Origin of the sequence: Paenarthrobacter sp. TAF1 (assembly GCF_052113825.1) — a bacterium.
GTDB classification, from domain to species: Bacteria; Actinomycetota; Actinomycetes; order Actinomycetales; family Micrococcaceae; genus Arthrobacter; species Arthrobacter nicotinovorans.
Genome location: NZ_JBFRDO010000016.1, coordinates 1 through 57671 on the forward strand (window position 1 = coordinate 1; position 57671 = coordinate 57671).

General features: G+C 62.9%; 53 protein-coding genes (1 of these 53 running past the window's edge). 16 read left to right on the plus strand and 37 right to left on the minus strand.

Translation table 11 applies throughout. The features are described 5' to 3' along the window. Window positions 1–267 precede the first annotated feature (267 nt). Window positions 268–1029 carry a DUF4191 domain-containing protein gene (locus AB4Y81_RS17195; protein ID WP_018779321.1) on the plus strand — a complete coding sequence of 254 codons (762 nt, stop codon included), beginning with the start codon at window positions 268–270 and terminating at the stop codon, window positions 1027–1029. A 115-nt stretch (window positions 1030–1144) separates the two neighbouring features. Here AB4Y81_RS17195 and AB4Y81_RS17200 read toward each other — a convergent pair whose 3' ends face one another. Continuing rightward, window positions 1145–1582, minus strand: a complete 438-nt coding sequence (locus tag AB4Y81_RS17200; RefSeq protein ID WP_441996336.1) for an RDD family protein — start codon at window positions 1580–1582, stop codon at window positions 1145–1147. A 313-nt stretch (window positions 1583–1895) separates the two neighbouring features. On the opposite strand from AB4Y81_RS17200, the gene glnA (AB4Y81_RS17205) reads away from it, so the two are divergent. After that, a complete protein-coding gene (glnA, locus tag AB4Y81_RS17205) occupies window positions 1896–3320 on the plus strand; it encodes a type I glutamate--ammonia ligase (RefSeq protein ID WP_018779319.1) in 1425 nt (474 codons plus the stop codon). A gap of 72 nt (window positions 3321–3392) precedes the next feature. On the opposite strand, the gene AB4Y81_RS17210 is transcribed toward glnA (AB4Y81_RS17205), so the two are convergent. Together AB4Y81_RS17210 and AB4Y81_RS17215 are read right to left on the minus strand one after the other, a co-directional pair. Beyond that, on the minus strand, window positions 3393–3746 hold the full coding sequence (locus tag AB4Y81_RS17210) for a hypothetical protein (protein ID WP_064723205.1): 354 nt from the start codon (window positions 3744–3746) through the stop codon (window positions 3393–3395). A 105-nt stretch (window positions 3747–3851) separates the two neighbouring features. Further along, window positions 3852–4421, minus strand: coding sequence for a GNAT family N-acetyltransferase (locus AB4Y81_RS17215; RefSeq protein WP_441996337.1), 570 nt, complete (start codon window positions 4419–4421; stop codon window positions 3852–3854). Between the two features lie 60 nt (window positions 4422–4481). On the opposite strand from AB4Y81_RS17215, the gene AB4Y81_RS17220 reads away from it, so the two are divergent. Further along, on the plus strand, window positions 4482–5969 hold the full coding sequence (locus AB4Y81_RS17220; RefSeq protein WP_441996338.1) for an arylsulfatase: 1488 nt from the start codon (window positions 4482–4484) through the stop codon (window positions 5967–5969). Window positions 5970–5987: 18 nt separating this feature from the next. On the opposite strand, the gene AB4Y81_RS17225 is transcribed toward AB4Y81_RS17220, so the two are convergent. Both AB4Y81_RS17225 and glnA (AB4Y81_RS17230) read right to left on the minus strand, forming a co-directional pair. Then, window positions 5988–8999, minus strand: a complete 3012-nt coding sequence (locus AB4Y81_RS17225; RefSeq protein WP_441996339.1) for a bifunctional [glutamine synthetase] adenylyltransferase/[glutamine synthetase]-adenylyl-L-tyrosine phosphorylase — start codon at window positions 8997–8999, stop codon at window positions 5988–5990. A gap of 9 nt (window positions 9000–9008) precedes the next feature. After that, entirely contained in the window at window positions 9009–10349 is a 1341-nt protein-coding gene (gene glnA / locus AB4Y81_RS17230; protein WP_018779314.1) for a type I glutamate--ammonia ligase, read from the minus strand. A gap of 190 nt (window positions 10350–10539) precedes the next feature. On the opposite strand from glnA (AB4Y81_RS17230), the gene panB reads away from it, so the two are divergent. Continuing rightward, entirely contained in the window at window positions 10540–11445 is a 906-nt protein-coding gene (panB, locus tag AB4Y81_RS17235) for a 3-methyl-2-oxobutanoate hydroxymethyltransferase (protein WP_441996340.1), read from the plus strand. Window positions 11446–11456: 11 nt separating this feature from the next. Here panB and AB4Y81_RS17240 read toward each other — a convergent pair whose 3' ends face one another. Further along, window positions 11457–11621: an SPOR domain-containing protein gene (locus AB4Y81_RS17240; RefSeq protein WP_011774435.1), complete on the minus strand. Its 165-nt coding sequence runs from the start codon at window positions 11619–11621 to the stop codon at window positions 11457–11459. A gap of 108 nt (window positions 11622–11729) precedes the next feature. Between AB4Y81_RS17240 and map the strand changes: the two genes are divergently transcribed. From map to AB4Y81_RS17255, 3 genes are all read left to right on the plus strand, one after another. Continuing rightward, window positions 11730–12608: a type I methionyl aminopeptidase gene (map, locus tag AB4Y81_RS17245; RefSeq protein WP_064723210.1), complete on the plus strand. Its 879-nt coding sequence runs from the start codon at window positions 11730–11732 to the stop codon at window positions 12606–12608. A gap of 72 nt (window positions 12609–12680) precedes the next feature. Continuing rightward, window positions 12681–13484, plus strand: coding sequence for a polyphosphate--glucose phosphotransferase (gene ppgK, locus AB4Y81_RS17250; protein WP_441996357.1), 804 nt, complete (start codon window positions 12681–12683; stop codon window positions 13482–13484). 7 nt (window positions 13485–13491) lie between these two features. Next, window positions 13492–14259 (plus strand): SDR family oxidoreductase, encoded by a 768-nt coding sequence (locus tag AB4Y81_RS17255; RefSeq protein WP_064723211.1) that lies wholly within the window; start codon window positions 13492–13494, stop codon window positions 14257–14259. Window positions 14260–14319: 60 nt separating this feature from the next. On the opposite strand, the gene nrdR is transcribed toward AB4Y81_RS17255, so the two are convergent. The 3 genes from nrdR to AB4Y81_RS17270 form a co-directional block, all read right to left on the minus strand. Beyond that, window positions 14320–14823, minus strand: coding sequence for a transcriptional regulator NrdR (nrdR, locus tag AB4Y81_RS17260; protein WP_026267383.1), 504 nt, complete (start codon window positions 14821–14823; stop codon window positions 14320–14322). 173 nt (window positions 14824–14996) lie between these two features. Further along, complete coding sequence (hisD, locus tag AB4Y81_RS17265; RefSeq protein ID WP_055977771.1) at window positions 14997–16355, minus strand: histidinol dehydrogenase; 1359 nt, start codon at window positions 16353–16355, stop codon at window positions 14997–14999. A gap of 4 nt (window positions 16356–16359) precedes the next feature. Next, complete coding sequence (locus AB4Y81_RS17270) at window positions 16360–16893, minus strand: hypothetical protein (protein WP_018779307.1); 534 nt, start codon at window positions 16891–16893, stop codon at window positions 16360–16362. A 108-nt stretch (window positions 16894–17001) separates the two neighbouring features. Here AB4Y81_RS17270 and AB4Y81_RS17275 point away from each other — a divergent pair, with 108 nt between their 5' ends. Next, window positions 17002–17502 (plus strand): flavin reductase family protein, encoded by a 501-nt coding sequence (locus AB4Y81_RS17275; protein WP_018779306.1) that lies wholly within the window; start codon window positions 17002–17004, stop codon window positions 17500–17502. Between the two features lie 18 nt (window positions 17503–17520). Here the strand turns inward: AB4Y81_RS17275 and dnaE are convergent, their stop codons facing one another. The 24 genes from dnaE to AB4Y81_RS17395 form a co-directional block, all read right to left on the minus strand. Beyond that, window positions 17521–21078, minus strand: coding sequence for a DNA polymerase III subunit alpha (dnaE, locus tag AB4Y81_RS17280; RefSeq protein ID WP_026267382.1), 3558 nt, complete (start codon window positions 21076–21078; stop codon window positions 17521–17523). Window positions 21079–21148: 70 nt separating this feature from the next. Then, window positions 21149–22075, minus strand: a complete 927-nt coding sequence (locus AB4Y81_RS17285; RefSeq protein WP_441996341.1) for an RluA family pseudouridine synthase — start codon at window positions 22073–22075, stop codon at window positions 21149–21151. Then, a complete protein-coding gene (lspA, locus tag AB4Y81_RS17290) occupies window positions 22068–22667 on the minus strand; it encodes a signal peptidase II (RefSeq protein ID WP_055977774.1) in 600 nt (199 codons plus the stop codon). The genes AB4Y81_RS17285 and lspA overlap by 8 nt, the downstream gene beginning before the upstream one ends. Window positions 22668–22765: 98 nt before the next feature. After that, a complete protein-coding gene (locus tag AB4Y81_RS17295; RefSeq protein ID WP_363931300.1) occupies window positions 22766–23455 on the minus strand; it encodes a DivIVA domain-containing protein in 690 nt (229 codons plus the stop codon). A 155-nt stretch (window positions 23456–23610) separates the two neighbouring features. After that, entirely contained in the window at window positions 23611–23898 is a 288-nt protein-coding gene (locus AB4Y81_RS17300; RefSeq protein WP_018779301.1) for a YggT family protein, read from the minus strand. A gap of 107 nt (window positions 23899–24005) precedes the next feature. Then, window positions 24006–24542, minus strand: a complete 537-nt coding sequence (locus tag AB4Y81_RS17305) for a cell division protein SepF (RefSeq protein WP_441996342.1) — start codon at window positions 24540–24542, stop codon at window positions 24006–24008. Between the two features lie 85 nt (window positions 24543–24627). Further along, on the minus strand, window positions 24628–25377 hold the full coding sequence (locus tag AB4Y81_RS17310; RefSeq protein ID WP_422758427.1) for a YggS family pyridoxal phosphate-dependent enzyme: 750 nt from the start codon (window positions 25375–25377) through the stop codon (window positions 24628–24630). Further along, entirely contained in the window at window positions 25370–26083 is a 714-nt protein-coding gene (locus AB4Y81_RS17315) for a polyphenol oxidase family protein (protein WP_441996343.1), read from the minus strand. The genes AB4Y81_RS17310 and AB4Y81_RS17315 overlap by 8 nt, the downstream gene beginning before the upstream one ends. A 25-nt stretch (window positions 26084–26108) precedes the next feature. After that, window positions 26109–27329 carry a cell division protein FtsZ gene (gene ftsZ / locus AB4Y81_RS17320; protein WP_018779297.1) on the minus strand — a complete coding sequence of 407 codons (1221 nt, stop codon included), beginning with the start codon at window positions 27327–27329 and terminating at the stop codon, window positions 26109–26111. Window positions 27330–27547: 218 nt separating this feature from the next. After that, window positions 27548–28531 (minus strand): FtsQ-type POTRA domain-containing protein, encoded by a 984-nt coding sequence (locus AB4Y81_RS17325; RefSeq protein WP_441996344.1) that lies wholly within the window; start codon window positions 28529–28531, stop codon window positions 27548–27550. Then, entirely contained in the window at window positions 28524–29894 is a 1371-nt protein-coding gene (gene murC / locus AB4Y81_RS17330; protein WP_441996345.1) for a UDP-N-acetylmuramate--L-alanine ligase, read from the minus strand. The genes AB4Y81_RS17325 and murC overlap by 8 nt, the downstream gene beginning before the upstream one ends. Then, the gene (gene murG, locus AB4Y81_RS17335; RefSeq protein WP_441996346.1) at window positions 29891–31006 is read right to left on the minus strand and encodes an undecaprenyldiphospho-muramoylpentapeptide beta-N-acetylglucosaminyltransferase; all 1116 of its coding nucleotides are present in this window, start codon (window positions 31004–31006) and stop codon (window positions 29891–29893) included. The genes murC and murG overlap by 4 nt, the downstream gene beginning before the upstream one ends. A gap of 6 nt (window positions 31007–31012) precedes the next feature. Further along, complete coding sequence (gene ftsW, locus AB4Y81_RS17340) at window positions 31013–32314, minus strand: putative lipid II flippase FtsW (protein ID WP_441996347.1); 1302 nt, start codon at window positions 32312–32314, stop codon at window positions 31013–31015. Between the two features lie 2 nt (window positions 32315–32316). Then, on the minus strand, window positions 32317–33906 hold the full coding sequence (gene murD / locus AB4Y81_RS17345) for a UDP-N-acetylmuramoyl-L-alanine--D-glutamate ligase (RefSeq protein ID WP_441996348.1): 1590 nt from the start codon (window positions 33904–33906) through the stop codon (window positions 32317–32319). After that, window positions 33888–34997, minus strand: coding sequence for a phospho-N-acetylmuramoyl-pentapeptide-transferase (gene mraY / locus AB4Y81_RS17350; RefSeq protein WP_018779291.1), 1110 nt, complete (start codon window positions 34995–34997; stop codon window positions 33888–33890). The genes murD and mraY overlap by 19 nt, the downstream gene beginning before the upstream one ends. Further along, on the minus strand, window positions 34994–36484 hold the full coding sequence (locus AB4Y81_RS17355) for a UDP-N-acetylmuramoyl-tripeptide--D-alanyl-D-alanine ligase (RefSeq protein WP_416430039.1): 1491 nt from the start codon (window positions 36482–36484) through the stop codon (window positions 34994–34996). Before AB4Y81_RS17355 ends, mraY begins: the two co-directional genes overlap by 4 nt. 6 nt (window positions 36485–36490) lie before the next feature. Then, the gene (locus tag AB4Y81_RS17360) at window positions 36491–38134 is read right to left on the minus strand and encodes a UDP-N-acetylmuramoyl-L-alanyl-D-glutamate--2,6-diaminopimelate ligase (RefSeq protein ID WP_441996349.1); all 1644 of its coding nucleotides are present in this window, start codon (window positions 38132–38134) and stop codon (window positions 36491–36493) included. A 102-nt stretch (window positions 38135–38236) separates the two neighbouring features. Beyond that, window positions 38237–40033, minus strand: a complete 1797-nt coding sequence (locus tag AB4Y81_RS17365) for a peptidoglycan D,D-transpeptidase FtsI family protein (protein ID WP_018779288.1) — start codon at window positions 40031–40033, stop codon at window positions 38237–38239. A gap of 42 nt (window positions 40034–40075) precedes the next feature. Next, window positions 40076–40747, minus strand: coding sequence for a hypothetical protein (locus AB4Y81_RS17370; RefSeq protein WP_189075743.1), 672 nt, complete (start codon window positions 40745–40747; stop codon window positions 40076–40078). Further along, the gene (gene rsmH / locus AB4Y81_RS17375; protein WP_018779286.1) at window positions 40744–41742 is read right to left on the minus strand and encodes a 16S rRNA (cytosine(1402)-N(4))-methyltransferase RsmH; all 999 of its coding nucleotides are present in this window, start codon (window positions 41740–41742) and stop codon (window positions 40744–40746) included. Before rsmH ends, AB4Y81_RS17370 begins: the two co-directional genes overlap by 4 nt. Before the next feature lie 163 nt (window positions 41743–41905). After that, a complete protein-coding gene (mraZ, locus tag AB4Y81_RS17380; protein WP_018779285.1) occupies window positions 41906–42337 on the minus strand; it encodes a division/cell wall cluster transcriptional repressor MraZ in 432 nt (143 codons plus the stop codon). Window positions 42338–42786: 449 nt separating this feature from the next. Continuing rightward, the gene (locus AB4Y81_RS17385) at window positions 42787–43155 is read right to left on the minus strand and encodes a DUF3040 domain-containing protein (RefSeq protein ID WP_039240730.1); all 369 of its coding nucleotides are present in this window, start codon (window positions 43153–43155) and stop codon (window positions 42787–42789) included. A 239-nt stretch (window positions 43156–43394) separates the two neighbouring features. Then, complete coding sequence (gene dinB, locus AB4Y81_RS17390; RefSeq protein ID WP_189075744.1) at window positions 43395–44657, minus strand: DNA polymerase IV; 1263 nt, start codon at window positions 44655–44657, stop codon at window positions 43395–43397. 92 nt (window positions 44658–44749) lie between these two features. Continuing rightward, window positions 44750–45028, minus strand: coding sequence for a hypothetical protein (locus AB4Y81_RS17395; RefSeq protein WP_306765510.1), 279 nt, complete (start codon window positions 45026–45028; stop codon window positions 44750–44752). Between AB4Y81_RS17395 and AB4Y81_RS17400 the strand changes: the two genes are divergently transcribed. Next, window positions 45027–45317 (plus strand): hypothetical protein, encoded by a 291-nt coding sequence (locus AB4Y81_RS17400; protein WP_307730322.1) that lies wholly within the window; start codon window positions 45027–45029, stop codon window positions 45315–45317. The genes AB4Y81_RS17395 and AB4Y81_RS17400 overlap by 2 nt on opposite strands. Then, entirely contained in the window at window positions 45314–46408 is a 1095-nt protein-coding gene (locus tag AB4Y81_RS17405; protein WP_055977799.1) for a polyprenyl synthetase family protein, read from the plus strand. The genes AB4Y81_RS17400 and AB4Y81_RS17405 overlap by 4 nt, the downstream gene beginning before the upstream one ends. Before the next feature lie 122 nt (window positions 46409–46530). Here AB4Y81_RS17405 and AB4Y81_RS17410 read toward each other — a convergent pair whose 3' ends face one another. Then, a complete protein-coding gene (locus AB4Y81_RS17410) occupies window positions 46531–46884 on the minus strand; it encodes an Rv2175c family DNA-binding protein (RefSeq protein ID WP_018779279.1) in 354 nt (117 codons plus the stop codon). A 258-nt stretch (window positions 46885–47142) separates the two neighbouring features. On the opposite strand from AB4Y81_RS17410, the gene AB4Y81_RS17415 reads away from it, so the two are divergent. Further along, window positions 47143–48486, plus strand: coding sequence for a LysM peptidoglycan-binding domain-containing protein (locus AB4Y81_RS17415; protein WP_026267378.1), 1344 nt, complete (start codon window positions 47143–47145; stop codon window positions 48484–48486). A 77-nt stretch (window positions 48487–48563) separates the two neighbouring features. Continuing rightward, on the plus strand, window positions 48564–50618 hold the full coding sequence (gene pknB / locus AB4Y81_RS17420) for a Stk1 family PASTA domain-containing Ser/Thr kinase (RefSeq protein ID WP_189075746.1): 2055 nt from the start codon (window positions 48564–48566) through the stop codon (window positions 50616–50618). Between the two features lie 91 nt (window positions 50619–50709). Here the strand turns inward: pknB and AB4Y81_RS17425 are convergent, their stop codons facing one another. Then, on the minus strand, window positions 50710–52113 hold the full coding sequence (locus tag AB4Y81_RS17425; RefSeq protein WP_039240719.1) for a class II 3-deoxy-7-phosphoheptulonate synthase: 1404 nt from the start codon (window positions 52111–52113) through the stop codon (window positions 50710–50712). 66 nt (window positions 52114–52179) lie between these two features. Next, on the minus strand, window positions 52180–52971 hold the full coding sequence (locus tag AB4Y81_RS17430) for a lysophospholipid acyltransferase family protein (RefSeq protein ID WP_026267377.1): 792 nt from the start codon (window positions 52969–52971) through the stop codon (window positions 52180–52182). A gap of 109 nt (window positions 52972–53080) precedes the next feature. On the opposite strand from AB4Y81_RS17430, the gene AB4Y81_RS17435 reads away from it, so the two are divergent. From AB4Y81_RS17435 to AB4Y81_RS17445, 3 genes are read left to right on the plus strand one after another with little or no spacing between them, the layout of a single operon-like run. After that, window positions 53081–53866 (plus strand): alpha/beta hydrolase, encoded by a 786-nt coding sequence (locus AB4Y81_RS17435; RefSeq protein WP_189075771.1) that lies wholly within the window; start codon window positions 53081–53083, stop codon window positions 53864–53866. After that, a complete protein-coding gene (locus AB4Y81_RS17440) occupies window positions 53863–54666 on the plus strand; it encodes an alpha/beta hydrolase (RefSeq protein WP_064723224.1) in 804 nt (267 codons plus the stop codon). Before AB4Y81_RS17435 ends, AB4Y81_RS17440 begins: the two co-directional genes overlap by 4 nt. Beyond that, complete coding sequence (locus tag AB4Y81_RS17445; RefSeq protein WP_079582337.1) at window positions 54653–55180, plus strand: hypothetical protein; 528 nt, start codon at window positions 54653–54655, stop codon at window positions 55178–55180. The genes AB4Y81_RS17440 and AB4Y81_RS17445 overlap by 14 nt, the downstream gene beginning before the upstream one ends. Before the next feature lie 28 nt (window positions 55181–55208). Here AB4Y81_RS17445 and AB4Y81_RS17450 read toward each other — a convergent pair whose 3' ends face one another. Continuing rightward, entirely contained in the window at window positions 55209–56267 is a 1059-nt protein-coding gene (locus AB4Y81_RS17450; protein ID WP_018779271.1) for an ROK family protein, read from the minus strand. Window positions 56268–56453: 186 nt separating this feature from the next. Between AB4Y81_RS17450 and AB4Y81_RS17455 the strand changes: the two genes are divergently transcribed. After that, window positions 56454–57671: the 5' portion of an AMP-dependent synthetase/ligase gene (locus tag AB4Y81_RS17455; protein WP_018779270.1), read on the plus strand. Its footprint extends 597 nt past the window's final position; 1218 of the gene's 1815 nt are visible here — the first part of the coding sequence; its start codon is at window positions 56454–56456; its stop codon lies beyond the right edge, outside the window.

The window sequence follows — 57671 nt, forward strand, 5'->3', positions numbered from 1 at the left end:
GGTCCTCGTACCGGGCCGGCCGCTTGTGGGCCACCGCGATGCGGAACTTGTGGGCCACCGCGATGCGGAAGAAGGGCTGGGAAATCCCCGAAGCCCTGGCACACATCGAGTCCTCCGGCACCACCCGCCAGGAAGCCTCCACCATCCTCGCCGCCCACGGCTAGCCCCAAAACGGCACAGAAGTAACAGCAAGCAGTTCTGAAGGACCGGATGCCCCACGTAACGGCGTCCGGTCCTTCGACGTACATCACGTAGAATTAAGGCACTATGGCGAACTCCTCTGATTCCAGCAATTCGACCCCCTCGGCCGACGCACCCAAGCGTGGGCTGTTCCAGCGCAAGCCCAAGGAAGCCAAGGCCAAGAAGCCGAGCCAGCTGAAGCAGATCGCTGAAGTCTTCAAGATGACCCGGCGAAATGATCCCCAGGTTGTCTGGATCATGCTGCTGGCATTCCTCGCTGTGGTTGCCGTTGCCTTCCTTATCGGCTTCCTGTTGGAGAACTGGGTCACCGGCCTGATCATCGGTATTCCTTTGGGCCTTCTCGCAGCCGTCTTTATCCTTTCCCGCCGCGCGGAGAAAGCCGCCTTCGCGCAAATCGAGAACCAGCCCGGCGCCTCCGGTGCTGCATTGGGCACGCTTCGGCGCGGGTGGGTCACCCAGGATCAGCCGGTTGCTGTCAACCCCCGCACCCAGGATGCCGTCTTCATGGCGATCGGACGTCCCGGCGTCGTTCTCGTCAGCGAAGGACCCAGCCACCGCGTAAAGACGCTGGTGGATGCGGAGCGCAAGCGCCTTACGCGCATCCTCCCCAACGTCACCATCCACGTCCTGGAGTCAGGCCGCGGCGAGGGCCAGGTCCCCCTCAACAAACTTGCTAAGACCATGGGCAAGATGAAGAACGAACTGACCAAGGTTGAGGTCAACGCAGTTTCCAAGCGCATCAACTCCCTTGGCAACCGTCTCCCGATCCCCAAGGGCATCGACCCCTACAAAGCTCGTCCCGACCGCAAAGCCGCACGCGGCCGCTGATATTCCTGAACCAGGCACAAAACCGCCCCCGCCTCTGGGTAACAGAGGCGGGGGCGGTTTGTTTTTGTCGTTGGTCCGGGGACAACCGCGGTCTTCACCGCCCGGCCCCGCGGAATCACATGCGGATAAGGATGGTGTTCATGGCTTTGTCGTGAAGACCGCGTTGGTCGGGATCGAAAACAACGGCCGGTATGACCAGGCACAGCAGGAGGGTTCGCACTACGGCGGCCAGCGGGCCTGCAGGACCGCCGCCCAAGCGGACCACATGAATACCGGCAATCCTGTGTCCCACGCTGTATCCCAACGTGCCGATCAGCAGGATCTGTTCCACGGCAAAAATGGCCAGCGTTGCCCACTGATTTCCGCCGAAGGCAAAGTTGCTGATGACCAAGGCGATGGTCCAGTCGATCACGATGCCGAGGATCCGGCGCCCGGCACGCGCCATGGAGCCAGGACCGGACTCGGGCAGGYCGAGCCTTTCACCAGGATATTTGGAGATGCCGGAAGTGTCCGGACCGCTCAACCAGGAGCCAATGTCTTTTCGATCTACCACCCTCCAAGCCTACCGCTGGAGGATGGTTGGGCATGCCGGGCGGAGGCCCCGGGACAGAGTCCGAACCGGCCGGGTGTTCGACCAGCGGACCCACGTGGACCTGGCACCGGAAAGCAGACTACCGTTTACACAACAGATGATTCTGTAACCTGCCGGAAACAATACTGACACCCCCGGGAAATCCCACCTCCCTATGGTGGTATGAGTTGCCAGCCACCATGGCAAGGGGACCTTTTTGTGTTTCCTGCGTCCTGGTCTGGGCTGCACCACGCGGCCTTCCGGGCCTGTTACTTGATATGCATAAGGAGCATAGATGTTCAAGACTGCGGACGAAGTCCTCAAGTTCATCAAAGACGAAGACGTCAAATTCGTCGATATCCGCTTCACCGACCTTCCTGGTGTCCAGCAGCACTTCAATGTGCCTGCCAAGAGCGTTGACCTGGACTTCTTCGTCCACGGCCAGCTCTTCGACGGATCCTCCATCCGCGGCTTCCAGGGCATTGCCGAGTCGGACATGCAGCTCATCCCGGATGTGACCTCGGCCTTCATCGACACCTTCCGCATCGAGAAGACCCTTGCCCTGAACTTCTCCATCGTGAACCCCCGCACGGGCGACCCTTACCACCGCGACCCCCGTGGCGTGGCCGAGAAGGCAGAGGCCTACCTGGCTTCCACCGGCATCGCCGACACCGCATTCTTCGCGCCGGAAGCCGAGTTCTTCGTCTTCGACAACATCCAGTACGAGTCTTCCCCGCAGGGCAGCTTCTACAAGATCGACTCTGAAGAAGCACACTGGAACACGGGCCGCAAGGAAGAAGGCGGCAACCTCGGTTACAAGACCCCCGTCAAGGGCGGTTACTTCCCGGTGTCCCCCACCGACAAGCAGGCTGACCTCCGCGACGCCATGTGCGTTGAGCTGGACAAGGCCGGCCTCGAGGTCGAGCGTTCCCACCACGAAGTTGGTTCTGCCGGCCAGGCGGAGATCAACTACAAGTTCACCACCCTGACCGCAGCTGCTGATGACCTGCAGAAGTTCAAGTACGTCATCAAGAACACCGCTGACGCTTGGGGCAAGTCCGTGACGTTCATGCCGAAGCCCGTCTTCGGCGACAACGGCTCCGGCATGCACTGCCACCAGTCGCTGTGGAGCAACGGCGATCCCCTGTTTTACGACGAGAAGGGCTACGCCGGACTCTCCGACACCGCCCGCTGGTACATCGGCGGCCTGCTCAAGCACTCCTCGGCAGTTCTGGCGTTCACCAACCCGACCGTCAACTCCTACCGCCGCCTGGTCAAGGGCTTCGAGGCTCCCGTGAACATGGTTTACTCGCAGGGCAACCGCTCTGCCGGTATCCGCATCCCGATCACGGGCACCAACCCGAAGGCCAAGCGCATCGAGTTCCGCGCTCCGGACCCCTCGTCCAACCCGTACCTGGCGTTCGCCGCACAGCTGATGGCCGGAATCGACGGCATCCGCAACCGCATCGAACCCCCGGCTCCCATCGACAAGGACCTCTACGAGCTCCCGGCCGAAGAAGCCAAGGACATCCCCAAGGCTCCGGGTTCCCTGGAAGAAGCCCTGGAGGCCCTGCGCGAGGACAACGAGTTCCTGCAGGCCGGCGGCGTCTTCACCCAGGACCTCATCGATACTTGGATTGACTACAAGTACGAAAACGAGATCCGCCCGCTGTCGCTCCGCCCGAACCCCTACGAGTTCGAGCTCTACTACGGCGTCTAAGCCCCTGGGCACATACTGAGAAGGCCAGCCCCATCCGCGAGGATGGGGCTGGCCTTTTTCAATGCGCAGGGATTACTGCCCAGGCTTCCCCTGTTCACGGTCCCTGATGTTCCGGGTGATCTCATCCAGCTTCTCTTTCACGAAGCTTGCTGCCTCGGAAAGACCCTTTTCTGCGCTTCCCAAGGGGTCGAGCTGAAGATAGACCTTGTGGTCGATCGACAGGTCGTATTCATCCTTCAGATGCGTTCCGCCGCCGACTCCGTCGAGAGACAGATAGACGAGGGCCTCAGTCCGGGCGATGCCTGCGATGGTGCCGAAGACAACCGTGAAGTCATTTGGTTGAAAGCTAACCGATTGACCCACGTGGCGCCGGTCGAGTTCTCCGGCAGGAATTGCCCTTTCAGTGGGGCTTCCGTTGTATTCCATGGACGTTCCCTCCGATTCGAGATCAGTGACACGCCAAGTCTATAAGGTTGCTTAGTTTTGTGTGCAACGCGTGACTCCGGCCAGCCAACGGCGATGAATACCGCGTCACAGGAAGGACTTGAACATCGTCCTCTGCGGTCCGGAATTGCCGCCCGAATACCGCCCGGCGTCCACAAAGCCGGCCTTCTTGTAGGCGGCCAACCCTGCAGGGTTGCGCTCATTGACAGAAAGCACGACGCCGGACTGGCCGCCTCCCAGCCTCGCTGTTAGTTTGCGGGCTTCGGCCACGGCAGCGCGGGCAGCCCGGGTACCCAGACCACGCCCCTGGCTCCCGGCGTCGATAAGGAAACCCCTGAGCAGCCATGCCGAATCGTCATCTCCCCAGCCCGCCAGCGACGCCGCACCGGTCTGCAGCGTCAGCACCCCTACACCCACACCACCCGACTCAATGACAAAGGGCAGCCTGGACTCTTCCTCCAGAGCTATCAACATCATGCGCAACGGATCCCCCACAAACTCCCGCTGCCCGCCCCCAACGGACAGTTCAGCCACGGCGCCAAGCTGGATGGCACGGGCGTCGGCGTCAAGCATCTTCAGCGGAATCAACCACACATCGCCAACAGGATCTTGATCGCTTACGATTGAAAAGGCTTTTTCTGAGTCATATTCACGCATTAAGTGCTTTCCTCCCCTTAGGGTTGTCTCAACAGTTTCCTACGGCAAAGGAACCCTTCAATGAGCCAGCCCAACGTCATCCTGATCTGCGTTGACGAATGGAGGGGCGACTGCCTGTCCTCGGACGGTCACCCTTATGTGGAGACACCCCACCTCGACGAACTCGCCAGGAACGGCGTCCGATTCTCCAAAGGCTATTCTGCTACGCCGTCGTGTGTGCCGGCCCGCGCAGCACTGTTCACCGGACAGTCCCAGGAGAAGCACGGCCGGGTTGGCTACAACGATGGCGTTCCTTTCCATGCTGTCCACCCGGTGACGGTACAGGAGGAGTTCAGAAAGGGCGGGTACCACACGCAGGCCATAGGAAAGATGCACGTGTGGCCCGAACGCTCCAGGCTCGGTTTCGACGACGTCATCCTCCACGATGGCTACCTCCACCACGCCCGCCGGGAGCACCAACAGCATTTCGCGATGTTTGATGACTACGTGCCATGGCTCCGCAGGCAACCCGGCATGGGCCCCGACGCCGAGTACTTCGACCACGGCGTCAACTGCAATTCCATCGTCGCCCGCCCGTGGGACAAGGCTGAAAGCCTGCACCCGTCACACTGGATCGGCACGCAAGCCATTGAATGGATGCACCGCCGCGACCCCGTGAAGCCCTTTTTCCTGTATCTGTCCTTCCACCGCCCCCATCCGCCGTACGATCCGCCGTCGTGGGCTTTCGAACAGTACCTCGGCATTCCCGCCTACGAAGCCGTGGAGGGCAACTGGGAACACCACTGGGACGCCCACCGGCAGGACAGCGACTACCAAGCCAGCTACGGCACCATTCCCGACCACGTTGTACATAGAGCCAGAGCGGGGTACTACGGCCTGATGGCCCAGATTGATCTGCAGATCAACCGGATCAAAGAGTCGCTGGCGGACTTCGGTCTCGACCGGAATACCGTGATCGCTTTTACCAGTGACCACGGGGAGATGATGGGCGATCACCATATGTTCCGCAAGGCCGTGCCCTATGAGGGGTCGGCCCGGGTGCCGTTCATCATCGCCAATGCACCCACCGCGGAGCATGCCGTCCGCGGAGCCGTAGTGGACCACGTAGTGGAACTCAGGGACATCATGCCCACTCTGCTGGAACTCGCCGGACTCCCGATCCCCGATTCCGTGGACGGCAAGTCCCTGGCATCAATCATTCGTGGTGAAAACACTGATGCCGTTCGGGAGGTACTGCACGGCGAACACGTGTATTGGGGGCAAAACCTGCACTGGCTGACGGACGGCCGTTACAAGTACATATGGGGCTCGGGCGAAGGCACTGAGGAACTGTTCGACCTCGACGCCGATCCGCAGGAACGCAACAACCTCGCCGACGACGCAACCCATCAGGCGGAATTGACGATGTGGCGCCAACGCATGGTGGAGGCACTGACAGACCGCGAAGAAGGGTACGTCGTCGACGGCGAGCTGGTCACCGGAGTGCCGGTGGTGACGATGCTGGGGCATGCCCGGGAGCTGGCCGCCTCGGCCGCTGTCACGAGGTAACCCGTAATCCCTTTGGCCTTAGGTGGCGTAGAACATCTTCTCGAAAACCGCCCTGGCCCGACGACTCAGCCGGAGGTAGTCCTCCTCAAAATGCCCGGCGTTCCCGGGCGGGTAGCCGCACCAACGCGCAACAGCTTCAAGGTCCTTGCGCGAGGAAGGCAGGACATCTGAGGCACGCCCGGTCACGATCACATTGGCCGACCGGATGCGGCTGGCCAGACGCCAAGCATCCCGCAGCAGTGCCGCGTCGTCCCTGCCGATGAACCCCAACTCCTCAGCGGCAGCCAGGGCCTCAAGGGTGGAGCTGGTCCGCAAAGCGGGATGCTTCCCGGCATGCTGCAACTGAAGCAGCTGCACCAGCCACTCGACGTCGCTCAGACCACCACGGCCAAGCTTGACGTGCCTGGCGGGATCCGCGCCCCGGGGCAGCCGTTCAGACTCTACCCGCGCCTTGATCCGCCGGATCTCCCGAACATCCTGCTCCTGCAGTTCCTGCGGATACCGGATGGGATCGATCAGCTTAACGAAGTCTGCCGCCAACTCATCCGAACCAGCCATGGGACGGGCACGCAGCAGCGCCTGGGCTTCCCAGATCAAAGACCACCGGCGGTAATACTCCGCGTAGGAGTCCAAGGACCGCACCATCGCACCGTTCTTGCCTTCCGGCCGGAGGTCGGCGTCCACCATCAGCACCCGCTCGGCCATGATTGCCGGCTTGAGCGGCTGGGTGAGGAAGCCGGAGACCTTGGCGACGATCGCCGTCGCCTGTTCCTGCGCCTCGGCATCGCTGAAGCCAGGGCGGGCACGGTGCACATACATAACGTCCGCGTCCGAGCCGTAGCCGATCTCGCGGCCGCCCTGCCTACCCATGGCAACCACCAGTACATCGGTTTTCAAGGGGCCTGAGCCAGCCACTACGGCCTCGGCCACATGCAGGGCTCCCAGTACGGCAGCGCGGTCAGTCTCGGCCAAAGCCAAACCGACGGCGTCCTGGTCAAGGAGTCCGGCGCTGTCCGCAATGGCCGTCCTGAGGATCTCGCGTCGCCGGATCAACCGGATAAGCCTCATGGCACTCTCAGGGTCAGGATGCCGGGACAGCTTGGATTGGATTTCCTGCCATTGGGCTTCGAAACGAACGGGGGCCAATTCCTTGTCGCTGCCAAGCCACGCCACGGACTCCGGTGATACTTCCAGGAGGTCCGAAATCAAACGGGAATTGGCCAGGACCTGGCATAGGCGTTCGGCGGCAGCCTGCGAATCACGGAGCAGGCCCAGGTACCAGTGCGTGGTGCCAAGGGCTTCGCTGACCCGGCGGAACGCAAGCAGGCCGGCATCGGGGTCGACGCCCTCAGCAAGCCAACCCAGAAGGATCGGCAGCAGCTGCCGTTGCAAAGCAGCACGGCGGCTGACGCCCGCCGTCAAAGCTTCAATGTGCCGCAGAGCTCCCTGGGGATCCAGGTAGCCGAGAGCCGCCAGCCGGCCCTGGGCTGCCTCAGGACTGAGCTTTGCGTCTTCGCTGCTCAACTTCGCAGCAGTGTTGAGCAGCGGACGGTAGAAGATCCGTTCATGGAGTTCCCGCACGGACTTCTTGGTCTTTTGCCATGCAGCCATGAGCTGGTCCGGATGGGGGCGCTCAAGGGAAAACGGACCCAGGACAGCTTTGGCCAGGAACCGCTGGGCATCCTCAGCCACTGGCATCAGGTGGGTGCGCCGCAGCTGGAACAGCTGGATCCGATGCTCCAGCAAGCGGAGGTACCGGTAAGCGCTGTCGAAGGCAGCGGCATCGGCACGCCCGATGTAGCCACCCGCCGAAAGTGCGGCGATGGCCGATGTCGTGTCTTTGCAGCGGAGGGATTCATCGGACTTGCCGTGTACCAACTGCAGCAACTGGACGGTGAACTCGACATCCCGCAGTCCGCCACGTCCCAGCTTGATCTGCCGCTGCTCCTCGGATGCGGGGATGTAGTCGGTCACCCTGCGGCGCATCGCCTGCACGGACTCCACAAAGCCCTCACGGCCGGCAGAAGACCAGACCAACGGCTCCACGGCCTTTTCATAGCGCTGGCCAAGTTCCCGGTCGCCGGCGATGGTCCGCGCCTTGAGCAGCGCCTGGAACTCCCAGCTTTCGGCCCACCGTGCGTAGTAGCTCAGGTGGGAAGGAAGGGTGCGTACAAGAGGGCCCGATTTTCCTTCCGGGCGGAGATTCGCATCCACTTCCCAGAGGCCCGGTTCGGGAGCAAAGGAGGAAATTGCCCGGGAAATACCTGAGGCCAGGGCGGTCCCGATGGTGGACGCCCGGGCATCCTCCAGCTCTTCGGACTCGATGACATAGATGACATCAACGTCCGAAATGTAGTTCAGCTCGCGGGCTCCGCATTTGCCCATGCCGATGACGGCCAGTCCGACGTCGGCGATGTCGTCAGCGTCGTAATGGCCTGCCGCTTCAGCCCGGGATACGGCAAGGGCGGCTTCGATCGCGGCACCGGCGAGGTCGGCCAGTTCAGCTCCGGCTGCAGGCATGAAGTCCTGGGGCGAAGCTGCGCACAGGTCTTTGATGGCGAGCTCAGTCAGGCCGCGGCGGTACGCCGTCCGCAAGGCTGCATAGGCGGGCTGCCCGGTGATGCCTGCCACGGGCCTGTGGGCGCCGGGCTCAGCCTTGACGGAACGAAGCAGTGTGGCGCGGAGCTCGTCGCTGGAAGCCTGCAGTGGCTCCGGACTAACAGGAGCATCAAAGACGTCCAGGTGCTCAGGCCGGCGCATCAGGAACTCCCCCAGCGCCTCCGAGGCCCCCAGCAAACGGTACAGGGGCTCGCAGGTGTCCGGATCCGCCGCGGCCAGCTTCTTCAGGCCAGGATTCTTCTCAATGAGCCGAACCAGTGACTGCAGGGCTGTATCGGGACTGGCAGCCATGGAAAGGCCGGCAAACAGTGCGTCCTCGTCAATACCCTCAAGCTCGGGGGCAGCAAGGAAGCGCTCCCCCTTCTCAAGGTCGCTGAATCCGGCTGAGATGAGCCGTCGTGCAAGGCTCACTGGCCCTGCCTAAAGAATGCCGAGGTTGCGCTGCAGCTCATAGGGGGTGACCTGGAGCCTGTAATCCTGCCACTCTGCCCGCTTGTTGCGGAGAAAGTGCTCAAAAACCTGCTCGCCAAGGATTTCGGCCACCAGTTCGGATTCCTCCATGGCCCGGATGGCGTCGTGGAGGCTGGCCGGAAGAGGCGCGTGCCCCATCGCCTTGCGCTCCGCGGTGGTCAGTGACCATACGTCGTCCTCAGCGGCAGCGGGAAGCTCATAGCCCTCCTCGATGCCCTTCAGGCCCGCCCCGAGCAACACGGCGTAGGCCAGGTACGGGTTGGTGGCGGAGTCGATGCCACGGTATTCGATCCGCGCAGACTGTCCCTTGCCGGGCTTGTAGAGCGGAACGCGCACCAGCGCAGACCGGTTGTTGTGTCCCCAGCTCAGGTAGCTAGGTGCCTCGCCGCCGCCCCAAAGCCGCTTGTAGGAGTTCACGAACTGGTTGGTGACAGCCGTGAATTCCGGAGCGTGTTTGAGGATGCCGGCAATGAACTGGCGTGCGGTCTTGGAGAGCTGGAACTCCGCACCGGCTTCGAAGAAAGCGTTGGTGTCGCCCTCGAACAGCGAAAAGTGCGTGTGCATGCCGGAACCGGGGTGATCGGTGAACGGCTTGGGCATGAACGTGGCGTAGGTACCCTGCTGGAGCGCAACTTCCTTGATGACGGTACGGAACGTCATGATGTTGTCCGCGGTCTGAAGCGCATCGGCGTAGCGAAGGTCGATCTCGTTCTGCCCCGGGCCGCCCTCGTGGTGGCTGAACTCCACGGAGATGCCCACGGATTCGAGCATGGTGACCGCAGTACGGCGGAAGTCCTGTGCCACACCACCGGGAACGTGGTCGAAGTAGCCGCCCTCGTCCACAGGTACCGGCGAGCCATCCGGGCCCAAGTCCTTGGACTTGAGCAGGTAGAACTCGATCTCAGGGTGGGTGTAGCAGGTGAAGCCCATGTCCGCGGCCTTTGCCAAGGTCCGCTTGAGGACGTTGCGGGGGTCCGCGGCCGACGGTTCGCCGTCCGGAGTCAGGATGTCGCAGAACATCCTTGAGGTTTGTTCGGTCTCACCACGCCAGGGCAGGATCTGGAAGGTGGAGGGATCCGGCTGCGCGAGCATGTCGGATTCGAACACACGCGCCAGGCCTTCGATCGCTGAGCCATCAAAGCCAAGGCCTTCTTCAAAGGCACCCTCGACTTCGGCGGGCGCAAGCGCCACCGATTTAAGGGAACCCACGACGTCGGTGAACCACAAGCGTACGAAGCGCACGTCACGCTCTTCGATTGTCCGCAGAACGAACTCTTGCTGGCGGTCCATAGGGCCTCTTTTCCGATTCGTTGTCCATGCCGCTGGTTTCAAGGGACAGAAGCCACGGCAGCTCAGCCTTCACTCTACTAAGAGTTCCCCCCTAAAGCCGCAGCAGTAGCTGCGTGTAACACACCGTTTACAAAAGGTGACGCTGGGCACACTGCTGGCAGCCGCCGTCGGCACCGCTTAGGCTCTATCCATGGCCCCGAGCAACCTTCCTGAGTCCACCACGCCCGCCGAAGTTTCCGCCCCTTACGGAAGCGGTCCCGGAACCGGTGCGCAGGCGCCATCAGCGACCGGCAGGAAGCCGGCCGGCCGGATACGGATCCACCACCTCCAGCAGGCCAAGGACAACGGCGAACACTTCGCCATGCTGACCGCGTATGAGCAGTACGCGGCGGAGATCTTCGACCAAGCGGGAATCGAAGTGCTGCTTGTCGGCGATTCGGCTTCCAACAACGTCTTCGGCAACGAAACCAGCCTTCCCGTCACCGTGGATGAGCTTCTTCCCCTGACCCGGGCAGTGAGCCGCGCAGCCAAGCGGGCATTGGTCATTGCCGACCTGCCTTTCGGCAGTTATGAGGTCTCTCCCGGCCAGGCCGTGGCTACCGGCGTGCGCTTCCTGAAGGAAGGCCTTGCACACGCGGTCAAGATCGAGGGAACCGCGTACTACGCGGACACTGTCAAAGCGATGGTCCAGGCAGGCATCCCCGTCATGGCGCATATCGGCTTCACACCGCAAAGCGAACACTCCCTCGGCGGTTACCGCGTCCAGGGGCGTGGGGATGACGCGCAGCGGCTCGTGGACGACGCTGTGGCCCTCCAGGATGCCGGAGCGTTCAGCGTCCTGATGGAAATGGTCCCCGCGGAAACGGCCGCCATTGTGGACGCTGCGTTGCGCGTACCAACGGTGGGCATCGGAGCAGGCAAGAGCACCACGGGCCAGGTCCTCGTCTGGCAGGACATGGCGGGACTCCGGGGCGGCAGGATGGCCAAGTTCGTCAAGCAGTACGCAGACCTGCGCACAACCCTGACCGACGCAGCTGCCGCATTCGGCGAGGACGTCCGGTCCGGGCAGTTCCCCGGACCGGAACACTCCTTCTAGGCAGGCCTTGGCTAATCGTCGTCCTGGGCATCCCAGGCGTCATTGCGGGCTTTGACCTTCTCCAATGCGTGCTCGGCTTCTTCCCTGGTTTTGTAGGGGCCAATCAGCTGGGTCCAATCGGACATGGCGTCCTCTTCGATCTCGTGCGTCTTGACGTTGTACCAGTACTCCGTCACGTCTCCTCCTCATCGCCGGGGCCGTTGAACGCGTAACGTTGGCGCGGCCACAGGAGCCTTGCCGTCCATTGTTACTTACGTCTCTTGCGTGCCTTATATGATCAATCTATGCCTTCTCTTGCTTCGACTGCACCCATTGGCGCCCTCACCCCGGGAACCATCAGCCCTGAACGCCCCGTCCCCGCATCGATTCCCCGGCCGGAGTACGTCGGCAAGAAGGCGCCTGCGAAGTTCACGGGCTCCGAAGTGAAGTCGCCGGAGACGGTTGAGAAGATCCGCGTAGCAGGCAGGATTGCCGCCCAGGCGATAGTAGAAGTAGGAAAGCACATCCAGCCGGGTGTCACTACCGACCAGCTGGACAAGATCGGCCATGAGTTCCTCCTGGATCACAACGCCTACCCGTCCACCCTGGGCTACCGGGGCTTCCCCAAGTCCCTCTGCTCCTCCCTCAACGAGGTGATTTGCCACGGCATCCCGGATTCCACCGTGGTCCAGGACGGCGACATTCTTAACATCGACATCACCGCCTTTATTGACGGTGTGCATGGGGATACCAACTACACTTTCCTGGTTGGCGACGTGGATGAAGAGTCCCGTCTGCTGGTTGAGCGTACGCAGGAGTCGCTCAACCGGGCCATCAAGGCCGTGGCCCCCGGCCGCGAAATCAACGTAATCGGCCGTGCCATCCAGTCCTACGCCAAGCGCTTCGGTTATGGTGTGGTCCGGGACTTCACAGGCCACGGCGTGGGTGAGGCCTTCCACACGGGCCTCATCATTCCGCATTACGACGCAGCCCCGGCATACAACACCGTGATCGAGGCGGGCATGGTGTTCACCATCGAGCCCATGCTTACCCTCGGCACCATCGAATGGGATATGTGGGCAGATGACTGGACAGTCGTCACCCGCGACCACAAACGAACGGCCCAGTTCGAACACACGCTGCTGGTCACTGAGACCGGCGCGGAAATCCTTACCCTTCCCTGAGCTCACCGGAAGGTCCAAGCAGCCCGGCCGGCTGTGCCTTGCCCATCCCCTCCTGCCATGATCGGAAATGCATTGTCCAAGAAGGATGAGAAAACCCACAAGAACGCGCCGCTGATCGGTATCGACATCGGCGGTACCGGCATCAAAGGCGGCATCGTCGACCTCAAGAAGGGGAAGCTGATCGGCGACCGCTTCCGGGTCCCCACACCGCAGCCTGCTACTCCGGAAGCGGTGGCCGATGTCGTAGCCGAGATTGTCGCGGAGCTGTCCAAGCGTCCCGAGGCCCCGGCAGCGGACTCCCCGGTGGGCGTCACTTTTCCCGGCATCATCCAGCACGGCGTCGTCCACTCCGCAGCAAATGTGGACAAGTCCTGGCTCGAAACCGACATAGACAAGAATTTCACCGAGCGCCTCGGCCGTCCGGTTGAGGTCATCAACGACGCCGACGCAGCGGGCCTCGCGGAAGCACGCTACGGAGCCGGTGAAGGTGTCGATGGTACCGTCCTGGTGATCACCCTGGGAACGGGCATCGGGTCAGCATTCATCTTCAACGGCCAGCTGGTCCCCAACGCCGAGCTCGGCCACCTTGAGGTGGACGGACATGACGCCGAAACCAAAGCCTCCGCCGTGGCCCGCGAACGGGATGGCCTCAGCTGGGACGAGTACGGCGTGTTGCTCAACCGCTACCTCCAGCACGTGGAATTCCTGTTCTCCCCTGAGCTCTTCATCGTGGGCGGTGGCATCTCCAAGCGCTCGGACGAGTACTTCCCGCACCTGGACCTCCGTACCAGGATCGTGACTGCAAAGTTGAAGAACGACGCCGGCATCGTGGGCGCAGCCCTCGAAGTTGCCCTGCACCACAAACTCGCCAAGTAACCCTGACATGGCCGAGGCTACAGAAAGCCGCTCAGGCATCGCGATCGTCACCGGCGCAAGCCGCGGGATTGGTGCTGCCGTCGCCCAAGCAGCGGCCGTGGCGGGATACGGTGTCGTCGTCAATTACTCGTCTGACGCCGCGGGCGCGGATGCCGTGGTTAACAGCATCCGCGCCCGCGGCGGCGAGGCACACGCCGTCCGGGCAGACGTCAGCCAACCCGCCGACGTCGAGCGTTTGTTTGACGAAGCTGCGCGCCGCGGACCCGTGACTGCCGTTATCAACAACGCAGCCATCACGGGCGATCTGATCGGGCCGCTGGTGGACGTACCTGCCGGGACCGTGCAGCGGGTATGCGACGTTAACATCGCCGGCCTGATCTATATGTGCCAGGAAGCTGTCCGGAGGCTCTCGTTGGATTCCGGCGGACCCGGCGGTTCCATCATCAATATTTCGTCGACGGCCACCAAAGCCGGTTCTCCCGGAACCTGGGTCCACTACGCCGCAACCAAAGGCGCAGTGGACGTTCTGACCGTGGGCCTGGCTGCCGAGGTCGCCAAACAGGGAATCCGGGTTAACGCCGTAGCGCCCGGAAGCACGAACACCGGGTTGCATGCCGCAGCCGGAATGCCGGATCGTGTGGAGAGGCTCAATCCCACCATTCCCATGGGCCGCGGAGCCGAACCCGAGGAAATCGCGGCAGCGGTGACGTGGCTGATGTCCGATGACGCCGGGTACATCACGGGTGCAGTGCTGCCGGTCTCCGGCGGCCGCTGATACGGCCATGCCTTGGTGCCGGTGGCGGCTGCGGCTTCCCCTCCGCTGCCGCCACCGGAGCTAGAGTTGGCTCGCCTCGGAGCCCTTGGGTTGCTTGCTGCCCGCTTTTGCGTGAGCTTCATGCTCGTGTCGGAGCAGCGAAATAGCGGATTCGAAGTCTTCCAATGATTCGAAGGCCTGGTACACACTGGCGAAGCGGAGGTAGGCAACCTCGTCCAATTTGCGGAGCGGTCCAAGGATGGCGAGCCCGACCTCGTGGGCATCAATCTCCGCCGCGCCGGATGAGCGGATGTTTTCTTCAACTTCCTGGGCAAGCATGGCGAGGTCGTCCTCGGTCACCGGCCGCCCCTGGCAGGCCTTGCGGACGCCGCTGATGACCTTGATGCGGCTGAATGGCTCACCCACGCCGGAGCGTTTGATGACGGAGAGGCTGGTTGTCTCCACCGTGGTAAAGCGGCGGCCGCATTCCGGGCATTGCCGACGGCGGCGAATGGAAGAGCCGTCGTCCGCCATGCGGCTGTCGACAACACGGGAATCGGGATTCCGGCAGAACGGACAATACACGCTGGGCCTCCCCTGACAACTCCGGCACGGGCACCACCCGGCAAGCCGCCGGATGCGCAAAAGGTGCCGGAAGATTCACTTCCGGCACCAGTTTACGTAGGTACACACCGTAATGACAAGCTTGTAATTACTACATGTAGTGGTGGTGACCCTTATATGTAGTGGTTGACCTGCTATTCGAAGCGGATCCGCACCGCATCTCCGTGACCCGGCAGGTCCTCGGCACCGGACAGGCTCACGATGTGGCTGCTTACCTCCTCCAGGGCACCGCGGTCATAGTTGATGACCTGGACGGCCCGCAGGAAGGTGGTCACGTTCAGTCCGGAGGAGAACGCCGCCGTGCCGCTGGTGGGCAGGACGTGGTTGGATCCGGCGCAGTAGTCGCCGAGGCTGACAGGGCTGTAATCCCCCACGAAGATGGCCCCGGCGTTGTGGATGCGTCCGGCTACCGCTGCGGCATCCGCCGTCATGATTTCCAGGTGCTCCGCAGCGTAGGCGTTGCAGACTGCAATCCCCTGCTCAAGGTCATCCACGAGGACCACGCCGGACTGCGGGCCGGAGAGGGCCTCAAGAACACGGGCGCTGTGCTTGGTTGCCGCCGCCTGACGCGCCAGCTCACGCACGACGGCGTCAGCGAGTTCGGTCGAATCCGTCACCAGGACTGAGGCTGCTTTGGGATCGTGCTCTGCCTGGCTGATGAGGTCGGCCGCCACAAGCGGGGCTTGGGCAGTGGAGTCGGCGAGGATGGCGATCTCCGTAGTGCCGGCCTCCGAGTCAATACCCACCACGCCCTTGACCAGCCGCTTGGCCGTGGCCACGAAGATGTTGCCCGGGCCTGTCACGACGTCCACAGGTTCGATGGGCAGCTCGTCCCCCGACCCCGGAATCCCGTAGGCGAAGGACACAATGGCCTGCGCACCGCCGATGGCGTAGACCTCATCAATGCCCAAAAGCTTGGCGGCCGCGAGAATAGTGGGGTGCGGAAGTCCGCCAAAATCCTTCTGCGGCGGTGAGGCCAGGGCGATGGATTCGACGCCGGCGGCCACCGCAGGAACGACGTTCATGATGACGGAGGACGCCAACGGAGCGAGTCCCCCGGGAACGTACAGCCCCACCCGGCCCACCGGAATCCAGTTCTGGCTGACGACTGCACCGTCCCCCAGCGAAACGTCCACGTTGCGGGGTCGCTGCCTGTCGGCAAACTGCCGAGCCCTGCTGATTGACTCTTCAAGGGCGGCCCGGACGTTGGGATCAAGCCCGGCGAGAGCCTGGGTCAGGGCCTCCGCGGAAACCCTTGGATGCGACTGCTCAACGCCGTCGAACGTGCGTGCCAGCTCGGCCAAGGCACTGAACCCGCGGCTGCGAACGGCGGCAATGATGTCCTGGACCTTCTGTTCCGCATCCGCCATGGTCTGATGGCGCGCCCTGGGAACAGCTCCGCGGAGTTCCGCCAGGGAGAGGCGACGACCCCGGAAGTCAATGCTCCGGAAGTTAAGGGCGGCTGGGGCGGAAGTATCGGAGGAAGTGGTCACCCCGCTATTTTACGGGCTTCTTGGAGAGAACCCCGAATAAAGACAGGACGAAGGTGACAAACGCCGTCGCACCGGTCCACAGCAGGAGGACAGCATAGGACCGGAGCGTGAACCCATAACCAGGGCCGAGGGCCGGGTTGGCTGGAGGACCCCATAGCTGGGCGGCCAGCAAGCCGGTCAGCCATGCGAGGAGTGCACCCGCCGCACCCCCGAGTAGCGCCAACACCAAACGCCGGGAGGCGCTGGCACCCTCGAGCTTGCCATCGAGCATGAGCCCGGCAGCGCATCCCGATACCAGCATCAAGGCCGCCAGGATCAGGTCACGCGGGAGCCACGACTCAGGGTTGTCAGGATTCGACAGCTCGGGATTGCCGGAGACGAGGTTGAGGCCGCCCGGAGCCAGCAACCACCAGAGCAGCCCCACAACGATTCCGGAAGCGGCCGGGACAACCAGCCAAAGGAAGTCCCGCGCCGGGCGGGAAGCGGTGGCCGGAGCCGGTTCGGAAGCAGCTTGGAGGTTCACACTGGGCTCGGTCATGCACTCACATTAACAAAGGTTCACGCTGGCTCCGCAAAATAGGGGAACCGCTGCGTGGGAGGAATACTCTGGGAGGAGAGCATAGGCCCACCCCAGGAGAACACCACCGTGGCAAGCGAACCATCCGGCTTCGAACAGACTTTCAGGGAGATGTTCCGCAGGCACGCCGCCGGAGTCGCCATCATTACGGCCAACCTCAACGGCAAACCCTTTGGTTTCACCGCAACATCCGTGGCATCGCTGTCCGCCGAGCCGCCCCGTTTCACCTTCAACATGGCCAGGAGCTCCAGTTCCTGGCCCGCTGTCGCGAACGCGGAATATATCGGTGTCCATATGCTGGGGCTGGAGAACCAGGCGTTGGCCGACAGGTTCGCACGGACCCGCGACAGGTTCGACGGCGACCACTGGGAACCCGGCCCCCACGACGTTCCCATCCTCAAGGACGTCAGCGGCTGGCTGGTCGGCAAGATCCAGATGCGCTTGTCTTTTGAGAACAACGCAGTGGTTGTGGTCGAGGTCGTCGACGGCCAAGTGGGCGGGGAAGGGACCCCGCTGCTGTACCACGGCGGCGCTTACAGCAAGCCTGCGCCGCTCGACTACGAGATCTGACTACCGCGGGCCCAGCTGTCAGTTGTCCAGACAGGCCGGACCGAGCAGGACCTTGAGGTCTCCAAAGAGCGACGGACTGGGATTCACCCGAAGATGCACTGGCAATCCCATGACCTCCACCTTGGTATCACCCATCAGCTTCAACCGGACCTCCGAGTTCCCGCGGTGGGTGCGAAGGACGTCCCGCAGATCCGTTACCACTGCCTCCGTGGCCTTGAACGTGGGAATGGTGATCACGACGGGACCGTTGACGCTTTCGCTCAGGTCCGGCACCGATAGTTCCATGCAGTTCAATGTCACAGCGCCGTCATCCCGGCGCTGCAGGCGCCCCTTGACCACAACGATCAGGTCTTCGGCCAGCACAGAAGCAATGGGGCCGTAGACCTGGCCGAAGAACATGACCTCCATTGATGCACCGAGGTCCTCGATCTCCGCCCTGGCATAGGCATTGCCGCTGGCCTTGGCGATCCTGCGGCTCAGGGAGGTGATCATGCCTGCAATGGTGACAATGGCGCCGTCGTGTGGTCCGTCCTCGGCGATGATCGACGCAATGGTCTGCTCGGCGTGCTGGCTCAGGACACCCTCCAGCCCCTGCAGGGGGTGGTCTGAAACGTACAGTCCCAACATGTCGCGCTCGAAGGAGAGTTTGTCCTTCTTTTCCCATTCAGGGAGATCGGGAATTTCCGTGGTCAGCGAAGCTTCCGGTTCCTGGTCTTCGAACCCGGCGAAGAGGTCGAACTGGCCAATGGCCTCGTTTCGCTTGAGCGTGATCACCGAATCAATGGCTTCTTCGTGGATCATCGCCAGCGCCCTGCGATGGTGGCCGAGGGAATCGAAGGCGCCCGCCTTGATCAGCGATTCAATGGTGCGCTTGTTGCACACCACCGCCGGGACCTTGAGGAGGAAGTCCTTGAAGGACGTGTAGTTTCCCTCCGTTGCCCGGGTGGACACCATCGCGTCCACCACGTTGACACCAACGTTGCGGATGGCTCCCATGCCGAAACGGATGTCCTGGCCCACCGGAGTGAAGTTCAGCGACGATTCGTTGACGTCCGGCGGAAGCACCGTGATGCCCATGCGCCGGCACTCATTGAGGTAGATCGCGGACTTGTCCTTGTCATCACCCACCGAGGTCAGCAGTGCGGCCATGTACTCCGGTGCATAGTGCGCCTTCAAGTAGGCAGTCCAGTACGAAATAACCCCGTACGCGGCCGAGTGCGCCTTGTTGAAGGCGTAGTCGGAGAACGGAAGCAGGATGTCCCAGAGGGTTTTGACCGCGGCCATGGAGTAGCCGTTGTCCTGCATGCCTTGGGAGAACCCGGCGAACTGCTTGTCCAGTTCGGATTTCTTCTTCTTGCCCATCGCGCGGCGAAGGATATCTGCCTGGCCAAGCGAGTAACCGGCCAGTTTCTGGGCGACGGCCATGACTTGCTCTTGGTAGACGATCAGGCCGAAGGTGCCACCAAGGATCTCCTTGAGCGGCTCTTCCAGCTCCGGATGGATGGGAATGACTTCCTGGATGCCGTTCTTGCGCAAGGCATAGTCCGTGTGGGCGTTGGCGCCCATGGGACCCGGCCGGTACAGGGCCAGGACGGCGGAGATGTCTTCGAAGTTGTCAGGCTTCATGAGCTTGAGCAGCGACCGCATGGGTCCGCCGTCTAGCTGGAACACGCCCAGGGTGTCGCCGCGGGCCAGAAGCTCATACGACGCGGCGTCGTCCAGCGCAAGGTTTTCGAGATCCAGGTCCACGCCACGGTTCATCTTGATGTTTTCCAGGGCGTCCGAAATGATCGTGAGGTTTCGGAGGCCCAGGAAGTCCATCTTGATCAGGCCGAGGCCTTCAGAGGTGGGGTAGTCGAACTGGGTGATGACCTGGCCGTCCTGGAACCGCCGCATGATCGGAATAACGTCGATGATGGGGTCCGAGGACATGATGACGCCGGCGGCGTGTACACCCCATTGGCGCTTCAGGCCCTCGATGCCCAGCGCCGTCTCGAAGACCTTGGCTGCCTCCGGGTCGGTGGCAATGAGCTGCCGGAAGTCCCCGGCCTCGCTGTAGCGCTTGGACTCCGGATTCTGGATGTCCGCGAGGGGAATGTCCTTGGCCATGACGGCCGGCGGCAGGGCCTTGGTCAGCTGCTCGCCCATGCTGAACGGATAGCCCAGCACGCGGGAGGAGTCCTTGAGCGCCTGCTTGGTCTTGATGGTTCCGTACGTCACGATCATCGCCACGCGCTCGTCGCCGTACTTCTTGGTGACGTAGTCGATCACTTCCGAACGGCGACGATCATCGAAGTCGACGTCGAAGTCAGGCATGGAAACGCGGTCCGGGTTGAGGAAGCGTTCGAAGATCAGACCGTGCTGGAGGGGGTCGAGGTCGGTGATGCGCATGGCGTAGGCAACCATGGAACCGGCACCGGAACCACGTCCGGGACCCACCCGGATGCCGTTGTTCTTGGCCCAGTTGATGAAGTCGGCCACCACGAGGAAGTACCCGGGGAAACCCATGGAGGTGATGACGCCAAGCTCGTAATCGGCTTGTTTGCGGACCTTGTCGGGGATGCCCTGGGGGTAGCGGTACTTCAGGCCGGCGTCGACTTCCTTCACCAGCCACGAGGTCTCGTCTTCGCCTGGCGGGCAGGGGAAGCGGGGCATGTAGTTGGCACCGGTATTGAAGGAAACTTCGCAGCGCTCGGCGATCAGGAGCGTGTTGTCGCAGGCTTCCGGATGGTCACGGAACAGCTCCCGCATTTCCTGCGGTGATTTCAGGTAGTAGCCACTGCCGGAGAAGGCGAAGCGGGACCCGCCGTTGTCGTAGGTTGGCTCGAGCAGAGTGGAACCGGACTGGATGGCCAACAGGGCTTCGTGCGCCTTGGCATCGTGTTCGTGTGTGTAGTGGAGATCGTTGGTGGCCACCAACGGCAGGTTGAGCTCCTTGGCCAGGCGGAGCAGGTCGCCGGTGACGCGCCGCTCAATGTCCAGACCGTGGTCCATCAACTCGCAGAAGTAGTTTTCCGCGCCGAAGATGTCGCGGAACTCGGCTGCGGCTTCCACGGCCTCGCGGTAGAGTCCCAGGCGGAGCTTAGTTTGGACTTCTCCGGAGGGGCAGCCCGTGGTGGCAATGAGGCCTTCGGAATAGGTGTTGAGTAGTTCACGGTCCAGGCGCGGCCACTTACCGAAAACAGAATCCAACGACGCAATCGACGAGGCCCGGAACAGGTTCCGCATGCCCACGTTGTTGTAGCTCAGCAGGGTCATGTGGGTGTAGGAGCCACCGCCGGAAACGTCGTCTTTACGCTGGCTCTCATCGCCCCAACGGACCCGCTCTTTGTCACCGCGGGCCGTTCCCGGGGTCACATAGGCTTCGACGCCGATGATCGGCTTGATGCCTTTATCCGTCGCCTTGCGCCAGAAGTCGAAGGCGCCAAACAAATAGCCATGGTCTGTGGTTGCGAGGGCCGGCATGCCCAGGCGCTCAGTTTCGTCGAACAACTCCCCCAGCCGTGCCGCTCCATCCAGCATGGAGTATTCGGTGTGGGTGTGAAGGTGGACGAACGAATCATTGCTGGAAGTCACCACGACAGTCTACCGTCCCGGGTCGGGGAGGAAACGGACCGCAACGGCACCGGACTTCAGGTCAATGGAATCAGGCCGAACCTGTTTCCAACAGATCCAAGGCGTACTGGAGGTCCGCCGGATAATCGCTGGCAACTTCCACCCATTCGCCGGTGCGGGGGTGCGTGAAGCCGAGCTGGCGGGCGTGCAGCCACTGCCTGGTCAGCCCCAGCGTTGCCGCAAGACGGGGATCGGCACCATAGGTGAGATCTCCGGCACACGGGTGGCGCAGCGCCGAGAAGTGGACACGGATCTGGTGCGTCCGTCCGGTCTCCAGATGGACTTCCACCAGGGTCGCCTTGCCGAAGGCTTCCAGGACCTCGTAGTGGGTAACGGACGGACGACCGTCCTCGATGACGGCGAAGCGCCAGTCGTGGCCCGGGTGCCGGCCGATCGGTGCATCAATGGTTCCGACCAAGGGATCGGGCAGCCCTTGGACAACGGCGTGGTAAACCTTGTCCACGGTGCGCTCCTTGAAAGCCCGCTTGAGCACCTTGTACGCATGCTCGGTCTTGGCTACGACCATGACACCGGACGTGCCAACGTCGAGCCTGTGGACGATGCCGGCGCGCTCCGGCGCTCCGGACGTGGAAATCCTGTACCCCGCCCCGGCGAGACCGCCAACCACTGTGGGTCCAACCCACCCGGGAGACGGATGCGCCGCAACTCCCACAGGCTTGTCGATGACAACGAAGTCTTCGTCATCCAGCAGGATTTTCAGGCCTTCCACAACTTCCTCCACCACTTCAAGGGGGTCACGCCGGTCGGGAACCGTGACGTCCAGCACCGCACCGGCCACAAGCTTTGCCGACTTCCCCAAGGGCGCACCGGCGCTCGTAACGTTCCCTTCGGCGATCAACAGGGCCGCGGCCGAGCGGGATATGTCCAGCAGCTGGGCCAGTCCGGCATCCGCGCGGACGCCGGCCAGATGGTCAGGTACAACCACAGCGTCACTCACCGGCGGGGCCTCCGCCGGCCGGCTTGGCGTCCTTGGAAGACTTCGCGGCGGCGACATGGCGCTTGCCGTCCATGCCAATACCCCGCAAGGTCAGCAAACAGATGATGACGACGCCGGACACCACCGCGGAGTCAGCGATGTTGAAGATGGCGAAATTCGGCAGCTGGATGAAATCGACCACGTGACCCATGGCGAACGAAGGCTCCCGGAACAAGCGGTCCGTCAGGTTGCCCAGTGCTCCTCCCAGGAGAAGGCCCAAGGAGAGCGCCCACCATGCAGAGCCCAGGCGACGAAGCTGGAACAGGATGGCCACCGATACCGCCGCCATAATGATCGTGAAAATCCACGTCACATTCTCGCCAATGGAGAACGCGGCCCCGGAGTTCCTGATGAAGTACCAGTGCAGCAACGGAGGCAGGACCGGAATGCGCTCCCCCTCGGTCATGGTGCTCGTAACCCAGAGCTTGGTGAGCTGGTCAAACGCGTAAGCGAACGCAGCGAAGCCGGCAAAAAGCCACAGCATGGCCGGACGCCACTTACGTTGCACGGTGGGTGCCGGCTGTGAGGCGTCGTCAGTTAGGTCGTCGGTCATAGTGCTTTCATTCGGGAGGCGTGGCGGTCTGTTATTGGTCTTTAACAGCAAAGGCCGGTGGCCGAGGAGTCCTCAGCCACCGGCTTTTAGAATACTTGCTAAACGTCTGCGGTTGCTTCGCCGACCTCGGGGGCAGCAACGGAACCACGGGCATCGAGATCGCGCAGCTGGCCTTCGATGTAAGCCTTCAGGCGTGAACGGTAGTCACGCTCGAAGCCACGGAGCTGCTCAACCTTGCGCTCCAGGACGGAACGCTGCTGCTCGAGTGCACCAAGGATCTTGCGGGACTTTTCCTGGGCATCGTTCACGAGGCTGGAAGCCTCGATCTGAGCCTCGGCAATGATCTTTTCCTTCTGCTGCGCACCGTCGGAGACGTGCTTGTCGTGCATCTGCTGCGCCATGGCGAGCAGGCCTGCAGCGGATTCAGCGGAGGGGGTAAGGCTGTTGCTGGCGGCCGGGGCCTTGGCAGCGGCTGCAGCCTGCTCAGCTTCCTTCTTCTTGGCAGCTTCGGCGGCCTTCGCTTCAGCCTCGGCCTTCGCCTCGGCTTCCTTGTCGACCTTGACGGGAGCCGGAACCTTCTCGACGACCGGAGCCGCAGCAGTTGCAGCGGGCACAGCCGAACCAGCCTCGCCGAGCTTCTTGCGGAGCTCGTCATTTTCCTGGTTCAAGCGGCGCAGTTCCACCACGATCTCGTCCAGGAAGTCATCGACCTCGTCCTGGTCGTAGCCTTCGCGGAACTTGGTCGGCTGAAAGCGCTTGTTGACAACGTCTTCTGGCGTCAAAGCCATCTGGTCACCTCGTTGGTCTAGTTAGTCAGTAGGCCTTCCGGCCGTTCAAAACTACGGTACCTAAATAACATCTTGTTCCTCCAATTCAACACCATCGTGTTGATTTGGAGAATTTGCGGCCTGTGAACCATCGGTGGTCCAGGTTCCGCGGGCAATCAGGCCAGGCTGAAGGTCACTGCCATGGCGATGCTCACGGCAATGATCAGGATCAGGAAGCCCAAATCCAGGGATATTCCACCAAGCTGCAATGGCGGTATCAGTCGACGAAGCCTTCCCAGGGGAGGATCCGTGACGGAGTAGACCACATGTGCTGTAACCAATGCCACACCCCTGGGGCGCCACTGGCGCGCAAACATCTGCACCCATTCAAAGACGAGGCGGATGATCAGGGTGATGAAGAACAGAAACAACACAATATGGATAAGGCCGAAAACAATGCCCACGAGTTAGCTCAGATCTCCCACTTGTTCCGGAATGCGGATCGGTCCCTACTATTGCAACACAGATGCCAGGCAGGTTGACCCGCCTGGCATCCGCGAAAAGACTGTTGTCAGCTCTGGTTGAAGAAGCTGGCCTGCGTTTCGYTGGCCTTCTTGTCATCTCCGATGACTTCAACGTACGACGGCGACAACAGGAAGACCTTGTTGGTAACCCGCTCGATACTGCCGTGCAGGCCGAAGACCAGGCCGGCGGAGAAGTCCACCAGGCGCTTGGCGTCCGCTTCACCCATGTCGGTGACGTTCATGATGACCGGAATGCCATCCCTGAAACTTTCACCGATGACCTTGGCATCGTTGTAGGAGCGGGGGTGAACGGTGGTGATCTGCCTCAAGCCAGAGGCATCTTCGCGGCTGGACGCCGCACGCTTAATTGGTGTCACGGGTGCGCGGTATTCCTCTTCGACCTCAACAGGGGGCATTTCACGGACAACTTCCCGGACGGGAGCGGGCGCGCGTCGCTCTTCCCGATCCTGTGTCTGGGGGCGTTCTTCGTCGTGGTGCGCGGCGACGGACTGCTCAGATTCGTAGTGTTCATCGCCGTCGGCGAGCCCAAGATAGATCATTGTCTTGCGCAGAGCGCCAGCCATGGTGCACTCCTATCATTTCTGCAGTAGGCGGGCCGCCATGACTTGACATATTGGAACCCCGGCCCGTCATTCCAATACTTTGACGCTACCCCACGGCCGGACGTGAACCGAGAATATCGGAGCCAATTCTCAGGTGTGTCGCCCCGAACTTCACAGCGGCCTCCAGGTCCTGGCTCATGCCGGCGGAAATCGCCGTCGCGGACGGATGGTCGGCACGCAGTGCGGCAGAAATGCCGGCCAGGTTCGCGAACGCTTCTTCGGGGTCCGCGCCGAGTGGCGCGACCGCCATGAGCCCGCACAAACGCAGGCCGGCCGCCGACTCGATCCGGGCGGCGAGGTCCCCGACCATTGCCGGAGCGGCACCGCCCCGGTGGGTACCGGCGTCGTTCTCCAAGCTGACCTGGATGAAGCAATCAAGGTCTGCCCTGCCCGTGGCGTCCTGCTCACGGGCGACAGCCTTTGCCAGGGCATCAACCAGTTGGGGCCTGTCGATCGATTGGACCGAAGACGCATATTTGGCCACGGATTTGGCCTTGTTGCTTTGAAGCTGGCCGATGAAATGCCAGCGGATGTCCAGTTCAGTAAGCCCGGCAGCCTTTGCGGCGGCCTCCTGGTCGCGATTTTCTCCAACATCGGTGATCCCGAGGGCGGCCAACCTGCGGACATCGTCCGCGGGATGGAACTTGGTCACGACGATCAGCCGGGGAGTGTCGGAGCGGGCGGCGGCAACAGTAGCGGCCTTGATCCGGTGACTTACAGCATCGAGACGCTCCGCAAGTTCCGCAGAACGCGCGTCACCGTGCCGCGGGGCGTCGCCGTTGCCTGGGCTAGTCATGCGTCCACACCAATCCTGCGAATCGACCGGTACGGGAGTCCCTCCGGTATGAAAACAGCGAGTCGCTCTCCAACGTGCACTCCCCCAGGTACTCCACGGCAACGCCGGCAGCGTCCAACTGGGCCCGGACTCCCGCAGGCAGGTCCAGGGAGGGAGTTCCCCACGACGTGGAAGACCACGTCGCAGGAACCTTTTCCGCAACCTCGGACCGCAACTGCTCCGGGACCTCATAGCAGTTTCCGCAGATTGAGGGACCCACCCATGCCTGGATATCCAGTGCACCCCGGTGCCGCATTTCGGCCACCGTGGAAGAAACGATTCCGGCGGCAACACCCGGGCGACCGGCGTGGGCCACGGCGATAACGGGGCGATCTCCGGAGTCGATCCCTACCAGAACCACCGGTACGCAATCGGCGACCATAACCGCCAACGGTTGGGGCGCACCGTTGGGCAGTACGGCCGCAGACACCATGGCATCGGCGGTGGGCCCGGAACCGTGCGAAGCGATGAACTCCACATGGTTTCCATGCACTTGGTCCATGAATTGGAATCGCTTGGAGCCCAACCCTGCCGACTGCTCCACCCCGGTACGGCGGAGCTGCACGTCGCCGGGATTGTCCCCCACGTGGAGGGCCAGGTTCCCGGCGCCCGTATCAGTGAATGCTACTGAGACGCCGGGCCGGACCTCATCGCGCCACAAAAACACCAAGTACTTCTTCTCCGAACGTGGCTTACTTCAGGAAGTCAGGAACATCGAGATCGTCCGAGCGGCTGCCCGAAAGATCGGGCTCCACCACTGCGGGGAGGTCGACGTCGAAGCCTGAGTCCGCGGGCAACGCGGCAGGACGCTGCTGGCCCCAGTTGCTCAAGCCGGCGGCGCCGATGCCAGCCGTTGCGTGCTGCGGAGCCGCAGCGTTCGACGGCGCGCTGGACGGCGCCGCAGGGCGGTCGGCCGGTACGGGGTTCTGGGCCGGACGGGACTGGTCCATGGACGGCGAAGTGGCCTTGACGTCGTCAAAGCCTGCAGCGATGACAGTTACGCGTGCTTCGTCGCCAAGGGCGTCGTCGATAACAGCACCGAAGATGATGTTGGCCTCAGGGTGGGCAACTTCCTGGACAAGGCGGGCTGCCTCGTTGATTTCGAAGAGGCCGAGGTCCGAGCCACCCTGGATGGAGAGCAGAACACCATGCGCACCATCGATGGAAGCCTCCAGGAGCGGCGAGGCAATGGCAAGTTCCGCTGCCTTGACCGCGCGGTCCTCGCCGCGGGCCGAGCCAATGCCCATCAGGGCCGAGCCGGCACCCTGCATGACCGACTTGACGTCGGCGAAGTCCAGGTTGATGAGGCCGGGGGTGGTGATGAGGTCCGTGATGCCCTGGACACCTGAGAGGAGCACCTGGTCCGCGGAACGGAAGGCGTCAAGGACAGAGACATTGCGGTCACTGATGGACAGGAGGCGATCGTTGGGGATCACGATCAAAGTGTCGACTTCATCGCGGAGGGCGTCGATTCCGGCCTCGGCAGAACCTGCACGGCGACGGCCCTCGAACGTGAACGGACGGGTGACCACACCAATGGTCAGCGCGCCCAGGGAGCGGGCGATGCGCGCAACAACAGGGGCGCCACCGGTTCCGGTGCCACCGCCCTCGCCGGCGGTTACGAAGACCATGTCAGCGCCGCGGAGAACTTCTTCGATCTCATCAGCGTGGTCCTCGGCGGCCTGCTTGCCGACCTCAGGGTTTGCGCCGGCGCCAAGGCCGCGCGTCAGCTCGCGGCCGACGTCAAGCTTGACATCGGCGTCGCTCATGAGCAGCGCCTGCGCGTCAGTATTGATGGCGATGAACTCGACTCCCCGAAGGCCGACCTCGATCATGCGGTTGACTGCGTTCACGCCACCGCCGCCGATGCCGACGACCTTGATGACGGCCAGGTAATTCTGCGGTGCTGCCACGTTTCGTGCCCCTTGCTTGTGTCCTATAGCGAAACTGATCGAGTCCAACTTGAATCCTTGGACCTTAACCCTCTAGTTGAAGGTTATAGTTATGTCAAGTAACTCTACTGCGACGGTATTTCCTATGGTTCGCACATGCAATGACCGCTTGCGCGTGTCGTGGGAATGTCGCAAATTAAGGGCTACCGGCGGCAGTGGATTTACATCGTCAAAGCTGCCTATTTGGTGAATGGATGCCGTGGAACACTGACGTCATAGACGCTGACGGGAACCTTCGGATCGGCAGGCATCTTGAGCAGTGCCTCAAGTGCCTTCGCCTTCAGCTCCCTGTCCTCGGCATTGCCCCACACTACAGTCTTTCCGTCCACGAGTTTGAGTTCCACGGCGTCGACCGAAGCCGCAGACGCCGTCGACATCCGGGCCCGGACATCCGCAGGCAAGGTATCCAGGACCGCGGCGATCGCCTTGAACAATTCCGTATTGGTCGATCCGGCACCAGCATCGATCAACGGCAGTGCCACGGCAGAAGGATCCTGCGTCGCACCCAACTGGACCCCATCAACGTCAACCATGATGTAGGAATCGCCCTGCTTCAACAGCGCCACCGGAACACGCTCGTTGACATGCACCAACAGCCCCGACGGCGGCCGGGCCTCCATGGTTGCCGATCGGACCTGGACCAGGGGCTTAAGGAGCTCATTGATGTCCTGCTCAGTGACCTGCGGCAGCGGCTTGCCCTCGAGGCCGGACAACGCCTTCTGCACGGCGTCGGGCGTCAGCAGGGTGGTGCCGTCAACCGTGATGGTCCGTACTGCCAATACCGGCGAGAAGATGGCCCCGGCAATAAGCACGGCAATAAATGCTGTCACCACGGAAACCGTCCACCACACGATGCGGCGTTGGCGCCTGCGCTTGGGTTCGGGGAACGCAATGATGTTGTCCCCGGATGACGCAGCAGACTTGGTTGCCGTCGCGCCTGCCTTCCCGCCGGACTTCCCGGCAGGTTTTCCGGGGGCTTTGTCAGCAGTCTTCTCAGGCAACTTGCGGCCGGCTTTATCTGCCGGTTTCACGTCAGGTTCAAGATCCCGTTGCGCACTGATGATGGCGCCGGAGTCATGGCCCCCGGGCTTGGCCGAACGGCCCGCCGCAGGTTCCGGTTGGCGGGCAGCCGGCTTGAACGTGGGCTTCCGGGTGCTAGCCACCCAACGCCTCCACAATGGCGGGACCATAGGCTGTAACGTCCCCGGCCCCCACCGTGATCACCACGTCGCCCTCCGTTGCAACCGCCGCAATGGCGTCCACGGCCTCGGCCCCGGTAACCAGGCGCCCATTCGACAGCCGGTCGGAGATCAGCGAACTGGTCACGCCGGGAATCGGGTCCTCGCGCGCCGGATATATATCCAGGATCAGCGCTGTATCTGCCGCCCCGAGTGCCGAGGCAAACTCCCCGGCGAATTCCCGCGTGCGCGAGAAGAGGTGCGGCTGGAAGAGAACGTGGACTTTGTGGCCGCCGGCTACCGAACGGGCAGCAGACAGGGCGGCACGGACTTCCGTGGGGTGGTGTGCGTAGTCGTCGTAGACCCGCACGCTCCTCCCCTGCCCCTTCAGCTCGAACCGGCGCGAGGCTCCAGTGAAGTGTCCCAGCGCTGCCGCGGCAGCCGCAGGGGCCACCCCCAGTTCAAGCGCGACGGCGAAGGCAGCCGCTGCGTTGAGCGCGTTGTGGCGTCCGGGTACCTGGAGTTCGAGGCGGTGAATGTCGTTGCCAAGACCCACCGACACCTCTCCGGGTCCACCATCGTGGAGCCTGACGTCTGCGTCGGGTGACGTTCCGTACGTCAAGACCCGGGTGCTTTCCTTGGCCGCTGTTCGTTCGGCGAGTGCCAGCGCTCCGGGGTCGTCGGCGCACGCCAGCAGTACGCCGTCGGCGGGCAGCAGCGCTGCGAACGCGTCGAAGGAAGCAAAGACAGCTTCGGGTGTGCCGTAGTGGTCCAAATGGTCCGCTTCGACATTCGTCACGACGGAGATGAGCGGCTGGTAGTTCAGGAATGAGCCGTCTGATTCGTCCGCCTCGGCCACGAAAATATCCGAGGAGCCATGGGCTGCATTGACCCCAAGCGCGGGGACGTTCGCCCCAATGGCGAAGGACGGGTCCAGGCCGGCTTCCTTGAGCAGGACTGCAACCATGGACGTTGTGGTGGACTTCCCGTGCGTACCGGCTACCGTGACCACCCGGTGTCCCGCCATGGTGGCCGCCAGGCCTTCTGAGCGGTGCAGGACAGGCAGCCCGGCACTTCGTGCCGCCACGAGTTCAGGATTGTCGGCCCGGATGGCTGATCCAGCGACGATGGTCTGGGCGTCACCCAGGTTTGCCGCGTCGTACCCGACGGCGATGCGTGCTCCGGCAGCAGCCAGATCCTGCATGACTGGCAGATCCTTGGCGTCGCTGCCGCTTACGGTAACTCCACGGGCAACCATGATGCGTGCAACGGCGGACATGCCGACACCGCCGATACCAATGAAGTGGACCCGGCCGAGGGTCTCAAGGGGTGCGATGCTGGTGGTCATGCGGATACCGCTTCCAGGACGAGATCAGCCATGCGCTGATCGGCGTTTCTAATACCAAGGGCCTCGGATTTCCGGGCCATGTCGTTCAGTCGTTCGCGGTCCGAGAGCAGGGGAATGAGCTCGCGTTCCAGCCACTGCGGGTCAAGGTCCTGGTCCGCGATCAACAACGCACCGCCGGCTTCCACCAAGGGAGCCGCGTTCAGGGCCTGCTCCCCGTTTCCGATCGGCAACGGCACAAAGACCGCCGGCACGCCGACTGCTGCCACTTCGCTAACCGTTCCGGCTCCCGCGCGGGCCAGCAGGACGTCAGCAGCAGCGTAGACGTTCTCCATCCCGTCCACGTACTCAACCTGCCGGTAGCCTTCACCGGCCAGCAGGCCGCCGTCGTCGTTCTTGACGGCTTTGCCAACACCTGTGATGTGGAGCGTCTGGACCCCTGCAGCCCCGAAGGCAGGCAAAGCTGCGGCGATGGCACGGTTGATGCTGAGCGCTCCGGAAGAGCCTCCGGTCACGATCAGGGCCGGCCGGTCCGCATCGAGGCCGAGCATGGCTTTGGCAGCCGGACCCGCTGCGCTCCGGTCGAGAGTGGAGATGGCACGCCGCATGGGCATGCCTACATGGCGTGCGCCCCTCAGGCGGGTACCGGCAAAAGCCACGGCGACGTGGTTGCTGAACCGGGCGCCGACCCGGTTGGCCAGCCCTGCCTTCATGTTGGCTTCGTGGACCACGATCGGGATGCCGAGCTTCCGTGCTGCAAGGTACAGGGGGGTGCAGACGTAGCCGCCGACACCTACCAGGACGTCGGCTCGTGCGTTCTCCAGGATCCGGCGGGCTTGCTTGACTGCCCCGCCCAGGCGGCCCGGAAGCTTGAGCAGATCAACGGAAGGCCGTCGGGGGAACGGGACACGGTCAATGGTGGCGAGCTCGTAACCGGCCGCCGGGATGAGCCTGGTTTCCATTCCCGACGGCGTGCCAACAGTCAGGATGGACGCCTCCGGACGCTTTTCCCTGATGGCATCAGCAATGGCGAGCAAAGGGCTGATGTGCCCGGCAGTTCCGCCGCCTGCGAGGACGACGGACAAAGGCTTGGTCGCGTGGGAATCAGAAGTCATGAAGTGCTAGGTACGCTTTCGTGCGGGTTTGGGTGAGCGGCGCGGCAGGAATCGTGGACGTTGCTGGGGTGGCAGCTGGCCGCGGGCCAAGGACAACACTACGCCCACACCGCACAGGGACATGATCAGCGCCGAACCGCCATATGAGATGAACGGCAAAGGCACTCCCACCACTGGCAGCAACTGCGTTACCACCGCCATGTTCATGCTCGCCTGGCCCAGGAGCCACACCATGATGCCGCCGGCAAGGGTCCGTTGGAACGGGTCCGTCTGGCGGACCACGACCCGGAAAATCGCAATGCCCAGGATGGCAAACAGCACCAGGACCACAATGGTTCCCACAAGGCCGAGCTCCTCACCGATGATGGCGAAGATGAAGTCGTTGTGGGCTTCCGGAAGCCAGTTGTACTTCTGCCGGCTCTGGCCAAGGCCCAGGCCTGTCCAGCTACCCTGGGCCAGGCCGTACATGCCGTTCGTTGACTGGAAATCGAAGTCGAACTGTTCGGTGCACGTCGCGGACGCCGTTCCGAGCCATGACGTGATGCGGCAGATCCGGTTGGAGCTGCTGACGGTGGCCAGCACAGCCCCGACGATACCCACGGCGCCGGCGATGCCGAGCATGCGCCCCGGAACGCCGGCGAAGTAGAGCCCTGCGGCGGCGATGGCTGCAATGACAATGACTGTTCCGAGGTCATTACCGAGCATCACCAAACCGATGACCAGTCCGGCACCCGGCACAACCGGGATGATCACATGCATCCACCGGTTAAGGAGCTTTTGTTTCCGGGCAAGCACGGCGGCAATCCAGACACAAAGGACCAGCTTGGACATCTCCGAAGGCTGGAGCGTGACACCGCCGATGTCGATCCAGTTCTTGTTTCCGTTGACGCTGTTGCCCATGACCTGGACCAAGGCCAGGAGGACCACGACGGCGCCAAGAGCCCACCAGGAAAGTTTCTTCATCCAGTTCACGTTGGTTCGTGAAATGACGTACATGGCGACCAGGCCGACGACGCCGAACACGGCCTGCTTCAACGCATCCGCGTAGGGGGACTTTCCCTCCGAGATGGCTTCGACGCTGGAAGCGGACAACACCATCATGATGCCAATGGCCGTCAACGCCAGGGCACAACCGAGAATGAGGTAGTAAGTGGAGCTGTTGGGCGCCTTGCTTTTGCCTTCGAGGCCCTCCCAGAAGCTGCGCCAGTGCCGGCGTAACCCTTTGGGCTGCCTGGCGGCCGGGGGCGTGGCCTTGTTCTTCCCGTCCCGTGGCTCTTTGCCGCGGGTGCGGGTGGGCGTGCTGACCATTGTTACTCCTCGGTGGTCTGTGCCTGCCCTTCCACAAGCTCGCGAACTGCCTGGACGAATGCGTCGCCACGGTGAGCGTAGGAAGAGAACTGATCCATGGATGCAGCCGCTGGTGCCATGAGGACGGTATCGCCCGAGGTTGCCACTCCGGCTGCGGACGCCACGGCCTGGGCCATGATGGTCTCGCCGAAAATTGGCGAAGCGGCGTTACCGGCTGCGGTCTGCACACTCTCAGTGTCACCCTTGGCCTGGGCTATCACCGGGACATCCGGCGCGTGTCGCTGGAGGGAGGCCTCCAGCGAGGCGGTGTCGGTTCCGATGAGCACCACGGTCTTGAGCCGCCGTGCATGTTCCTTGACCAGCTCGTCGTAGTTGACGCCCTTGGACAGGCCGCCGGCAATCCACACCACGTTCTGGAAGGCCGAGAGTGCCGCCGATGCCGCATGCGGATTCGTCGCCTTCGAGTCGTTGATCCACAGGATGCCGTTGTGCTTGGCTACCAGTTGGATCCGATGCGCGCCGGGGAGGTAGTTGACCAGTCCCTGCTTCACAGCCGAGGGTTCCACACCGTAGGCCCGGACCAATGCCGCGGCGGCCAGCGCGTTGGCCACCATGTGGCGCGGGGCCACCGGGCCAAGATCTGTCATCGCGGCCAGTTCCGCTGCCGAATCCTTGCGTTCGGCGATGAAAGCGCGGTCCACCAGCAGACCGTCCACGACGCCCAGCATGCTGATGGCAGGAGTGTTGGTGGTAAAACCGATGGCCCGGCAACCCTCCACAACGTCCGCATTCTCGACCATGCGCTCGGTTTCGATTTGCTCGGCGTTGTAGATCGCTGCCTTTTGGGTGTTCTCGTACACCTTGGCCTTGTCCGCGAGGTAGGACGCATAGGAACCGTGCCAGTCCACATGGTCCTCCGCGACATTGAGGCACACACTTGCCACGGGCGAGAGCGAGTGACTCCAATGCAACTGGAAGCTGGACAGTTCCACAGCAAAGACGTCATAGTCCACCGGGTCCCGCAGGGCGTCCAGGATCGGCGTTCCAACATTGCCGACCGCGATGGCCTTCAAGCCGGCAGCCTGCAGCATTGACTCGGTCATCCCCACCGTGGTGGTTTTGCCGTTGGTGCCGGTGATGGTCAGCCAGTCGGTGGTCTTGCGCCCTTCACGGACCCGGAGACGCCACGCCAATTCGACGTCGCCCCACACGGCGATGTGCTTGCGCTTGGCCGCCGCCAGCAGGGCTTGATCCGGACGCCAGCCGGGAGAAGTTACCACGAGGTCGGGCAGGCTGTCCTCAATCAGCGGGAGGGTGCTGACAGCGTCCTCCCCCAGCAGGACGTCAACGGCGCCGACGATTTTCAGGGTGTCTGCCTGAGCTTTGGCTTTGTCGGTGGTTGCGGCGTCCACCACTACTACCTTGGCTCCGAGCTCAATCAGGGTGTCGGCAGCGGAAAAGCCGGACAGGCCGATACCCGTCACCACGACCCGCAGCCCGCTCCAGTTGGAATCCCAGCTGGTCAGCTCCTTGAGCCGGTCGGATGAAGAGGACATGGTTCCAGGGGTCTCGTTCACAGCAGCACCACCCATTCAGCGTAGAAAATTCCCAAACCTGCGGCCACGAACAGCCCGGCGAGGATCCAGAAGCGGACCACCACGGTGACCTCGGCCCAGCCCTTCAGTTCGAAGTGGTGCTGGAGCGGGGCCATTTTGAACACCCGTTTACCGCCTGAGAGCTTGAAGAAGCCCACTTGGATGATGACCGACAGGGTAATGAGCACGAACAGGCCGCCGATGAAAGCCAACAGCAGCTCCGTCCGGGAAAGGATGGCAAATGCTGCCACGGCTCCGCCGATTGCCAGCGAGCCGGTGTCGCCCATGAAGATCTTGGCCGGTGACGTATTCCACCAGAGGAACCCGACCAGGGCTGCGCTGAGGATGGCCGCGAGCAAGGCCAGATCCATGGGGTCGCGGACCTGGTAGCAACCGCTGCCCGCTTCCTTGGGTGAACCGCATGCTTGGTTGTTCTGCCAGATACCCATGATGGTGTAGGCGCCGAAGACCATGATGGATGCTCCGGCGGCCAGCCCGTCCAGGCCGTCTGTCAGGTTCACGCCATTGGTTGCTGCCGTGATGATCAGGTTGGACCAGACAATGAACAAGATAGCGCCCAGTACTGTCCCGCCGAAGGCGAGATCCAGCCAGGGAATATCCCGCACCAGCGAGATCTGCGTCGAGGCCGGACGGAGCCCGTCCTCATTCGGGAACTGCAGGACGAGCACGGCGAAGATGATGCCAACGGCTGCCTGGAGGATGAGTTTGGCTCGGGCGTTCAGGCCCAGGCTGCGTTTGTTCGAGATCTTGATGTAGTCATCCAGGAATCCCACGAAGCCCATGCCGACCATGAGGAACAGCAGAAGAAGACCTGACGCCGATGGCCCGGCGGACCGCGGGTTCATCATCCACATGATCAGGTGCGTCACAAAGTAGCTGATGAGCACAGCCGCCACCACGACGGTCCCGCCCATGGTGGGGGTGCCGCGCTTGGTGTGGTGCGAAGTGGGGCCGTCATCGCGGATGAACTGCCCGTAACTCTTGGCTACCAGGAACCTGATGAAGAGGGGTGTGCCTATCAAGGCCACCAGAAGGGCGACGCCGGCGCCGATCAAAAGTGCAATCACAGCTGCTCGTTCCCTTCGCTTGCGGCAGCTTCAGCCGCGCTTTCTCCGGTGGGCTCGGCCCGTGGAGGTAATGCTATCCGATCCCCCAAGTGCCTGAGCCCCACACCATTGGAGGACTTGAACAACACGAGGTCGCCTGGTCTGAGTTCGTTCTGCAGGAGTTCGTATGCTTCCTCCACAGTCTCGGTGAAGGAACATTCATCCCCCCAGGAGCCTTCCTGGATGGCAGAGACATAGAGGGCGCGGGCTTCGCGTCCCACCACCACCAGCCTGGAGATGTTCAGCCGGACCACCTGAGTGCCAACCGCAGTGTGTTCGCGGATGGAGTCTTCGCCCAGCTCGAGCATGGCGCCAAGGACAGCCCAGGTCCTCCTGCCTTGTCCAAGGTCTGCAAGAGTGCGCAGAGCAGCGCGCATGGATTCCGGGTTCGCGTTGTAGGCATCGTTGATGATGGTCACGCCGTCTTCACGTTCTGTTCGCTCCATGCGCCAACGGCTGGCTGCCGACTGGGAGCTGAGTGACGAGGCGATGTCGACGGCTGGAATCCCGGCCGCAAAAGCCGCTGACGCAGCTGCGAGCAGGTTGGTCACGTGGTGGCCACCGATCAGGCGGCTCCGCACCGGAACAGAAGGGCCGCCGTCGGGAAGTATGAGGTCGAAGTCGGGGAAGCCCTGGTCGTTGACCACGACGTTGCGGGCTTCCACCTCTTCGGTGGTAGCGGGCGAGGCCGTGAACCCCAGGACCTTGGCCTTGGTGCGGGCGCGCATGGCAGCTACGCGGCCGTCGTCGAGGTTGATGACCGCAGTGCCGTTTTCGCTAAGGGCTTCGACCAGTTCACCCTTGGTTTTGGCGATGTTCTCCACACCGCCGAATTCGCCGGCATGGGCGGTCCCGACTACCAGGACTACACCGATGTCCGGCTTGACCATCTCCGCGAGGTACTTGATGTGGCCCAGGCCGGTGGCACCCATCTCGATGACAAGGAAGCGCGTATCGGTGTCAGCGGCGAAAACCGTGAGCGGAACACCCACCTCGCCGTTGTACGAACCCTGTGGCGCCACAGTGGCGCCTGCCGTCGACAACACGCCGGCAAGGAGATCCTTGGTGGTGGTCTTGCCGGCTGAGCCGGTGATTCCAACAACCGTGAACTGCTCGCCGCGCTGTTCGCGGTCGGCCCGGATGCGCCGGACCGCTTCAGCCGCCAGGGCGCCCATGGCCAGGACAGCGTCATCGACCACGACGGCGGGATATGGGCTGCCGTGGGCATCGGTCACCTCACGTTCGGCGAGGACCAGAACGGCGCCACGCTCAAACGCGGCATCGACGAAGTCGTGGCCATCGGCGTGCTCGCCGGGTTTGGCCACGTACAACGAGCCGGGCGTCGCCTCCCGTGAGTCAGTAACCACAGAGGAGGGCACGATGCCCGGATCTCCGGTCAAACGGCCATGGGTGATGTCGGCGATCTCCGCCGCAGTAAGTGCAATCATCTCGGTTTAGGACTCTATCCGCTGGTCGGATGRAACGCTGAATCCCTTGGATGTCAAGGCGGCCCGCAACTCGACCCTGTCGTCCAGGGCGAGGTTTACGCCTTGTACTTCCTGCCACACCTCGTGGCCGCGTCCTGCGATGAGGATGGTGTCCTTCGCCGTCGCCAGGTCAACGGCGAGGCGGATGGCAGCATCCCTCGGGTAGGACTCGATGATCTCGCTGCCCAGGTTCTCTCCCTCCCGCGCAGCAAAGGCGCCCGCCAGCACCTCAGCGCGGATGGCGGCGGCATCCTCATCGTGGGGGTCGTCATCGCTGATAATCACGACGTCGGCCAGACGGGCCGCGATTGCGCCCATGGTAGGCCTTTTGCCTTGGTCACGTTGTCCTGTGGCGCCAAAAACCACGATGACGCGCGACTCTTCCTCCGGTGACCGGACCGCCATCAGTGCACGGGCCAGGGCATCAGGATTGTGGGCAAAATCAACAACGGCGGCGGGCTCCGTGGAGACGAGCTGCATGCGCCCGGGAACAGCAACCGTAAAAGGATCGTGGGCATCCAAGGCGTCCTGGAGCTCGGATTCATTCACCCCGGACGCCAGGACCATGACGGTAGCCAACGCCGCGTTTGCCACGTTGAAGTCGCCCGGCAAGCCGGTGTGGACCCGCAAAGTCCGGCCGTCCGTGTGGTGCAGTTCGAATTCCGAACCCAACCCGCGCGGGTTGATGGACGCGACGTGCCAGTCAGCGTCCGGGGCGCCACTGGAAGAAGCCGCTGAAAGCGTGGTGACCGGAATATCCGCCAGGCCGGCAAGCTTGCGGCCCCATTCGTCGTCGACCGTGACAACAGCCTGGCGTGCACGTCCGGCGGTGAAGAGTTCGGCCTTGGTGTTGAAGTACTCCTCCATGCTGCCGTGGAGGTCCAGATGGTCCTGGGTGAGGTTGGTGAATCCAGCGACGTCGAACATGACAGAGTCCACCCGGCGGTAGGAGATCGCGTGCGATGAAACCTCCATGGACGCCGCGTCCAGGCCCCGCTCCCGCATCAATGCGAGCAGTGCGTGGACATCCGGGGACTCCGGGGTGGTCAGGAGGCTCGGGATGGGTTCTCCCCCGGCCACTATCTCGATGGTCCCGATCAGGCCCGGCTGCTTGCCCAAGGCACGCAGCAGCGAGTTGATGAAGTAAGTGGTGGTGGTCTTGCCATTGGTCCCCGTGACGCCGAAAAGCGACGGGAAGGCCGCATCCTCCGGTTGGCTGCGATAGATCAGCGCGGACAAAGGCCCGACGGCGGCCCGCGGCTCCGCAATGATGAGGACAGGGACGGGCTGCTCCGTTGCCAGCGCAAGCTGGCGTGCACCGGCGTCGTCCGTAACCACTGCGACGGCACCGGCCTCCACGGCCTGGGGTACGAAATCGGCACCGTGGCGCGTGGCGCCCGGCAGGGCCATGTAGAGATCGCCCGGTTCAACGGCACGGGAATTGAGCGTGATGCCGGTGACGCCAAGGTCCTGGCTGCCGTCAGGGGCCGTTACTCCCAGCGCTCCCGCTATGGCCGCCAGGGGCACCGCAGCAACGGATGCGGGACGGAAAGCTGACCGTCCGGCATCCGGCGTCGCGGTATTGGAAGCTGCCTCTTTGTGCTCTGACACGTGGTTCTCCGTTGGTGCTCGTGGAACGACCGGCCGGGGGCCAGCGGCGCCCGGGCCGTTAGTGGTGGATCGAATGGTGACCGAAACAGACGCCCAAGAAGCTTACTTGACGAACTGGGGCAGCCGCGCGGGAGTCCCGGTGGATGGGGCCACGTTGTAGGTCCTCAGGACCTGTGCCATCACTGACCGGAACACCGGGCCGTTGGTGACTCCATAGATGTTTCCCTTGGGGCGCTGCAAGACCACTTCCACGATGAACCGGGGGTCATCCATGGGGGCCATGCCAACCATCGAGGCAGTGTAGCCATCGAAGCCCGGCAGTCCGTCCTCACGCGGGGCTTGGGACGTACCGGTCTTGGCGCCGACACGGTAGCCGTCGATGGCGGCATCCTTGATCTGTCCCTCGGTCACTGCGCTCTCCAGGATGTCCCTGACCTGTTGGGCGGTCTCCTTCGAGACCACTTGGCGCGGATCCTTGGCAGGGGCCTTCTGCTCCTGGCCGTCGGGGCCGATGTAACCGTCAATCAGCCGGGGTTGGAGCATCACCCCGTTGTTGGCGATGCTCTGGAAGGCCCGGACCGTCTGCAGCGTCGACTGCGACACGCCCTGTCCGAAGAGCACCGTGTACTGCTGGCGTTCATCCCATTGGTCTGGCGTGGCGAGGATGCCCGTCGCTTCGGCCGGCAGCCCGATGTCCGTCTGCTCTCCGATGCCGAACTTCTTCAGCCAGTCATACCGCTGCTCTTTGCTCAGGCGGCTCCCGACCATCACGGTGCCGGTGTTCATGGACCAGCCCAGGATGCCGGCGAGGGTGCGTTCTTCGGTGCCGTGCTCGAAAGCGTCCGTGAAGGTCTGTCCGTCAATGGTGTATGCGGGCGGAATGGTGAAGTGGTCCAGCGGGAAGGACTTGCCCTCCTCGATTGCCGCCGCAGCGGTGATCATCTTCTGGACGGAGCCGGGCTCGTAGGCGGCAGTCACCGAACGCACGCCACGGTCCTTGGCGTCGACTTTGCCTGGGTCGTTCGGGTCCGGGGCATTGGTGTCGGCCAGGGCGATGAGGTTGCCGGTCTTCGTGTCGATCACGACGATCGAACCCCACTCGGCATTCATTTTGTTGACCTGGCTCTGAATAGCCTGTTGAGCGAAGTACTGGATGTCGGTATTGATGGTCAGTTTGACGTCACTGCCGTCGACGGCGGGTGTCAGTTCATCAGTGGCCACGGGAATACGGAGGCCGTCGGCACCGATCTCGAAGACGCGCTTGCCTTCAGTACCGCGGAGAATCTCGTCCTGGGTTTGCTCGATGCCCGCCTGGCCGGTGGTCCCGTCCTTGAGGAAACCCACTACCCCTCCGGCCACACTGCCATTCGGGTAGACGCGTTTGCTGATGCCTTCAGCTTTGAGTCCCGGGATGTAGAGCTTGGTGATCCGGTCCTCCAGCTCAGGCTTGATGTCCTTGGCGACCACAAAGTAGCGCTTATCCCCCGTCAGGGACTCCCGGACCTTGGCGACGTCGGTCCCGAGCAAGGCCGCAAGATCAGCAATGCCCTGGTCACGCGTGATTTCGTCGAGCTTTTCCGTTTTCTCGTTGTAGCGGTGGAACGTCTCGGTGTTCGTATTCACGGTCTGGTCGACGACGATGTTGTACCGAATGACGCTGCTGGCCAGAACAGTGCCGTTCGCGTCCAGGATCTGCCCACGCTCAGCAGGGAGGACCTGGGGGGTCAGGCGCTTGGCAAGGGCAGCCTCGGCCATCCCGCCCATGTCCAGGCCCTGGACCATGAACAACTTGCCCCCGACCACCAGCAGCAGGGTCAGCATGATGCCGAGCCCAACGCGCAGCCGCCTTCGTGCCGCCGGCGTCTTCGTTTTATTCGATGTGCCGGGGTTCTGAGCCACGTTGATTCCTTGCTGCTGGCCTTGGTTCAGTGGACGGATGGACTACTGTCCGGGAGTCTTCTGCTGGGGGGCCGGGACCGACCCTCCATGAAGATCCACCGGCGGTTTCGCTGCCGGGGACGCCGGAGCTGCCGACGCAGTTGCCTGCGCGGCCGACGCTGCCGGCGCCGCGGGGGTGACTGGCTTGAGGTTCTCCAAAGGATCCTTGGTGGTCACCGAGGGAACAACATCCAATACGCCCCCGACGGCCGGAGGAGCAAGAACAGCCCCGGGGCTGTCGCCCTTGACTGCGGGAGTAGCCTTCCCGGTCACCGTCATGGTGTTCAGGTCGATCTGGCCTTTGACCGTGGAAGGAACCATACCCAATTCTGTAGCCTTGGCGGCCAGATTCTGGGGAGCTTCGAAGTTCTGCTTCTTCTGTGTCAGGTCCTGGTTTTCCTTGTTAAGGGTCGCGGCCTGCGCCTTGAGCTGCACCAGCTGGTACTGCGCCGTCGACACGGAGATGTTCAGCACCAGGACCGTCAGGAGCGCCGCTGCCATGGCCACGAAGCACAGAACCACGAAGGGGGTCCTGCGCCTGCCGGGAGCACTGCGTACAACGGAGAGCGGCGTGCGCGGCCGGCGGGCGACATCCGGCTTCCCTGCCGGTGTTGGAAGCGCGCGGGCAGTGTTGCCCACCACGGAGGGCAAAGTCCTCGCTGCGGCGTTGCTCATGCGTCTCTCCTCGATTTGATGCGTTCGACGGCCCTCAGCCGCGCAGAAGCCGCGCGCGGGTTCTCTGCGATTTCTGCCGCTGTGGGCACTTCCGTGCCTTTGGTGATTGTCTTCAATTCAGCTTTGTGTTCCTCGAGCTCCACCGGGAACCCGAGCGGCGCCGAGGATTTCGAGCCCTTCTGGAATACGGACTTGACGATCTTGTCTTCCAGCGAGTGATAGGACATCACCACCACGCGGCCACCCAACGCCGTGGCGGCCACTGCGGCCGGAACTGCGCGTTCCAGGACATCGAGTTCCTCGTTGACCTCGATGCGCAAAGCCTGGAAGGTGCGCTTGGCAGGGTGTCCCCCGCTTTTCGCTGCGGCGGCAGGAACCACGCTGCGAATCTGCTCCACGAGCTCGCCCGTGGTGGCAAATGGCTTCTCCGCCCTCGCGTTGACGATCCTGTTGGCAATCCGTCCGGCGAACTTCTCCTCGCCCCATTTGCGGATGATGCGGACAAGATCTTCTTCGCTGTAGGTGTTCACGACGTCGGCGGCGGTCTGCCCGCGGCTCGTGTCCATGCGCATGTCCAGAGGAGCGTCATAGGAGTAGGCGAATCCACGTTCGCGTTCGTCCAGCTGCAGCGAGGAAACTCCCAGGTCCATCAGGATGCCGTGGACCTCCGGAATTCCGAGGTCAGCCAGCACGTCCTCGATCTCGTCATAGACGGCGTGAACAAGGTCAGTGCGCTGCGAAAAGGGCTCCAGCCGGGCGCCGGCCAGTGAAAGTGCTTCTTCGTCCCGGTCAATGCCAACGAGGTGAAGATCGGGAAAGCGCTGCAGCATCGCTTCGGAGTGCCCACCCATGCCGAGAGTCGCATCGATGGCAACAGGAGTCTCTCCCCTGCTCCTGGCAGCTTCGAAGCCGGGAGCGAGCAGGTTGATGCAGCGGTCTTTCAGGACGGGCACGTGGCGCTCCGATGTGGGCTTTGCCGCGTCCTGCTCTTCCACGCTGCCTCCTCTTTCCTCAGTTACGTGCATGGTGATTCTTGAACCGGATCCCCATCCGCGCCTATCGTCCGCCGGCCTGGCTCAGGGGAAGTTGAGCCAGGAAGACTGTCCGATGGGCGGCTGGAGATCCCATTCAAGAAGCGGTACTGCTTCCACCGACCGGTTAGATGAACCCGGGCAGATTGTCGTCATCCGTTTCCGAGAAGGCTGCTTCCTTCTCGTTGAGGTACTCGTTCCAAGCGTCTGCATCCCAGATCTCGGCCCGGGTGCCGGCACCAATCACTGCCAGCTCCCTTCCCAAGCCTGCGTATGCACGGAGCGCCGGTGGAATGGTCACGCGCCCCTGCTTGTCAGGTACTTCGTCCGAGGCTCCGGACAGAAAGACCCGGATGTAGTCACGTGCCTGCTTGGAAGACAATGGCGCTTCCCGCATCGACTCGTGGATACGTTCGAATTCCTTCTGGCTGAAGACGTAGATGCAGCGCTCCTGGCCCCTTGTGAGGACCAGTCCCTCTGCAAGCTCCTCACGAAACTTGGCGGGAAGTATGATCCGGCCCTTTTCATCGAGACGCGGCGAGTGAGTGCCCAGAAACACTGGCCCCACCGCCCCTCAGTCAAGGTGCCCGTACATACCCAACACTGCCACTACCCTCTTATGTGCTCCACTTTACTCCACAACGCACCACAGTCAACGCACTCGTGGGCGTTTCTCCACCACTTTGAGATTCCTCGGGGCCGAATTGCCGCGGGTTTTCCGGGGGTGGAGTGAAGTGGAGGTATCGACACGTCGGCCGACGTCCAAGTCCCGCGCCGGGAAGCTGAAAGGCGCCTGGGAAGCGCTCTGCACCCCAAAACCGCTTTCGGCGGGAGGAAAGTGGAGCTGGTGGTGGGAAATGGAGGGGCCGGGCGTTGCAACCCTTAAATGCGAAAGGACCCGCTTGGCGGGTCCTTGTCAAAGCTTTGGAAGTGTTTAATCCACGAGCGGGCTCAGGGGCGCGACTGACTCACGATGGCCTGCTGCCGGGAGAAGTGACACGGCCTCCGTCAGTGGTCGTCGCGGCGTCGTTCATCCCAGCGCTCTTCGAGGCTGCTCATGAAGGTGCTCTTGGGCTTGGCCTTGGCGGGCTTTCCCTTACCGGATTTCCCGAAAGCCGCTCCACGCAACGTCGCGAAGTACACGCCAGCACCCATGACTATGAAGCCGAGGACACCCACAGGTATCGCCTGCAGCGAGACGCCGACCAGCAGGAGAAGAATGCCGGCGATTGCCCCAAGGACGCCAATGATGACATGCCTGGTCGACCAGCTGCGGATGGGATCCGAACCCATGGTGTTGGCAAACTTCGGATCGTCCTCATGAAGTTGCTTTTCAAGTTGCTCAAGCAGCTTCTGTTCGTGCTCCGAGAGGGGCATCGCGACCTCCTTTAGTCAGCCAGCGTCTGGACATAACGCGTCCTGTGCGTCTGTTTACCCCAACGATCGGACCAAGAATTTCGTTCCCAAAATACCCTCTTGGTTCAGCGGATACCTCAGGGCCGACTGTTCAGGAAACAGTTTGTCCAGACGATCTAAATCTCTGTAATAAATAGGATAGTTTGTCCGGGGCCGTTCTGAAAGACGCCTGGGGCCGTGCGGGACCAAGGTCACAGGGTTCAGGCCTCCGAGGCAGGTTTACCGGGTTCCAGGAGCCGGGCCGGAAGCAGGGTTTTGGAACCAAATCGCTGGGAAACCCTGTCCAGGGCCTGCTCGGCTGCCCGCCAGTTGTCATCCCGGCGGTCCAGGCTCAATTGCATCGACGTCTGACCTGCCGGTTCCAATTGCTCCGCCCGCACTCCCACCAGCCTGACGCTCATGGAACGCGGGCCCAAGGAGTCGAGCAGCTGCATGGCCACCTGGTAGATCAACTGGGCACTGTCTACCGGCGTGTGCACAGTGCGGCTCCGGGACACCGTGGAGAAATCGGCATACCGGAGCTTCAAGGCGACCGTCCGTGCGAGCATTCCGGAACTCCGGAGACGACTGGCCGTCCGGTGGGACAACCTCAACAACTCCCTGTGCAGCAGTTCTTCATCTGCTGTGTCTACGGAGAAGGTCTCTTCAGCACCAATGCTCTTCTCAACCCTGGTGGGCGTCACTGGACGGGGATCAATTCCCATGGAGAGCCTGTACACATGTTCCCCGCTTGCGCCAAGAACCTTCTTCAGCGAGGACAAGGGTGTGGCGGCCACATCGGCGACCGTTCGGATGCCCATACGCGCCAGGACCTCCCCGGTCTGGCCACCCACACCCCAGAGGGCGCTAACAGGAAGGCTGTGAAGGTAGGAAAGGGTGTCTTCGGCGTCGATCTGCAAAATGCCGTCGGGTTTGCACCGGGTGGAGGCGATCTTGGCAACGAACTTGGTGCCGGCAATCCCCACGGAAGCCGTGATGCCAAGCTCTGATTGGACCCTGCGCCTGATGAGGTGGCCAATTTCCAAGGGCGTGCCCAGCCGGCGGATGGCCCCGCCAACGTCCAGGAAAGCTTCGTCCACGCTCAAAGGCTCCACCAGGTCCGTAATGGACCCGAAGATCTCCATGAGCTGCGCTGACACCTCGTAGTACAGAGTGTGGCGGGGATTGATGACGACCGCCGCCGGACAGCGCCTCATCGCAATGGACATCGGCATGGCCGACTTGACCCCTGTGGTCCGGGCTTCATAGGAAGCAGAGAGGACCACGGACCTGTCCGCGGGGAATCCCACGATCACGGGCTTGCCCCGCAGTTCGGGACGGCTGCGGAGTTCGACGGAGACAAAGAATGCGTCCATATCAACGTGCAGGATGCTGGTTCGCCTCAATTCCCGCAGGGCTTCTTCAGCGCTGCGGGCCGGTCTGTGTCCAGCGCTTGACTCGCCGCCGGGTGCTTCCTGCCTCACAACGGCAATACTATGCCCGGGCACTGACTAAACTGGAGGCAAAGTCCGGCTCAGCCCCAGGAAGGATACCCTGTGAAGCTCTTTGGAACTCCTCAATCGCGAGGGTTTGCCCTGCTCGCAGTCAGTGTCGCAGTGGCGGTCTCCGCATGCACGCCGTCCCCCAGCGGTTCGGCGGCTCCGTCATCCACCGGCGCTGCTTCATCTTCGTCAGCTTCGCCGGCGCCCTCACCCTCCGGGACAGCGTCTTCGGCGAGCAGCACCCCCTCGCCTGAAACCACCGGGTTCACCGAGTCCAGCGCACCCGACCCCAATGCCACGGCCACGGTCAATGCGCTTGTTCCCGGATTCCCTGAGAAGCTCATTCCCGTCATGCCAAACACCTCGGTACGGTCCAGCAGCTTCGACAAGAACGCCTCCCTGGCCACCGTGGCGCTGGTAGGGACCGTCAAAGCGCCTCCGCAGGGCGTGGTGGACTACTACAAGTCCTCGCTCGAGGCCCAGGGCTTTAAGCTTGTCCCCGGACCGGAAGCGGTGGGCAACGTCACCTCCCTGGACTTTGTCCGCGGTGATGGTGAAACAGTGAATGTCTCGATCATGCAAAAGGAAGGCGTCTCTACCTTCACCATCGGCGCCAATGTGGCAGCCGGGTCCATCAAGTGACGTCAGCGTCCCCCGTCGCGTCAGAGCAGGCCCGATACATTGAAGGCGTCGCCGGCAGCCTCAGCAGTTTCCTGTCGGGACAGCGCGACGTCATGGCTACCGTTTCACCCGACGTCGATCCGCTCATCGGGTCGATCTCGACGTTGGTAACCGGCGGCAAGCGGCTGAGGGCGTTGATGTGCTACTGGGGTTGGCGCGGCGCAGGCGGCCCCGCCGGCGACGCGGACATTGTCACAGCCGGATGTGCCCTGGAACTTTTCCAGGCTGCGGCACTGATACACGACGACATCATCGACCGTTCCGATACGCGGCGCGGCGGCCCAAGCGTGCACAAACGGTTCAGCCAGCTTCATGAAACGAACGGCTGGGCCCTGGACAGCGAACATTTTGGAGATGCTGCCGCAATTTTGACCGGTGACCTCTGTCTCTCCTTCAGCGAAGAGGCTTTTACCGGGATTGGGCCCCGCGCCGTTTCAGGGAGCCCTGCCCGCCGCATCTTCAACGTGATGCGGGCAGAGGTGATGGCCGGTCAATACCTTGACATCCTTGAAGAGGTGGCCGGCCCCGTGCGCGACCGGGCGGGATCGGTGGACCGGGCCCGCTCCATCATCCGCTACAAGTCAGCCAAGTACTCCACGGAACATCCGTTGGCATTGGGCGGTGCCCTTGCCGGTGCTTCCACGGAACTACTTGCCGGGTACTCCGGTTTTTCGCTCCCGCTCGGTGAAGCGTTCCAAATGCGCGATGACGTTCTTGGGGTCTTTGGAGACCCAGCAACGACAGGAAAGCCGGCCGGAGATGACCTGCGGGAGGGCAAGCGCACTGTGCTGGTTGGCTTTGCCCTTAATCAGGCTTCGGCGGCCGAAGCCGATTACCTTGACCGCATGCTGGGGAACCCGGAACTCGCTGAGGAGGACGTTGCCAGGATCCGCCATCTCATGGTTGATTGCGGGGCTCTGGACGCGACGGAATCGCTGATCGCGCAGCTGAGCACTGACGCATTCGAAGCGTTGGAACGCCTGCCACTGGATGCACTCCCGCTGCAGGCTTTGGGAGAACTGGCCGAAGCGGCCGTCAGCCGCGCAGCCTGACACCGGGCGCAGGTCAGCCGCGCGGAGCAAGGCAAAGAAGGCATGAGACGACGACGGCGGTTTGGGGACCGCCGTCGTCGTCGCTTTAAGTAGTTGCCGCTTTAGGAAGTGAACCGGCGCAATTACCAGGCCAGCGACTGGGCGCGGCGCCTGATCTCCGTTTTACGCCCCTCACGCAAGGCGTCAATGGGACGGCCACGCAGTGATTCATCGGGAGTAAACAGCCAGGTGATCAACTCTTCGTCGTTGTAGCCGGCGTCACTAAGGACCGCAATGGTCCCCTTCAAGCTGTCCACAACATGGCCATCCTGAATAAACAAGGCCGGGACGGAGCGGATATTCCGTTCTCCCCGCCTGACGGCGACGAGCGCACGCTCATCCAAAAGTCCATGGACTTTGGTGATGGAAACTTCCAGCAACCCGGCAACATCCGGAAGCGGCAACCACTCGGAAACAAGGCTTTCTACATTACTCACGGATCAAGGTTGCCATGCCGGCCCACCCGTCGCCTAGCCGGAGCCCGAAAGGGACCACGTCGAAGCCCTTATTACCTGCAATTCCCATACCAACAAATGGCATCAAGAATCTTCCCCCGCGGGAATTGTTGTGTCCACGGAATAAGTATGAGAGATTCACACTGATCACACTTGCACCATTGATAACATCAGTAACATTGGCAACACTGACAACAGCGTTAACAATCAACCCCCGCTGTTTGAGATGAGGACTCCTTCATGACGACGCCCCGCTCGCCGAAACGAACCATGAGCATGCCCGTTATCGCGGCAACCACGGCCGCGCTTCCCGCTGTGGTTTTGTCGTCGCTTGCGCTGGCCCAACCGTCCATCGCAGCGCCCGCACCCCAGCCCCGCAAAATACCGGCCACGCTCGCTGCCGCCATGAAGGCCCAGGCAGTCACGACCGGTACGGTGATCCCCGCGCAGGCAGTGGCCGCCACGCTTCCCGCGGCGCTCCGCCCGATGGCCCCCGCAACTCCGGACAGCTACACCGTGGTTCGAGGCGACACCATCAGCGCCATCGCCCGACGTTTCAACCTCGACACCTCCGCGGTGCTCCAGCTGAACAACCTGACTCCCACCACGCTGATCTACCCGGGGCAGAGCATCAAGCTCACCGGAACGGCTGCGTCGGCCCCGGCGCCCAGCGCCCCGCCTGCCTCCGGCACCGCGAGCACCGCCACCGTCTACACGGTTGTCTCCGGCGATACCCTCGGCGGCATTGCGGCCAAGCACGGCGTTCCGCTGTCCAGCATCTTCAGCTGGAACAACCTCAATGGCAGCTCCATCATCTACCCGGGCCAAAAAATCAAGGTCAGTGGCGGATCGGCGCCGTCCGCGCCCGCAACTCCGGCACCCGCACCAGCGCCGGCACCAGCACCTGCCCCCCTGGCAAGCACGGGTTCCTACACCATCAAGGCCGGCGACACCCTCAGCTCCATCGCCTCACGGTTGGGCGTTTCGCTTTCCGCACTCATGTCGGCCAACAACGTGAACGCCAGCACGGTCATCTACCCCGGCCAGAAGCTGACCATCCCCGGCGGCAGCCTGCAGCCTGCCGGAGAGACCACACCGCTGGTGCCCAGCACATTCCTGGGGTTCACCTATCCCCCGGCCGTGGTCAGCTCCGCGAATGAAAACAAGGCACTCCTCAACGCTTCGCCGGTGCCCAGCCGCGCTGAAATGAAGACCATTGTGGCTGACACGGCACGGCGCATGGGCGTCAGCCCGTCGCTGGCCCTCGCGTTCGCAGAGCAGGAATCCGGTTTTGACCAGCGGGCCGTTTCCCCGGCCAACGCCATCGGCACCATGCAGGTCATTCCGTCCTCCGGCCAGTGGGCCTCTGACCTGGTTGGCCGGAAACTCAACCTCCTGGACCCCTACGACAACGCCACGGCCGGCGTCGCGATCATCCGCGTCCTGGTGGCCACCAGCAAGGATCTCGATACGGCCATTGCCGGTTACTACCAGGGACAGTATTCGGTGAGCAAGTACGGCATGTACGAGGACACCAAACGCTACGTCGAATCGATCAAGGCACGTCAGCGCACGTTCGGCTAGGCCTGTTGCAGCACCCTCGGAAGGGGCCCGCATCCCACCGGGGATTCGGGCCCCTTCCCTGTCTCGTTTAGGATCGTATGGTGCAAGAAGCAACGCAGGACCACCTCATCGGTACCACCGTGGACGGGCGCTACGTGGTCCGTTCCCGCTTGGCGAAAGGGGGAATGTCCACCGTCTACCTGGCCACTGACAGACGCCTGGAGCGCGACGTGGCCCTCAAGGTCCTGCACCCGCATCTGGCAAACGACCAGACCTTCCTGGAGCGCCTGAGCCGCGAAGCAAAAGCCGCAGCCAGCCTCTCACACCCCCACATAGTCGGCGTCCTGGATCAAGGCGAAGACGGCCATATCGCGTACCTGGTCATGGAGTACGTCAAGGGGCACACCCTCCGTGATGTCCTCAATACCCAAGGAGCGCTGCCCCCGCGCCTCGCCCTGGCCTTGATCGATCCCGTGATCGAAGGTCTGGCGGCCGCCCATTCATCAGGCTTGATCCACCGCGACATCAAGCCTGAGAACGTCCTGATCGCAGACGATGGTCGGATCAAGGTCGGGGATTTCGGTTTGGCCAGGGCCATCTCTGCCAACACCAGCACCGGGGCCCTGATCGGGACTGTGGCTTACTTGGCTCCGGAGCTTGTGCTTGGCCGGCCTGCCGACGCCCGCAGCGACATCTACTCGGCCGGAATCATGCTCTACGAAATGCTGACCGGCAAGCAACCGTACAACGGCGACTCCCCCATCCATGTGGCCTACCAGCACGTGAACGCCTCTGTGGGCCGCCCGTCGGACGCAGCCCCCGGGTTGGCCGAAGACCTGGACGAACTGGTGCAGTGGTGCACCTCCGTTGACGCAGAGAACAGGCCCATCGACGGGTCCGCACTGCTGACTGAACTGCGCCACATCCGTACGACGCTCACCGACGAACAGCTGGATCTCAAGCAACAGTCAGCCACCGCTGTCCTCCCTGCCGCTCCCACCACAGCCATGGCAGCCTCTGGGCCGGACACGAACGCCACTGAAGCCATTGCCACCACGGCATCACCAACGGAATTCATTGCCCGGCAAAGCAACCCCACCACCATCATGGCCGCCGGTGGCGCGTCCTACCAGTCGCCAAAGGGTGCCACGGGGGTGGAGTCACGCCCGCCCGGAAAAAGGGACCTGAAACGGATCGAACGGCAGCAGGCAAAGGACCAGGCCCGGGCGGCGGCAACCCCGGTCCGACCACTGCGGGAAGGTAATCCACGCCGTCGTGGCTTGATCTGGACCGTGGTGATCGTCATTCTTGCGCTGCTCGCGGCAAGCGCCGGCTGGTTCTTCGGCATGGGGCCGGGGTCGCCAGGCACCGTTCCGGACGTCAAGAACAAGACTGTCGCCGAGGCCCAGCAATTGCTTCGCACTGCCGGCTTCCAGTCAGAACCCCAGGATGTTTTCGATGACGATATCCTCTCCGGCCTCGCTGTTGGCACCAAGCCGGAGTCAGGTGCCGAAGTCCGGAAGTTTCAGCCCATCACCCTTTTCGTGTCCAAGGGAGCCCAGCTCTTCCCTCTCGAGGACCTCACCGGCGGCACCCTGGACGAAGCCAAAACTGCCTTGAATTCAGCCCAGATGGCCCTGGGCAACGTCACTGAGGCTTTCGATGACAAAGTGCCTGCCGGCGTGGTCATCGCCCAGGATCCCGCGAAGGGCACGGAAGTCAGGCACGGCACTCCCATTGCCCTGGTCGTCTCCAAGGGTCCCCAGCCAATCCCGGTCCCGGATGTACGGGGTCTTGCGCAGGACGCGGCAGTCAAGGCCATCCAGGATGCCGGGCTGAAGGCCGTGATCGCCCCGGAGACGGTGAACGACAAGTCCGTCCCCAAAGGCTCGGTTGTCTCGCAGGCGCCCGCCAATGGCACGCTCGTCAAGGGTGAGACGGTGACGTTGACGGTCTCGAAGGGACCAAAGATGGTCAAGATACCGAGTTTCATCGGGAAGCAGGCCGCCGAAGCGGAGAAAGAACTCAAGAAGCTGGGCTTCAAGGTAGAGATCAACAAGATCCTGGGCGGCTTCTTTGGAACGGTACGGGATCAGAATCCCGTCAATACCGAGGCACCCGAAGAATCGGTCGTGACGCTGACAGTGGTGTAGTAACCCGGCCACGCAGCGACCCAGTACCCAAGAAGGCGCGGCCCGGAGAAATCCGGACCGCGCCTTCTTCTGTGGCAGCAGGGACTGTCAGCTACCGCTTGGACAGGGCGCCGGCCACCAGGAACGCCATCTCCAGCGACTGCATGTGGTTCAGGCGCGGGTCGCATACGGACTCGTAGCGGTCCAGGAATGCGTCCTGGTCGATCGGGTCTGCGCCGCCCAAGCACTCAGCGACGTCATCGCCCGTCATTTCAACGTGCAGACCACCGGGGACGGTGCCGAGCGAGTGGTGCACCTCGAAGAAGCCACGGACTTCATCGATGACGTCGTCGAAGTTGCGGGTCTTGTAGCCGTTGGGTGAGGTCACCGTGTTGCCGTGCATCGGATCGGTCACCCACAGCACCTGGGCACCGGATGCCGTGACACGCTCGACGACGGCCGGCAGCTTTTCGCGGATGTTCCTCGCGCCCATGCGGGTGATGAACGTCAGGCGGCCGGGTTCGCGGTTCGGGTCCAGCTTGTCGATGAGGCGCAGGGCGTCGTCACCGCTGGTGGTCGGCCCGAGCTTGACGCCAATGGGGTTCCGGACACGCGACAGGAAGTCCACGTGCGCGTGGTCAAGTTCCCTGGTCCGCTCCCCGATCCAGAGGAAGTGGGCGGAGGTGTCATAAGGGAGGCCGGTACGGGAGTCGATGCGGGTGAGGGCGCGCTCATAGTCCAGCAGCAATGCTTCATGGCTGGCGAAGAATTCAACACGCTTCAGTGCCTCGAAGTCTGCCCCGCAGGAATCCATGAACATAATGGCGCGGTCGATGTCACGGGCCAGCGACTCGTAGCGTGCATGGGCAGGGTTTTCAGTGAATCCCTTGTTCCACTGGTGCACCAGGCGCAGATCAGCAAAGCCGCCCTGGGTGAAAGCACGGATCAGGTTCAGGGTGGAAGCCGAGGTGTGGTAGGCCTTCAACATGCGACCGGCATCGTGTGCGCGGGACTCAGGTGTGAACTCGTAGCCGTTGACGATGTCCCCGCGGTAAGCGGGCAAAGTCACGCCGTCGCGGGTCTCGTCATTGGACGAACGCGGCTTGGCGAACTGGCCGGCCATCCGTCCCATCTTGATCACGGGCATTGCTGCGCCGTAGGTCAGCACCACGGCCATCTGCAGGATGGTTTTGACGCGTGCGCTGATCTTGTCGGCCGTGGCAGCCTCGAACGTTTCTGCGCAGTCTCCGCCCTGGAGCAGAAACGCCTTGCCCTGGGCTGCGGCAGCCAGACGTTCCCGAAGAACATCCACTTCTCCGGCAAAGACCAATGGCGGAACAACGGAGAGTTCGTTGACCGAGGCCTTGAAGACATCGGCATCCGACCACGTTGGCTGCTGCGAAATCGGCAGGTCACGCCAGGCATCCAGCCCGGGATAGTTTGCCGCTCCGCTCTGGGCGGTGCTGGCGAGGGGATCTACTGTGGAAGGTGCGGTGTTCGCGGTTAGCTCAGTCACCCTTCAAGAGTAGTAGCCTCCGGCGGGGTTGAGGCACTGCAGGCGTAACTGATGCCGCCGTCTGCGTCACAGTTTCCTTGGTGGTTCCTGGCCTTCGGGATTGGGGTCGTCCCTGTCTTCGGCGATGTCCGCGACGGCGTCTTCGGTCCCTTCGAGCTTGTGGAGGGGCTCCGGCCCCTTTCCGGCCAGCCGTGCCTTGACGACGGCGGCATACTCGTCCACATATTCCTGGCCGGAGAGGCGCATCAGTTCGTACATGATTTCGTCGGTGACCGCCCTCTGGACCAGGCGGTCGTCCTCCATGCCGTAATAGCGGCTGAAGTCCAAGGGTTGCCCAAAGATGATGCCAATGCGGCGAATGCTTGGAAGCCTCTTGCCGATGGGTTGGACCTTCTCCGTGCCGATCATGGCTACCGGAACCACCGGAACACGGGTCTGCAGGGCAAGCCGGGCAACGCCCACCTTGCCGCGGTAGAGCCGGGCATCGGGGCTTCGCGTGCCTTCGGGGTAGATACCCAGGAGGCCGCCCGACGTGAGGACGTCTTTGCCTGCCTGCAGCGACATCTCGGACGCGGCGCCTCCGGACCGGTCCATGGGGAGCTGGTTGCTCAGCCTGAAGAACAATGCCGTCAGGCGTCCTTTAAGCCCTTTGCCGGTGAAGTACTCCGACTTCGCCAGGAAGATCACCGGGCGATGCACCATCAGGGGAAGGAAGATGGAGTCCGAAAAGGAAAGGTGGTTGGAGGCCAGGATTGCTGCGCCGTTCTCAGGGACATTGTCCAGGCCTTTGACCCAGGGGCGGAACAGGAGTTTGAGGATCGGACCCAGAAAGATCCTCTTCATGACCCAATAGAACACGTTTGTCCTCTCACGGCCGTTGGCAGGCATGCGTCCGGCAACCCGGCCGGCATTCAACTGCAACCCTACTCCAGTGTGAAATGTCCGGAACAATGACACGATGGAACGCATGACGGAACGCAAACCACCAGCCGCGGCCGCTTTCCACTACGCCGGACATGGGCCGAACGCCTCCACCGGCGTAGCGATCTGCCACGGATTTACCGGCAGCCCGTTGAGCATGCTGCCATGGGCTGAATATCTGGCCGCGCAAGGCTTCGCTGTCACGGTCCCCCTGCTTCCAGGACACGGGACAAGTTGGCATGACCTGGCCACAACCCGCTGGCAGGACTGGTACCGGGCCTTTGAAAAGAGCTACATGGACCTCGCTGCCACAACGGAAACGTGTTTCGTGGCGGGGCTGTCCATGGGTGGGGCTGTAGCCCTCCGTCTGGCGTCCCTCCACGATGTTCCGGGCGTCGTGCTGGTCAATCCGGGTTTGAGCTTCTATGACCGCCGCGTGAAGTACGTGGGCGCGTTGAAATACGTCATGCGCACCACGGATCCCATCGTGGAGGATTCCCCGGCACCTGAGCTCATCGAAGACAGTGACTACTCCAAGACACCCTTGAAGTCCGTGCACGAGCTCAAGAAGCTGTTCCGGTCCGCGACCCGGGGATTGACCCAGGTGAAGGCGCCGGCATTGGTCTTCAAATCGTCGGTGGATGGGGTCATTCCGCCCAGCTCGGTGGATACGATCCGCAGGCACATCGACTCGGCGCGCCTGAAAGTTGTGACCCTCCCGCACAGCGGGCACGTGGCCACCCTGGACGTTGACGCCCCCACCATTTTTGAAGAATCAGCAGCATTTTTCCGCCGGCACGCCAATCACAGAGTAGCCTCGGAGTCATCATGAAGATGACCCCGGATTTCTCACCGTTCCTCAGCAGCTGGAGCGGAACTGGACCGCGCGTCGGCGTGGTCATGTCCCACGGCTTCACCGGGAGCCCGCACAGCGTGCGGCCCTGGGCTGAGCATTTGGCCGCTGCCGGCTATGCCGTCCGCCTGCCGTTGCTGCCGGGCCACGGCACTACCTGGCAGGATATGGCGAAGCGATCCTGGCAGGAATGGCACAGGGCAGTGGATGATGCCTACCTTGAACTGGCTGCGGAGTGCGACTACGTCTTCGCCGCGGGCTTGTCCATGGGCGGCACCCTGGCATTGCGAATAGCAGCCACGCGGCCCGTCGCGGGGACTGTGGTGGTCAATCCCGGCCTCGTCCTGGACGATCCACGTGCCGTGATCGTCGCCGCACTCAAGTACGTGGTGAAGACGACGCCGGCCATCGCCAACGACATCCTCAAACCGGACCAGGACGAAGGTGCGTATGCACGCACCCCTGTTGCCGCGGCCCATCAGTTGAAGAAGATGTACAAGGACACGGCCGCGATCCTGCCACGCATCAGCGCCCCGGTGCGCGTCTACCGGTCAACAGTGGACAACGTCATATCGAACGCCAGCCTGGAATTTCTCCGCTCCCGCGTGAACGCTCCGGTTGACATCAGCTATCTTCACAACAGCCACCACGTGGCCACCCTCGATAACGACGCACCGGAAATCTTCTCCGGTACGGTCGATTTCATTCAACAGACACTTGCCGCCTTGGCCGGACAGGGGCCATCTCCCGATAAGGACGCAGCCCATGAACAGGCCTGATCCCAACTCCGCCGACCAAAGCGCCAATAAAGACGACGACGCGGTCTGGCAGGACCTCGTGGCCCGGCTTGAGGCAACCAGGTCCACGCCTGATGAACAAGAACCGGAGCCCACCGCCGGCCCCGGCGAGGCTCCGGCGGGTCCAGCCAGGTCTTTCCGGGATTTCGATCCCCTCGGCCTTTCCACCCCCGCTGCAGTGCCGGCCGCTGATCCCATGGCCGGAGAGGGTCAGGGGCGTGCGCCGGGACCGCGTGACTTTGAGGTGGACGACGACGACGAGTCGTTCGTCCCGGAAGAACCGCCGAGCCTGGCAGGTACCGAACCGCTGACCATGCTGGCCTGGGTAGGCGCTGTGGGCGGACCCATCGCGCTGCTCTTCACTGCCATGTTCTGGCGATCAGCGCCGCTGGCAGCCATCCTCGGAATCGTCGCCGCGTTTGTGGTCTCGGTGGTTTTCCTCATCATGAGGCTTCCGCAGGAGAAGAACGAGGACGACGACGGCGCCCGCATCTAGGTGCCGACGCTCCAGGTCCCGCTGACGCTTAGCTGTGCGTCCGGCCGCTGACCCGTGAGAGGTCGGCAGCGCCAATCATGCCGGCACGTGGGCCCAGGGCGGCAAGTTCAATCCTGGCCATGGGCCGGAAGCCACGCCCTGTGAGGTTCTTGGCAAAAGAGTCACGGGCAGGACCAGCCAAAAGGTCTCCGGCGTCGCAGAGTCCACCACCGATGACAAACATTCCCGGGTCCAGGGCAGCTGCAAGGTTGGCCAGGCCCAGGCCAAGCCAGTCGCCCTGGTCCGCCAGCAACTCCCGGGACGTAGCGTCCCCGGCCAGGGCGAGGGCGGTGACGACCGCCCCCGTGATGTTGTCGGCGGTACCTCCGGCGCGATCCAGCAAGGCCCGGCCTTCGGGCGAATTTGTCCTCACCAGCTGGCGGGCTTCACGTCCCAGCGCGTTGCCCGAAGCGTATTGTTCCCAGCACCCTCGGTTCCCGCATTCGCATCGGTGGCCGCCGGGAAAAATGATCTGGTGACCGAATTCGCCGGCGACACCGTAGCGGCCCCGTTCCACCCGGCCGTCCATCACCATGGCACCGCCAATGCCAGTACCAAGGGTGATGCACACAAGCCGGCTCTCTCCTTGACCGGCCCCGAAGCGCCATTCCGCCCATGCTGCGGCATCGGCGTCGTTGGTGAGCAGGACCGGGCGCCTGAGCAGTTTCTGCAGGCTGGCCCTGAGCGGTTCGTTACGCCAGGCGAGGTGCGGGCTGAAAAGCACCGTGCCGCCGTCGAGGTCCATCCAACCGGCTGCGCCTATCCCCACGGAGGCCACCCTGTGCCCAGCACTGAGTTCGTCCACGAGTTCCACAATGGTCTGTTCAACTGCCCGTGGATCGGCGCCCGGGGTGGACCGGCGCGCCTCGGCGAGGACCCTGCCGTCGGCGTCCACCACACCGGCGGCAACTTTGGTGCCCCCGATATCGATTCCGATGGCCAGTCCCCTGCGGCCCAAGTGGCTTCGCCGAGCGGCCCAGGGGACGTCCTTCCAGGCAGCGGCCGGGGGCCTGGAGTTTACGCGGGTGCTGGACCGAAATGCGGGCATCCCATCATCCTATTCCGCCATCGGGCACGCCCCCGCATCGCCGGGTCCAGAAGTCCCCGAGTTGCTTGAAATGGGGCCTGATCCGTAAAGTTACTCGCCAGTAGGTGAAATAGAACACACCTCCGCGAGCGGGCATACTAGAGTGGAAGAAGCCCCTCGTGGCCCGTGGATATCAAAGGAGCTACCGTGCGTGAAATCAGTGTTCCTCCCCTCGTGAACATCTCCCCTGAAACCAACATCACGGACCTCGTGCTTCGGGAGGCGGGAAAGGCGTCCAATCCCCCGCTGTTCTCCAAGCTGGATGCCAGCGGGCAGTGGGCGGACATCCGCGCCACCGACTTCCTCGCTGACGTCCGGGCTCTGGCCAAGGGCCTCATCGCCAGCGGCGTAGGACAGGGTGACCGTGTAGGCATCATGTCCCGGACACGCTACGAGTGGTCGCTGGTGGACTTCGCGATCTGGTTCGCCGGGGCCGTCTCCGTCCCGATCTACGAAACGTCGTCGCCGTCGCAGGTGGCATGGAACCTTGGTGACTCAGGCGCAGTAGCCGCCTTCGGCGAGTCAGCCCACCATGAGGACATCATCCGCCAGGCCGTCGTCGCGGAGGACATCACGTCCGTTGCCAACGTCTGGCAACTCGAAGGCGCCGGCCTCGATGCCCTGCGCACTGCGGGAGCGGGAGTTCCCGACGACGAACTCGAGTCGCGGCGGTCCGCGGCAGGCCTGCGGGACATCGCCACCATCATCTACACCTCCGGAACCACGGGCAGGCCGAAGGGCTGCGAACTGACCCACGGAAACTTCGTGGAACTTTCCGAGAATGCCCGCGCCTCGTTGCCGGAAATCATCAACGAATCCGGCAAGACCATCATGTTCCTGCCATTGGCCCACGTTTTTGCCCGCTTTATCTCTGTGCTGGCCGTGGCCGGCGGCGTCAAGGTTGCCCACACCCCGGACATCAAGAATCTGCTGGGCGACCTCCAGAGCTTCCAGCCGACGTTCATCCTCGCCGTGCCCCGCGTGTTCGAGAAGGTATACAACTCGGCGCTCACGAAGGCCGAAGACGGTGGCAAGGGCGCCATCTTCCACCGGGCGGTAGACACCGCGATCGCCTATTCCAAGGCGCGCCAGGACGGGAACCTTGGCCTGGGGCTGAAGATCAAGCATGCCGTGTTCGACAAGCTGGTCTACGGAAAGCTCCGGGCGGCGATGGGTGGCCACGTGGCCCACGCGGTATCCGGTGGCGGGCCGCTCGGCGAACGCCTGGGCCATTTCTTCCAGGGCATCGGCCTGCAGATCCTCGAAGGGTACGGGCTGACCGAGACTACGGCTCCGATCTCCGTCAACACTCCATCCATGATCCGGATCGGCTCGGTGGGCGCTCCCCTTCCGGGGAACGCAGTG

Bases quoted from the DNA above. Each gene is read 5' to 3' on its own strand.
- AB4Y81_RS17435 (WP_189075771.1), top strand. From the start codon at position 53,081: ATGACGGAACGCAAACCACCAGCCGCGGCCGCTTTCCACTACGCCGGA.
- AB4Y81_RS17440 (WP_064723224.1), top strand. From the start codon at position 53,863: ATGAAGATGACCCCGGATTTCTCACCGTTCCTCAGCAGCTGGAGCGGA.
- murC (WP_441996345.1), bottom strand. From the start codon at position 29,894: ATGACCACCAGCATCGCACCCCTTGAGACCCTCGGCCGGGTCCACTTC.
- AB4Y81_RS17255 (WP_064723211.1), top strand. From the start codon at position 13,492: ATGGCCGAGGCTACAGAAAGCCGCTCAGGCATCGCGATCGTCACCGGC.
- AB4Y81_RS17215 (WP_441996337.1), bottom strand. From the start codon at position 4,421: ATGCGTGAATATGACTCAGAAAAAGCCTTTTCAATCGTAAGCGATCAA.
- AB4Y81_RS17400 (WP_307730322.1), top strand. From the start codon at position 45,027: ATGCCAAACACCTCGGTACGGTCCAGCAGCTTCGACAAGAACGCCTCC.
- ftsW (WP_441996347.1), bottom strand. From the start codon at position 32,314: ATGGTCAGCACGCCCACCCGCACCCGCGGCAAAGAGCCACGGGACGGG.
- AB4Y81_RS17395 (WP_306765510.1), bottom strand. From the start codon at position 45,028: ATGACGGGAATGAGCTTCTCAGGGAATCCGGGAACAAGCGCATTGACC.
- map (WP_064723210.1), top strand. From the start codon at position 11,730: ATGCCTTCTCTTGCTTCGACTGCACCCATTGGCGCCCTCACCCCGGGA.
- AB4Y81_RS17355 (WP_416430039.1), bottom strand. From the start codon at position 36,484: ATGATTGCACTTACTGCGGCGGAGATCGCCGACATCACCCATGGCCGT.
- glnA (WP_018779314.1), bottom strand. From the start codon at position 10,349: ATGGACCGCCAGCAAGAGTTCGTTCTGCGGACAATCGAAGAGCGTGAC.
- AB4Y81_RS17295 (WP_363931300.1), bottom strand. From the start codon at position 23,455: ATGGCTTTGACGCCAGAAGACGTTGTCAACAAGCGCTTTCAGCCGACC.
- AB4Y81_RS17310 (WP_422758427.1), bottom strand. From the start codon at position 25,377: ATGACTAGCCCAGGCAACGGCGACGCCCCGCGGCACGGTGACGCGCGT.
- AB4Y81_RS17445 (WP_079582337.1), top strand. From the start codon at position 54,653: ATGAACAGGCCTGATCCCAACTCCGCCGACCAAAGCGCCAATAAAGAC.
- AB4Y81_RS17270 (WP_018779307.1), bottom strand. From the start codon at position 16,893: ATGACCGAGCCCAGTGTGAACCTCCAAGCTGCTTCCGAACCGGCTCCG.
- AB4Y81_RS17370 (WP_189075743.1), bottom strand. From the start codon at position 40,747: ATGAGCAACGCCGCAGCGAGGACTTTGCCCTCCGTGGTGGGCAACACT.
- glnA (WP_018779319.1), top strand. From the start codon at position 1,896: ATGTTCAAGACTGCGGACGAAGTCCTCAAGTTCATCAAAGACGAAGAC.
- AB4Y81_RS17195 (WP_018779321.1), top strand. From the start codon at position 268: ATGGCGAACTCCTCTGATTCCAGCAATTCGACCCCCTCGGCCGACGCA.
- AB4Y81_RS17385 (WP_039240730.1), bottom strand. From the start codon at position 43,155: ATGCCCCTCTCGGAGCACGAACAGAAGCTGCTTGAGCAACTTGAAAAG.
- panB (WP_441996340.1), top strand. From the start codon at position 10,540: ATGGCCCCGAGCAACCTTCCTGAGTCCACCACGCCCGCCGAAGTTTCC.
- AB4Y81_RS17450 (WP_018779271.1), bottom strand. From the start codon at position 56,267: ATGCCCGCATTTCGGTCCAGCACCCGCGTAAACTCCAGGCCCCCGGCC.
- AB4Y81_RS17210 (WP_064723205.1), bottom strand. From the start codon at position 3,746: ATGGAATACAACGGAAGCCCCACTGAAAGGGCAATTCCTGCCGGAGAA.
- AB4Y81_RS17415 (WP_026267378.1), top strand. From the start codon at position 47,143: ATGACGACGCCCCGCTCGCCGAAACGAACCATGAGCATGCCCGTTATC.
- AB4Y81_RS17220 (WP_441996338.1), top strand. From the start codon at position 4,482: ATGAGCCAGCCCAACGTCATCCTGATCTGCGTTGACGAATGGAGGGGC.
- pknB (WP_189075746.1), top strand. From the start codon at position 48,564: ATGGTGCAAGAAGCAACGCAGGACCACCTCATCGGTACCACCGTGGAC.
- murG (WP_441996346.1), bottom strand. From the start codon at position 31,006: ATGACTTCTGATTCCCACGCGACCAAGCCTTTGTCCGTCGTCCTCGCA.
- lspA (WP_055977774.1), bottom strand. From the start codon at position 22,667: ATGACCGACGACCTAACTGACGACGCCTCACAGCCGGCACCCACCGTG.
- murD (WP_441996348.1), bottom strand. From the start codon at position 33,906: ATGGGTGGTGCTGCTGTGAACGAGACCCCTGGAACCATGTCCTCTTCA.